This window comes from Streptosporangium sp. NPDC006930 (assembly GCF_040635605.1).
Taxonomy (GTDB): domain Bacteria; phylum Actinomycetota; class Actinomycetes; order Streptosporangiales; family Streptosporangiaceae; genus Streptosporangium.
This window is the reverse complement of the sequence record NZ_JBEYID010000006.1, coordinates 229498-285245: the sequence shown is the minus strand read 5'-3', so window position 1 is coordinate 285245 and position 55748 is coordinate 229498. Positions and strand designations below refer to the sequence as shown.

Genomic DNA, 55748 nt, shown 5'->3' with positions numbered 1-55748 from the left:
CGGTCAATCCTCATGAGGATAGACATTCCGGGGGGCCGGAACGGGTCGCGGCCCATCTCCCGACGCGACGGACCAGGTCCGGTGTCGCCGCCGTCTCCGCGTGGCCGAAACCGGGTTCGATCCACAGTTCCTTCGGCTCGTTCGCGGCCTCGTAGATCTGGTACGCGTGGTCGAGGGGGAAGAACCGGTCCGCGTCGCCGTGCACGACCAGGAGCGGCACCGGTGAGATTTTCGCCGCCGCCTCGTACGGCGCCAGCGGGAGCGGGTCCCACACGCCCTTCATGATCCGGGTGCGCTTGCCCAACCGCGCGGCGAGCCGCCCGGCCGACCTCTCGATCGCCCAGTGCACCTGGCGCATCGGCCTGGTCCCCCGGTAGTACCACCGGGCGGGCGCGCTCACCGACACCACCGCCTCCACGCCGCCCAGCACCCCCGCGTGCCGTACGGCGACCGCCCCGCCCATGGAGAACCCGACGGTCACGACCCTGCGGTAGCCGATCGCCCGCGCGTGCCGTACCGCCGCCTCCACGTCGAAGATCTCCCTGTCTCCCACGGTCGACATGCCTCCGGAACGGCCGTGTCCCCTGAAGTCGAACGCCACCACCCCGCCGAACCCGCTGAGCACGTGGGCGATGCGGCGCGTGGCGCGTTCCCTGAGCGATCCGGTGAAGCCGTGGGCGAGGACGATCCCGAGATCGGCCGCGCCGCGAGAGGGGGTGTGGGCGGCGTCTATCCGCAGGTTGTCCCGGGTTCTGAGCATCGCGGGAAACGAGGGTGCGAGAGGCATGGATCCGAGCTTAGGCAGTGCCGGCCGCCCGGTCGCGCCCCGCCTGTCCCCCTTCCGCGCCCGTCCGTGCCCCGCCTGTCCCCCTTCCGCGCCCCGTCCGCGCTCCGCGCGCACCCCTTCCGCCCCCCGGTCACGACCGGTCCGCCCCCGTCACGGCCGGTCCGCCTCGGTCACCCCCGTCCGCGCCCCGGTCACCCCCCCGGCCCGGTCGCCCCCTCGCCGTGGCAGGGCCAAGCCGCGATCCGCCGTACCTCCCGCAGCCCTCCGCCGGAGGGTCGGAGGGTGTCCTGCGGGTGAATTGACGCCCTTCATCTGCCGGACACGTGAGAGCGATTGTCCGGATCAACTAAAATAGGAGGGCCGCACAGTCCGCGGTCAGCCTCCACGATCACAGAGTGAGACTCCATCATGCCTTTGAACAGCCGCGACGACCTGCGGAACATCGCGATCATCGCGCACGTCGACCACGGCAAGACCACTCTCGTGGATGCCATGCTCTGGCAGTCGGGCGCCTTCCGCGTCAACCAGGACGTGGACGACCGCGTCATGGACTCCAACGACCTTGAGCGCGAGAAGGGGATCACCATTCTCGCGAAGAACACCGCCGTCAAGCACGGCGGCATGACGCTCAACATCATCGACACCCCCGGCCACGCCGACTTCGGCGGTGAGGTCGAGCGGGGCCTGTCCATGGTCGACGGTGTCGTGCTGCTCGTCGACGCCTCCGAGGGGCCGCTGCCGCAGACCCGGTTCGTGCTGCGCAAGGCGTTCGCCGCCAAGATGCCGGTCATCCTGTGCATCAACAAGGTCGACCGCCCCGACGCCCGGATCAAGGAGGTCGTGGACGAGGTCTACGAGCTCTTCATCGACCTGGACGCCACCGAGGAGCAGATCGACTTCCCGATCGTCTACGCCTCGGCCAAGGCCGGGCGCGCCTCGATCAACCGTCCCGAGGACGCGGCGATGCCGGACTCCGAGGACCTGGAGCCGCTGTTCGAGGTCATCAAGAACACGATCCCGGCCCCGGTGTACGACCCGACGGCCCCGCTGCAGGCGCACGTCACCAACCTCGACGCCTCCTCCTACCTGGGCAGGATCGCGCTCTGCCGCATCCACCAGGGCACCATCAAGAAGGGCCAGCAGGTCGCCTGGTGCCGCACCGACGGCAGCATCCAGCGGGTGAAGATCACCGAGCTGCTGATGACCGACGCTCTGGAGCGCAAGCCCGCCGAGGAGGCGGGTCCCGGCGACATCATCGCGATCGCCGGCATCCCGGACATCATGATCGGCGAGACCCTCGCCGACCCCGAGGACCCGCGCCCGCTCCCCCTCATCACGGTCGACGAGCCCGCGATCTCCATGACCATCGGCACCAACACCTCTCCGCTGGTCGGCAGGGTCAAAGGCTCCAAGGTCACCGCCCGCATGGTCAAGGATCGGCTCGACAAGGAGCTCGTCGGCAACGTGTCGCTGCGCGTCCTGCCGACCGACCGCCCCGACGCGTGGGAGGTGCAGGGCCGTGGTGAGCTCGCGCTCGCCATCCTGGTCGAGCAGATGCGCCGCGAGGGCTACGAGCTCACCGTCGGCAAGCCGCAGGTCGTCACCAAGCTCATCGACGGCAAGGTCCACGAGCCGGTCGAGCGGGTGACCATCGACTGCCCGGAGGAATACCTCGGGGCGATCACGCAGCTGCTCGCCGTCCGCAAGGGCCGCATGGAGCACATGACCAACCACGGCACCGGCTGGATCCGCATGGAATTCGTGGTCCCGGCCCGCGGCCTGATCGGCTTCCGCACCGAGTTCCTCACCGAGACCCGCGGCACCGGCATCGTGAACCACGTCTTCGAGGACTACGAGCCGTGGTTCGGCGAGCTGCGCACCCGCAACAACGGCTCGCTCGTCGCCGACCGGCCGGGCCCGGTGACCCCGTTCGCCATGCTGAACCTGCAGGAGCGCGGTGTCCTGTTCGTCCAGCCGACCACCGAGGTCTACGAGGGCATGATCATCGGTGAGAACTCGCGCTCCGACGACATGGACGTGAACATCACCAAGGAGAAGAAGCTCACCAACATGCGCTCCTCGACGAGCGACACGACGGAGACGCTGATCCCGCCGCGTCAGCTCTCGCTGGAGCAGGCGCTGGAGTTCATCCGCGAGGACGAGTGCGTGGAGATCACGCCGGAGAACGTGCGCATCCGCAAGGTCGTCCTCGACGCCTCGACCCGCGCCCGCACCACCGCCCGCGCCAAGCGCGCCAACTGATCCTCACCGCTCACCACCCCCGTCCCGCCGGGCCCCGGCGGGACGGTCTCGTCTCGTACGACCTCCTCGTCGCGCTCGTCCGACGCGGCCTCGGGCGGCACGCCTCCGTACGGCCCGGTCACGCGCCGGACGGCCTCGCGCGGCACGGTTTTGCCCGATGAGACGGCGTGGTGCCCCCGGTTCCCGCCCTCACCTGGGGTAGGAAGCCTGTACTGGTCTCCCCGCCGCCTCGGGGAGCCCGGGACTCGTACGGGGGGATATCTCATGCTTCACAGAACCTGTCTCGCCCTGGCCGTCGCGCTTGGGACGACGGTGCCGGCTCCGGCCGCCCAGGCGACATCGCAGATGTCGCACATGTCACATATGTCGCAGATTTCACCGATGTCGTCGCCGAGGCCCCAGGCGTCGGCCAAAGCCGTCATCAAGAACACCGCGGGGAAGAACGTCGGTTCCCTGAGCATCGTCGAGCAGCCGGACGGCAAGTCCAAGCTGACGATCACCGTCGGCGGCCTGTCGGCCGGATACCACGGCTTCCACGTTCACATGAAGGGCGTCTGCGACCCGAAGTCGACCGACCCGGTCACCGGCAGCCCCTTCGCCAGCGCGGGCCCGCACTTCACCATCCCGCCGGTCAAGCACAGCAACCACTCCGGTGACCTGCCCAACCTCCTCGTCGCCGCCGACGGCACCGGTGCGGCGACCGTCGTGACCGATCGTTTCAAGGTGGGACAGCTCTTCGACGGCGACGGCAGTGCCATCGTCATCCACGCCCTGCCGGACAACCACTCCAACATTCCCGACCGCTACAGCCACCCGGCCGACCCGACCCCCGGCACCGGTCCGGACGCGGAAACCCTCAAGGCGGGAGACTCCGGCGGGCGCATCGCCTGCGGCGTGATCACCGGGAACCGGTGACTCCCAACCGCCTTCCAAGAGCGGCCAGGCAGGATCCCCGGTAGAAAGGGGGGATCGCCATGCAGGTCCTGACCGGCCGGATGCACCTGGCCCTGCTGCTCGCGTGGGTGGCCTTCACCGCGCTCGTGACACTGCTCACCTGACGTCTTCGTCCGGTACGGCTCCCGTGGGGAGAAGGAGCCATACCGGACCAACCCAAATCGGGCCCCCAAAGGCCTCGGGGAGGACTCCCCACGCCAAGGAACCGGTCGTCCCAGCTGAGCGCCGGCCGGCTGATCCTGCCGAGGACTCCCCGCGCCAAGGAACCGGTCGCGGAATCGCGCCCGGTACGACGACCGGGCGTCAGGGACTCTCGCGCGGCAGCTCGATGGCGATCGTCAGACCGCCCTCCTCCCGGGAGCTCGCGGTCACGGTGCCGCCGTGGGCCTCCGCGACGACCCTCACGATCGACAATCCCAGACCGCTGCCACGCTCGGAGCGCAGCCGGTCGCCGTGCAGCCGCCGGAACGGCTCGAAGATCGTCTCGATCTCGTAGTGCGGCACCGGCAACCCGGTGTTCGCCACCACCAACTCCACCCGGTCGGCGCGCGAGCGGGTGGAGACCCACACCTCGCCGTCGGCGTGGTTGTGCCGGATCGCGTTCTCCACAAGGTTCTGCACGAGCCTCTCGACCAGCACCGGCTCACCGGCGGTCGGCGCGGGGTCCAGCAGCCGGTGGATGGTCACCTCGCGCTCTCCCGCCTCCTTGCCCGCCAGGTCGAGCACGTGCTCGACCACGTCGGCCAGGTCGAAGGGGCGGCGGTCGAGGACCGCCTGCTCGCCCTCGGTCAGGGCGAGCAGGCCGTCGATCAGCCTCTCGTGGCGGGCGTTGACCAGCAGCAGGGACTCGCCGAGCCGCTTGACGTCCTCCGTCGCGTCGGGCCGCCTGACCGCCACGTCCACCAGGGTGCGGTTGATGGTGAGCGGGGTGCGCAGCTCGTGGGAGGCGTTGGCGACGAAGCGCCGCTGACCGTCGAAGGAGCGGGCGAGGCGGCCGACGATGATGTCGACGATGTCGGCGAGCTCCTTGACCTCGTCGTCGCGCCCGGCGTAGGTGATGCGCCCGCTGAGATCATGGCTCTGGGCGATGTGCCGCGCGCTCGCGGTGACCTCCCTGACGGGGCGGAGCGCCCAGGTCGCGGCCCGCCAGCCGGTCACCGTCGCGATCCCGGCGCTCACGAACACCGCGAGGCCGCCCAGGGTGAGGACCTTGTTGATCGTGTCGGCCTGATAGACGCGCCTCACCTGCGCGACGCGCTGCTCCGCCACCCGGTACTCGGAATGCTCCGGCCTGTAGTCGAAGGCCGCGACCCGGATGTACGCGGGATGCCGCAACCCGTCGCGGGGCTCCAGGCTCTGCCGTACGAGGAAGGCGAGCCCTCCGACCAGCATGACGCCGATGTAGAGGGTCACCGTGCCGCAGATGACGGCGAGCCGGAAACGAACGCTCATCCTCATGGAATGCGGTATCCCACTCCCGTGACGGTCTCGATGACCGGCGGATCGCCGATCTTCCGGCGCAACTTCATCATGGTCGTCCTCACCGTGTTGGTGAACGGGTCGGTGTGCTCGTCCCACACCTTCTCCAGGAGCGTCTCGCTGGAGACCACCGCCCCTCCGGCGCGCAGCAGCTCGGCCAGCACGCCGAACTCCTTGCGGGCGAGCGGCACATAGCGGCCGTCGCGGAACACCTGCCGGTGCGCCCGGTCCAGGCTGATGCCGGCCCGTACCAGCACCGGCGGGTCGGCGGGACGCACCCGGCGGCCCAGTGCGTGGACGCGGGCCGTCAGCTCCTCGAAGGCGAACGGCTTGGGCAGGTAGTCGTCGGCGCCCAGGGCGAGCCCCTCCACCCTGCAGCGCACGTCGCCCGCCGCGGTGAGCATGATGATCCGCACCTCGCCGCCCTCGGCGACCACGGTCCTGCACACGTCGTCGCCGTGCAGGCCGGGCAGGTCCCGGTCAAGGACGAGCACGTCGTAGGCGTGCAGCCGTAGCCGTTCCAGCGCCGCCTCCCCGTCGTAGGCGACGTCGACGGCGAGCGCCTCCCCGCGCAGCCCTTCCGCGATCGAGTCGGCGAGCATTCTCTCGTCCTCGACGACCAAAACCCGCACAGTGTGCCTCCCCCTGGGCCGAATCGCGCCAGCGTGCCACAGGCCGCATAACGCGGGCATAACCGGATTCGGTGACGTCAAGGTTATCGATCACTCGCTGGACTGCTCCCACCGTGCCGGAATTCTCCGGCCCTGAATCGGGGGAACCAGCCATGCTCGCCTCACCCGGCGGCGTCACGACCGTACCCACAGCGCCAGGACCGAGCGCGCCGGGTAACCGCCTCCTCGGCGGTCACCTGCCGTTCGCCGTCGCGATCGCGCTGGCGGCGGGGCTCCGCGTCCTCGTCATGCTCGGCTACGACACCGCCCAGCTCTACTGGTACGACTCCTTCACCTACCTCAACACCGCGGTTCATCTGGAGCCGTCCGGCGCGTTCCACCCGGCCGGGTACTCCTTCCTGCTCAGGCTGCTGCTGCCCTTCCACAGCGTCTGGCTCGTCGCGGGCCTGCAGCACCTGATGGGCCTGGGCACGGCCCTGATGATCTATCTGGTGCTGCGCCGTCACGCGCTCCCCGGGTGGGGTGCGGCGCTGGCCACCCTGCCCCTGCTGTTCAACCCCGCGTTCCTGCGGCTCGAACACGCCGTGCTCTCCGACACCCAGCTCATCTTCCTCATCACCGCGGCCCTCACGGTCCTGATGTGGCGGGCGAGGCCCTCGGCGCGGGCGGCCGCCGTGGCGGGCCTGCTGCTGGCGCTGGCCGGGCTCACCCGCACGGTCGCGGTGCCGCTGCTCGGTCTGGTCCTGCTCCACCTGCTCCTGCGGCGGGCCGGCTGGAAGCGGGTGGTCGCGCTGGCCGCCGCCGGGCTGCTGCCGCTCGCCGCCTACGCGGGCTGGTACCAGCAGCACCACGGGCGGTTCGCACTCAGCGGCTCCGACGGCGTGGCGCTGTGGGCGCGCACGATGACGTTCGCCGACTGCTCGGTGATCAGACCACCGGCGAGGGAGGCGGTGCTCTGCCCGAACGGCACGGTGGTCGACGCCGCCTCCGAGTACGTCTGGGCCGCCGACGCCTCACTCAACAGGTTGCCGGGAGGCCGGTTCGCCCACAACGACCTGGCCAGGTCCTTCGCGCTGCGCGCCATCGCCGCGCAGCCGCTCGACTATCTCCGCGAGGTCGTCCGCGATACCTCGCTCACCTTCGCCGCGACCCCGGTGCGCCATCCCCTGCGGGTCTCCCCCGCGCTCACGTTCCCCGTCGGTTCCTGGCCGCTGCCCGCCTTCCCGCTCATCGACCAGGTGCGCCGGGAGTACGACGGCGACATCCGGGGGATGTCGTCGGTCGAGCCCTACGGGAGCCTTCTCGGCGCCTATCACTACCCCGGGGTCCTGCACGGCCCGCTGCTCGGCGCGCTCCTGCTGCTGGGCGGTGTCGGGGCCGTCGGGCGGCGGCGCCCGGCCCTGCTGCCATGGGCCGCGGCCGTCTTCCTGCTCCTCGCCCCGGTCGCGGTGCTCGACTTCGATCACCGCTACGTTCTTCCGTCGGTCCCGATGGCCTGCCTCGCCGCGGCCCTCGCCGCGGCGGGCCTCAGCCGCCGAGTTCGCGCTTACGTCGCAGCAGGGCGGCGCGGTCGGCGCGGGCCCTGAGCAGGAGGGCCACCGCGAGGACGGTCAGCGTCGCGGCGACGGCGACCCCCGCCATGCCCGTCCAGGTGCCCCTGCTGACGGCGACCACGGCCGTTCCCGCCGTCAGCAGGCCCGTCGCGGCCACCGCCAGCCAGGCGGCGATCACCCGGTCGAGGGCGAACAGCGGGGTCCTGCGGCTCAGCGCCCAGGCCCCGTAACCGGCCCAGGCCAGGCCGAGCGCGACCAGCGCGCCGAAGGCGAGGTGCGTACGGCCGGGCAGGGCGGGCTCGGTGGCCCACAGCAGGCCGACGAACAGCGCCCCGCCCAGGCCTCCGAGCAGCGCCACGACGTGGGCGATCCGGCGGCGCAGCGACAACGGGCCGGACAGCCTGGCGATCATGTCATCGGGGTTCATCGGTATCCCTCCTCCGTGAGCTGTTCGCGCAGCATGCGCCGCGCGCGGGACAGGCGTGACTTGACCGTGCCGACGGGGACGGCGCAGACCTGCGCGCAGTCCTCCAGGGAGAGGTCCTGCAGGTAGAACAGCACGAGGACCTCCCGCTCCCTGACCGGCAGGTCCGCCAGACCCGCGAGCAGGTCGGCACGGTCCACGAGGGCGGCGACGGCATCGACGGGATCGGCGAACGCCCGCTCCTCCTCCATCGGGATCTCGGGTCTGGCGTACTCCTCGCGGAGCCTGTCGGCCACCGCGCGCCTCGCGATCGTGAACAGCCAGGGCACGAACCTGCCCGGCTCCTTCAGGCGCGGCAGCCCGCGCACCACGGCCACCCAGACCTCCTGAGCCACGTCGTCGGCCCGCGAGGGCCCCAGCATGCGCCGCACGTAGTTCCACACCGGATCGTGCCAGGCCCTCACCAGCTCCGCGAACGCCTCACGCTCGCCGAGCCGGCACCGGACCACCAGCAATTCGTCGGTCACCCTGCCTCCTCGCCCTGGACAGTCGGGAAACGGGTGCGAAAGGTTCACGCCTCTTCCGCCGGGCCTTCCACCGAGTTTTCTCCCTGGCGCGTCACCCCTCCCTCCCCGGGACTCTCCCGCGCCTTTCGCCCCTTTCTTCGCCGGACTCTCCCAGGAGCTTTCCGCCCCTTTCCTCCTCGGGTTCCTCGTCGGCGGTGTGGCCGTCCCGGCTCGTGTAGTACTTCCTCCCCGGCCTGGGGCGTCCGCCGCACAACTCGGACAGCGTCACGAACCTGTAGCCCTTGGCGGCGAGTTCGTCCAGCATCCGGGGGACGGCCTGGATCGTGGAGAGGTGGATGTCGTGCATCAGCACGATGGAGCCCGGTTCGGCCTGGGCCGCGCGCCGGGCGATGACCGCGGGGTCGTGGTCACGCCAGTCGAGCGTGTCGACGTCCCACATGATCTGGGCGAGCCCCAGATAGCGACTCTCGGTGGCGACCCGGGTGTCGGTCAACCCGTACGGCGGGCGCATGAGGATCATCGCGACCCCGGTCGCCTGCTTGACGAGCCACTGGGTACGGCCCAGTTCCTCCCTGATCCCGGCCTGTGACAGCAGGGGCAGTTGCGGGTGGTCCCAGGTGTGGTTGCCCAGCTCGTGTCCCTCGGCCACCATCCTGCGCAGGGTGTTCTCGCCGTCCCCCAGGGCCATGCGTCCGACGACGAAGAAGGTCGCCCTGGCCCGGTGCCTGGCGAGGATGTCGAGCAGGGACTCGGTGTAGGTCCCCGGCCCGTCGTCGAAGGTGAGCGCCACGCACCTGCTTCGCTCGCAGTCGATGCGGCGCGCCCGGGGAGAGACGGGGAGGTCGTCCCACGCCCAGTGCCGCCGTGCCGCGCCGGGTCCGAGCCCGGGGACGGTGGCAGGAGCGGGTTTCTCCGGTCCCGTGGGGGCGGGAGACGTCACGGTCGCCCGTTCCACCGAACCCACCATGGTGACCGGGGAGGTGCATCCCCAGAGCGCGAGCAGCGACGCCACCGGCACGATCCACACCCGCCATACCCGCATGCTTCCCCCCGAAAGCATCGCGGGGACAGCGAGCAGCCCGGCCGGGTCCCCCCGCAAGATCATGACCGGGTATTCCACCAGGATGGGGCATCGACCGCCGGTTACCCGTACCGACGCGCCACTTCACGCCAGATCCGGAGAGATACGCACCTGGTGGCCGTCTCATCCGATGGGGCCGGTTAGAGCTTCAAAGTGCCCAAGGCAGGCGGACCGCACATATGCGAGGTGGCCAGGACATCGTGCGGCACGCGCCTGCCGGGCCTCGGAAACGTCGCCCGGGGGCGTAGATCGGCCGCTCGGACTTCTCAGGAGGGTCGGGCCTCGGCCGGGCGGGGTGCGGGCCGGCCCGCCCCGCGGCCTCAGGAACGGTCGGGCATTGGCCGGGGGTGCGGGCCGGTCCGCTCGACGGCTCAGGAGCGGTCGGGCGTCTCGCGGGGTTCGGTCACGACCATCATGAACCGCAGGGGGGTGTCCTCCTCGTTGGCGTACCGGTGCGGGCGGTCGGCGCTGAACACGACCGCGTCGCCCGTCTCCGCGACGTGATTCTTGCCGTACACCGAGAGGGTGAGCCGCCCTTCGAGGACGGTCAGCATCTCACGCGTGCCCGGAGGGTGGGCGTCGCCGTCGTGGTGGTCGCCGGGGGCGAGCCGCCAGTCCCACAGCTCCAGGATGGCGGGCGCGTCGGTGCCGACCAGCAGGCGCGCGGTGCTGGAGACGCCGTGCGGGAAGGTGACGACGTCGGCGCCGCTGACCACCCGGACCACGGGGGTGTCGGAGACCTCCACCATTCGCGCGACCGTCACCCCGAGCGCGTCGGCGATGCGGGTGAGCGTGCTGATGCTCGGGTTCGTCCTGCCCTGCTCGACCTGGACGAGCATGCCCCGGCTCACTCCCGAGCGCGCGGCGAGCTCGTCGAGGGTCATCTGCCGGTGCGCCCGCTGCGCCCGCACGTTGTTGGCGACCGCGGCGGTGATCGTCTCTGGGTCCATGAGTTCAGTGTAGTGAACCCGATTTGCAGTCTATTGCACTACGTATATTGTACTTTCAGTACACTCCATTGAACCGAGGTGACCTGTGACGGCTGTGGTGCTGGCGACGACCTGCGCGGTGGTGTACGGCGCCGCCGACTTCCTCGGCGGGCTGGCCACCCGCAGATCACGGGTACTCGCGGTGGTGCTCCTCTCCCAGCTCGCCGGGCTCGCCCTGATCGCCGCGCTGCTGCCGTTCCTGCCCGAGCGCCCCTCACCCGCGGCCCTCGCCTGGGGCGCGGCCTCCGGCCTCTGCGGCACGGCGGGGGTCGTGCTGTTCTACCGGGCACTGGCAGGCGGCGTGATGTCGGTCGTGGCGCCGATCACCGCGACGTTCTCCGCGGCGCTGCCCGTGCTGTTCGGGCTCGCCGTCGGGGAGCGCCCCGAACCGGTCGCGCTGGCCGGGGTGGTCCTCGCGCTGCTCGCGGTCCTGCTGGTGAGCCGCGGCTCCTCGGACGGGGAGGCGAGCGGAGGGTACCGCCCGATCCTCGCCTCGCTCGCCGCCGGCGCGGGTTTCGGCGGGTTCTTCATCATCATCGCCCAGGCTCCGGCGGACGGCGGCATGTGGCCGCTCTTCGGGGCACGCCTGATCTCGGTCACCTTCATCGCCCTGTCGGCCCTCGCCGTCGGCCGCCTCTCGCGTCCCGGACCCGGCACGCTGCCCGTCATCTTCGCGGCCGGAGTGCTCGACATGGCCGCCAACGTGCTCTTCGTACTCGCCCAGCAGCGCGGGATGCTCAGCCTCGTCGCCGTCCTGGTCTCGCTCTATCCGGCGAGCACCCTGCTGCTCGCCCGCCGTTTCCTGGGAGAGCGGCTCAACACGGTCCAGATGGTGGGGATCGGATTCACCCTCACCGCGGTCGCGCTGATCGCGTCCGGTTGACACGATGTCGCGAGATGTCGCGAACTGACTCTGTTGTGTTGAAGCCGGGCGCTTGTTACGGTCATCCCCGTGCAGCCCGAGCGGGCGTTCCTCGACTCCGGCGGGCCGTTCGCGCACACGGCTGTCGCGTACGGTTCCGACTCCGGCCTTCTTGGACTCCTCCAGCCCCTGATCGCCGGTGCCCTCCGCGAGGGCCGGCGGATCCTGGTCGTCACGGGCGAGCGCGCACTCGACCTGATCGGTGACGCCTTCGGCGCGGACGCCCGCCTCATCGACCGCCGCCCCGCCGAGGAGTGGTACACCCACCCGACGCGGACCCTCGCCGCCTTCCACGACTACGTCCGGCAGCGGGAGCGGCCGCTGGTCATCGGGGAGCCGGTGTGGTCAGGCTGGACCGAGCGGCAGGTTCGTGAGTGGATCCGCTACGAGTCGGTGCTCAACGCCGCGTTCGCCGGGGTCCCGGTCAGCATGTGGTGCCTGTACGACGAGACGCCGGCGCTCGATCATGTCCTCCGCACCCATCCCACGGAGCTGACCGGCGCCGGCCTGCGAAAAAGTGACCGCTACGTCCCCCCGGAGCGGTTCACCCTGCCGGGAGACAACCTCCCCCTCCCCGACACGCCGCCGTCCGCGGTGGTCACCCACTTCACCCTGGAAGAGCTGGGACGGCTGCGCACGCTCGTCACCGACCACGCGAGCCGGGCCGGTCTGGGACGCGATCTGATCGCCTCACTCGTGCTGAGCGTCTCGGAGATGGCGGCCAACAGCGTGGAGCACGGGGCGGGACACGGCCGGGCGTCCATCTGGACGGCCGGCGGGGAGATCGTGTGCGAGATCGCCGACTCCGGCGGCGGTGACCTGGACGTTCCGCTGCCCGGCTACCTCCCGCCCGAGCCGGGGTCACCACGCGGTTACGGGCTCTGGATCAGCCGCCAGCTCTGCGACCTGGTGCAGGTGCGCGGCGTGGACGGGGAGCTGCGGGTGAGGCTCCACATGACGCTGGATTGACCGCCTCTTCGCCGACGCACCCGGATACGCGGGACACACGGGACCCCCGGACGCGCGTACGGCCCGCACCCCGGCGGGGTGCGGGCCGTACGGCGGGAAAGATCGGAAGCGGAGAGGCCGTCAGGCTGCCTGGACCTCCTCGGACACGCGGAGACCGGCCTCCTCGCGGGCGTAGTCTTCGAGCATCGTGCGAAGCTGGCGACGGCCCCGGTGAAGGCGGGACATGACCGTGCCGATGGGGGTGCCCATCCGCTCGGCGATCTCCTTGTAGGCGAAGCCCTCCACGTCGGCCAGGTAAACGGCCACCCGGAAGTCCTCGGGCAGGGAGCGCAGGGCGTTCATGACCGCACTGTCGGGCAGCTGCTCCAGCGCCTCGGTCTCGGCGGACTTGAGACCGCTGGACGTGTGGGACTCGGCGGCGGCGAGCTGCCAGTCCTCGATCTCCTCGGTGGCCGAGAGCTTGGGTGAGCGCTGCTTCTTGCGGTAGTCGTTGATGAAGTTGTTGGTCAGGATGCGGTGCAGCCACGCCTTGAGGTTGGTGCCCTCGCGGAACTGGTGGTAGGAGGTGAACGCCTTGGTGACGGTCTCCTGAACCAGGTCCTCGGCGTCGGCGGTGTTACGGGTCAGACGCATCGCGGATGCGTAGAGCTGACTGGTGACCGGCACGACGTCGCGTTCGAACCAGTCCTGGCGCTGCTCTTCCGTCATCGTGATCATTGGACCCCCCTCGCGCTTTCCCCCCAATTACTGTCCGGCAAAGTGGTGACGCACCCCTTCTGACGGCGTATCCGATGCTCGCAGGCACCTCGTAAGGAGGCCGTTAAAAGCTTCACGTGGTCAGGGGATTGATCTTTGGCTGTGCCAACGGCGGGTGCGACACGCCCTACAGCCGGACAAGTCTCAGTATCGTAACATCGTTCTCCCGATTCGGTAGGAGATGTGTCTATCATCACATAACCCCAGGTAGCAGCCCATTTTGGGTGGGGGGAAACGTCGACCGCCACGACCCGGGCACCCGCCGCCGGACGGCCGAGGCCGACCGGCGGGACGAGACCCCCGCCCCGAGAAACTCCGACACCCATCTCCACGTCTCCCCGCTTCCCGCACGTTGGGGACTTAATCTCTCCCTAAGAGACGGATCGGCACACCCTCAGGTTCACCCGAACGCCCCCTCTCGGCTCGCGGGCCCACCGCCGATCACGGCGCCGGACGGGAGGTCAGGCGGCCCTCGCCGGGTCGACCTCGAAGAACGTCGCCAGGTCGTCGAGGATGGAGTGCGCTCCCTGGATGCCGACGGCGCTCATCCAGGTGGTGTCGCCGACGTCGTGCTTGACGCCCTTGAGCCTGCCCCAGAGCGGGTTGGCCTCGAACTTCTCCTTCACCGGCTTCACCGCCGGGTCCTCGTAGGCCGCGACGAAGATGTGCTCGGCGTCGAGCTGGGAGATGTTCTCCTGGCTGATCGGAACCATGATGGTGTCGGTCACGGTCGGCTGGTCCTCGGGACGCGGGAAGCCGACGTCCTTGAGCACCAGTCCCGAGTAGGAGTTCTCCACGTACAGGCGGACGGTCGGCTCGCCCGCGAAGCGGACGATGGAGACGGTGGGCAGCTCGCCTTCCTTGGCCTTGATGGACTCGCCGATCTTGGCGGCGCGGTCCCGATACTCGGTGAGCCTGCGCTCGGCGAGATCCTCCTTGCCCAGGGCCTCGCCCACGAGCTTGAGGTTCTCCTGCCAGATCGCCCCCGTGGTCTCGCTGAAGACCGTCGGCGCGATCTGCGCCAGCTTGTCGTACAGCGCCTCGTGGCGGACCTTGGCGGAGATGATCAGGTCGGGCTTGAGCGCGACGATCCGCTCCAGGCTCGGCTGCTCCAGGGTCCCGACCGACGTGGCCTCCTTTGCGTGACCGAGGACCGGAGCGAGATATCCCGGCAGCTTGTCGTCGATGCCCCGGTAGCTGGTGAACCCCACGACGTCGGTCTCCAGGGTCAGCACCGCGTCGACGAAGCTCTGGTCGAGGGCGACGACCCGCTTGGGCTGGGCCGGGATCTCGGTCTCCCCCATGACGTGTTTCACCGTCCGGGGGTAGGCCGCCGCGTCGCTCGCCCCGGGAGTCGCGGACGCGCCCGCGCCTCCCGAGGTCTCCCCCGCACTTCCCGAGGTGGTCGAACCACAGGCGGCTAGACCGCCGGACAGCACCACTCCCGCCACTCCGAGGGCCAGGACGCGCAACGCTCTCATCTTCATCGGTTCCTTCTTCAAATTAAGGTCAGCCTTATTTAGCTTAGCCATACCTAAACTGGCATACTCGTACCGGCTCGGGCAAGAAAGGGGAGGTCAGGTGATCAACGCGGTGGCCGTCGCACGACCCGCCCCCCTCGCGGGTCCGGGTAAAACCCGTCGGCGCCGCCTGCTCGTCCTCGCCGCATCGCTCGCCGTCCTCGCGGCGGCGGTCGTGCTGAGCCTCGCCGTCGGCGCCAAACCGGTGCCTCCCGCCGACGTCTGGCACGCGCTCACCGGCCCCACCGGCACCGAGAACGACATCGTCGTGCGGTCGCTGCGGATCCCCAGGACCGCCATCGGCGTCATGGCCGGGATCGCCCTCGGTGTCGCGGGCGCCCTCATGCAGGGCCACACCCGCAACCCGCTCGCCGATCCCGGGCTGCTCGGTGTCACCCAGGGTGCCGCGTTCGCGATGGTCCTCAGCATCATCACGCTGGGCGTCACCAGCCCGTACGGCTACATCTGGTTCGGTCTCGCCGGAGCCCTCGTCGCCAGCGCGGGGGTCTTCACCCTCGGCATGGCCGGCGGCAGGGGCGGCCCCACCCCGGTGACCCTCGCCCTCGCGGGCACCGCGGTCAGCGCGTTCCTGTACGGACTCACCTCGGCACTCGTCCTCCTGGACGAGCAGGCCATGGACGTCTTCCGCTTCTGGCAGGCGGGCTCCATAGCGGCCAGGGGGGCGGACGTGGCCTGGCAGGTGCTCCCGTTCGTCGCCGCCGGCCTGCTCCTCGCCCTCTTCAACGCGCCCGGCCTCAACGCCCTCTCCCTGGGCGAGGACGTCGCCCGCGCGCTCGGGCAGAACATCACCCTCACCCGTGCCGTCGGCATCGCCGCCATCACCCTGCTCAGCGGCGCCTCCGTGGCGGCCTGCGGCTCGCTCGCCTTCATCGGCCTGATCGTGCCGCACCTCACCCGGCCGCTCTCCGGCCCCGACCACCGCTGGCTGCTGCCGTACTCGGGCCTGGCGGGCGCCGCCGCCCTGCTCCTCGCCGACGTGATCGGCCGCGTGGTGGCCTTCCCCGGTGAGCTGGAGGTGGGCGTGGTCCTCGCCCTCGCCGGGGCGCCGTTCTTCATCGTCCTGGTGCGACGCAGGAAGCCGGTGCGGCTGTGACCGCCCCCACCGTGCTCTCCCCTCGACCCTCCCGCCGACGCGCCCTGCGCGTCGGACCCGCCTCCTGGCCGCTCCGGCCGCGCTCCACCGTCGCGGCGCTCGTCCTGCTGGCGATGACGGCGCTGTTCATGGCGCTCAGCATGCGGCTCGGCGACATCCCGATGAGCGTTCTCGACGTCCTTCGCGCGATCACCGGCGACGGCCCGGACCATTTTGTGATCATGGAGCTCAGGCTCCCCCGCGCGCTCACCGGCGCCCTCGTCGGCGCGGCGCTCGCCCTCGCCGGGGCGATCACCCAGGCCGTCGCCCGCAACCCGATGGCCAGCCCCGACATCCTGGGCGTCACCACCGGCGCGAGCGTGACCGTGGTCGCGGTCATCGTGGCGGCGGGAAACACCTGGGGCGGCACCAGCGGCGCCCTCGCCGAGGTGGGCATCCCCCTCGTCGCCCTGCTGGGCGGGCTGGCCGGAGCGCTGGCCGTCTACGCGCTGGCCTGGCGCGACGGCCTGGACGGCTACCGCCTCGTCCTGATCGGCATCGGGGTCTCGGCGATCTGCACCAACCTCAAGTACTGGCTGCTCACCGTCGGCGACGTCAACGACAGCAGCCGGGCCATGGTCTGGATCAGCGGCTCGCTGCACGGCCGGGGATGGGAGCACGTGGTGCCGGTCGCGCTCGCGCTCGCCCTCCTCGTCCCGGCGACACTGCTCGGCACCCGCTCACTCGGCGCGCTGCGCTTCGGCGACGACACCGTGACCGGCCTGGGCGTACGGATGAACCTCGCGAGGGGTGTGATGATCCTCGCGGCCGTGCTGCTCGCGGCGACGGCGACCGCCTCGGCCGGGCCGATCGCGTTCGTCGCCCTCGCCGCCCCGCAGATCGCACTGCGCCTGGCGGGAGTGGCACAGCCCCCGCTCGTCGTCTCCGCCCTCATGGGCGCGGTCCTCACCACCGGCGCCGACCTGGTCGCCAGGACCGCGTTCACCCCCGTCGAACTTCCGGTGGGCGTGGTCACCGCGGTCCTCGGCGCCCCCTACCTGATCTATCTCCTCGTCCGTGTGCGCAGAAAGGCCCGCCAGTGAGACTGCAAGCCCTCGACGTCAGGCTGGGGTACGGGGACCGCGTCGTCGTCGACGGTCTCGACCTCGGGATCGAGGCCGGGACGGTGACCACGATCATCGGGCCGAACGGATGCGGCAAGTCCACGCTGCTGCGCGCCATGGGACGACTGCTCAGGCCGTCGGGCGGTGAGGTGCTGCTCGACGGCAAGCGCATCGACAAGATGCCCTCCAGGGAGGTCGCGAGGATCCTGGGCGTGCTGCCGCAGGCTCCCTCGGCTCCCGAGGGACTGACCGTCGCCGACCTGGTCGCGAGGGGACGGCACCCGCACCAGACCTGGTACCGCCAGTGGTCCTCCGACGACGAGTCCGCGGTCGGCGAAGCCCTCGCCATGACCGGACTGCTCGATCTGGGCGAGCGCCCGCTGGACGAGCTGTCCGGCGGGCAGCGGCAGCGGGCGTGGATCTCCATGGCCCTCGCCCAGGGCACCGACCTGCTGCTGCTCGACGAGCCGACGACCTTCCTCGACCTGGCCCACCAGATCGAGGTACTGGAGCTGGTACGAAGGCTCCACGGGGAGCTGGGCCGCACCGTGGTGATGGTCCTGCACGACCTGAACCTCGCCGCCCGCTACGCCGACCGCCTGGTCGCCATGCGGGAGGGCAGGGTCGTCGCCGCGGGCCCTCCGGCCGAGGTGCTCACCGAGACCCTGCTGGCGGAGGTCTTCGAGCTGGACGCCAAGGTCATCGAGGACCCGGTGACCGGCACCCCGCTCGTCGTCCCCATCGGCACCCTGCCGCAGCGCCCTCCGCGCTGACCCCTCCCCTCACTCTCCGAGGAGCGTGTCCACGAAGACCTCGGGGTCGAACGGGGCCAGGTCGTCGGGTCCCTCGCCGAGGCCGACCAGCTTGACCGGGACCCCCAGCTCGCGCTGGACGGAGATGATGATGCCGCCCTTGGCGGTGCCGTCGAGCTTGGTCAGGGCGATGCCGGTGATGTTGACGACCTCGGCGAACACCTGCGCCTGACGCATGCCGTTCTGCCCCGTGGTGGCGTCGAGGACGAGCAGGACCTCGTCGACCGTGGCCTTCTTCTCGATGACGCGCTTGACCTTGCCGAGCTCGTCCATCAGGCCGGTCTTGGTGTGCAGCCGCCCCGCGGTGTCGACGATCACCACGTCGGCCTTCTCCGCGATGCCCTCGGCGACGGCGTCGAAGGCCACGGAGGCGGGGTCGCCGCCCTCGGGTCCGCGCACGACCGCGGCTCCGACACGATTTCCCCAGGTCTGCAGCTGGTCGGCGGCGGCGGCGCGGAAGGTGTCGGCGGCGCCCAGCACGACCTTGCCTCCGTCGCCGATGAGGACACGCGCCAGCTTGCCGGTGGTGGTGGTCTTGCCGGTGCCGTTCACGCCGACCACGAGGACCACCGCGGGACGCTCGCCGTGCGGCGTGACGTGCAGCGTGCGGTCCATGTCGGCGCCGATCTGGACGAGCAGCTGCTCCCTGAGCAGAGCCCGCGCCTCCTGCGGCGTCCGGCTGCCCAGCACCTTCACCCGGGTGCGCAACTCGTCGACCATCGCCCGGGTCGGCGCCACGCCGACGTCGGCGGTGATCAGGGTCTCCTCGATCTCGTCCCAGGTGTCGTCGTCGAGACGGTCGCGGGAGAGCAGCTCGAGGAGCCCCTTGCCCAGCGTGCTCTGTGACCTGGCCAGCCGGGCGCGGAGCCGTGCCATCCGTCCTGCCGACGGCGGCGGAATCTCGATCACCGGCGCGACGACGGTGACCTCCGGCTCGACCGGCCTGGCGGGCGGCGGCACGGTGGTCGTCGTCGCGTCGTCGTCCACGACCGAGCCCCGGCCGGGGGCCTTCGTCTCCTCGGGGATCGACGGCGCCTCCGGCGGCCGGACCGGCGGCGGCGCGGTCCTACCCCCTGACCTGAACAGCAGGAGCATGCCGCCCGCCGCCAGCAGGGCGATGACGACGATGATCGCGATTATGCCGAGATAGGCTTCCACAAGACCACAGTTTTCCAGACGCCCCGGGATGCTCCGACACCCCGGTGCTCAGGACCGGGCTCACGCTCCTGGCCGACGCCCGGGACCGGCTCACGCTCCCCGACCGGTCGGCGGGCCTTTTCTCCCGGGTTTCCCTCGGTTTCCGCGAACGCCACCGGTTTCCTCGACAGCACCCTCAGACGGACTCGTGTTCCCTCAGGCGCTGGCTGATGACCTGGGTGACGCCGTCCCCGCGCATCGACACCCCGTACAGCGCGTCGGCGATCTCCATGGTGCGCTTCTGGTGGGTGATGATGATGATCTGCGAGGTCTGCCTGAGCTCCTCGAAGAGGGTGAGCAGGCGCTGGGTGTTGGTGTCGTCCAGCGCGGCCTCGACCTCGTCCATCACGTAGAACGGCGAGGGACGCGCCTTGAAGATGGACACGAGGAACGCCACCGCCGTCAGCGACCGCTCACCGCCCGACAGCAGCGAGAGCCGCTTCACCTTCTTACCCGGCGGCCTCGCCTCGACCTCGACGCCGGTGGTGAGCATGTTCTCCGGATCGGTGAGCAGCAGCCTGCCCTCACCGCCGGGGAACACCCGCGTGAAGATCGTCTCGAACTCGCGGGCCACGTCCGCGAAGGCGGCGCCGAAGACCTGCTCGACCCGGTCGTCGACCTCCTTGACCACGAGCAACAGGTCACGGCGGGTCTTCTTGAGATCCTCCAGCTGCGAGGTGAGGAACGAGTGCCGCTCCTCAAGCGCCGCGAACTCCTCAAGCGCGAGCGGGTTGACCTTGCCGAGCTGGGACATCTGGCGGTCGGCCGCCCTGGCCCGTTTGAGCTGCTCGTCGCGGTCGTAGGGAACGGGGTCGCCGTCGGCCGTCGGAACCGGCTCGCCGGGGCCGTACTCGGCGATGAGGGTGTCGGCCTCGACGCCGTACTCCTCCACCGCCCGCCCCTCCAGCTGCTCCAGGCGGAGCCGCTGCTCGGTGCGGGCCACCTCGCTGCCGTGCGCCCGGTTGACCAGCTTGTCCAGCTCACCGGAGAGCTCCCTGACCCGGATCCTCACGGCCTTGAGCGAGGCGTCGATCTGCCCGCGTGCGAGCTCCGCCTCGTCGCGCTCGCCCGCGGCGGCCTCCAGCGAGGTCTCCAGCGCGCGCAGCGCCAGCTCGGCGCCCCGGACGACCGCCTGGGCCGTCCTGGCCTGCCTGCGCCGCCACTCGCGGCGCTCGGCCGCCCTGGAACGCTCCTCGCGCTCACGCTCGGCGGCGCGCGTCAGCTCGTCGGCCCTGCCCTCGATGCCCCTGACCCGCTCCTCCGCCGTCCGTACGGCGAGGCGGAGCTCCATCTCGTCCTGCCTCGCCGTCGCGCAGATCTCGGCGAGCTCGTCGCGAAGGTCGGTGCTGGGCTCGGTCTCCAGTTCCTTGGCGCCGTCGGCCGCGGCGAGCCGCTCCTCCAGCTCCGCGAGACCCGCCGCGTCGCGGTCGCGCGCCTCCTCGGCGGCCCGTACGCCCCCGGCCAGACGTTCGCACTCGTCGCGGGCCGCCTTGGCGGCGGCGCCCAGCTGGGCGAGCCGCCTCGCCACCGCGGCGACCTTCTGGTCCGCCTCGCGCTGCCTCGCCCTCACCCGGTCCAGCGCGGCCTGCGCCGCGTTCACCCCCGCCTGCGCGTTCTGCACGCCCGTCTGCGCTTCGGCGACCCGCGCCTGTGCGGCCTCGACCGCGAGCTGCGCCTCCGCCTCGGCCTCCGCGGTCTCCTCCAGCTCCGTTCCCGCCAGCTCGGCGGCGACCCTGGCCTCGGCGAGGTCCGCGGCGGCCTCGTCGAGGGCGGCCCGCATCTGGAGCGCGGAGGTGCCGCCCCCGGAGCCTCCGCGGGCGGTGTGGGATCCCAGGAGGTCACCGGAGCGGGTGACGGCCCGCAGCTCGGGACACTGCTCGACCGCCTTGCTCGCGGTCGCGAGGTCGTCCACGACCAGAACGCCCGCGAGCAGGTGGGCGGCGGCGGCCCGCAGCTCGGGGGAGACCGTGACCAGGTCGATCGCCCACTCGGCTCCGGTCACCGGCACCGGCGAGCCCGCCGGGGTCTTCCCCGCCCCGCCGGAGGCGATGACGAGGGTGGCGTGGCCTCCTTCGTGGCCCCTGAGGAACTCGATGGCGTCGGCGGCGCTCCGCAGCGAATCGACGGCGACGGCCTCGGCCGCGGCCCCGAGCACGGCGGCGACGGCCACCTCCGCGCCCGGGCGCACGGACAGCATGGTCGCCACCGGGCCGAGCACCCCGGCCAGGTCGGCGGCGAGCAGCGCGGCACCGCCGTCGGCACCACCGGCCAGGCCCATCTCCAGCGCCTCGAACCTCGCTCCGAGGGCCGCCACCTCGCGCTGCGCCCGCTGGTCGGCCTCGCGTGCGGCGGTGAGGGCGGCCCTGGCGGCGCCGAGCGCTGAGTTGGGGCCCGCGACGGCCGCCTTCGCCTCCTCGACGCCGGCCCTGGCCGACTCGACGGACTCCCTCGCCTGCTCGACCGTCTCCAGGGCGATCTCCAGCTCCTCGGCGAGAGCGGGGTCGGCGGACGGCTCGGCGCGCTCCTGGCCTTCGTGTTCCGCCTGGGCCTCCTCGGCGCGCTGCTCGGCCTCCCGCAGCGAGTTTCTCAGCCTGCCGATCTCCTCCTCCGCGGCCCCCGCCCGACTGCGCGCGGCCCCGACCTGCCCCCTGAGCCTGGCCAGGCCCTCGCGCCGGTCGGCGGCGGCCCTCGCCTCGGCGGCGAGTCGCCGCTCCTCGGCGGCGAGCGCGGCCTCGGTCTCGGCACGCCTGGCCACCGCCTCGGCGAGCGACTCCCGCTCCCCTTCGAGCAACTCGGCCAGGACCCGCTCCTGTTCGCGGACCTCCTCGGCCTCGCGCTCGAAGTCCTCGGGGTCGCGCCCGCGCCGCTCCACGGCGGTCTCGGTGGCGTGCCGGTGCCTCTCGGCGGCGAGCCCCGCCAGGCCCCTGAGGCGCTCGCGCAGGGAGGAGAGCCGGAAGAACGTCTCCTGGGCCGCGGCGAGGCGCGGCTGGGCCTCGGCCTCGGCGGACTCCAGCTCCGACTCGGCGACCTGGCCCTGCTCCAGCTCCGTCTCCACCTCGGCGCGGCGGGTGCGGACGGCCTCCTCGTCGGCCATCTCCCGTTCCAGGGTGGTCCGCAGGGTGAGCACGTCGTCGGCGAGCAGCCGGAGCCTGGCGTCACGCAGGTCGGCCTGGATGACGGCGGCCTTACGGGCGATCTCGGCCTGGCGGCCCAGCGGTTTGAGCTGGCGGCGCAGCTCGGTGGTGAGGTCCTGGACCCGGGTCATGTTGGCCTGCATCGCGTCGAGCTTCCGCAGCGCCTTCTCCTTGCGCTTGCGGTGCTTCAGGACACCCGCTGCCTCCTCGATGAACGCCCTGCGCTCCTCGGGTCCCGCGTGCAACACCTGGTCGAGCTGGCCCTGCCCGACGATGACGTGCATCTCGCGGCCGATGCCGGAGTCGGACAGCAGCTCCTGGATGTCGAGCAGGCGGCAGGTGTCACCGTTGATCGCGTACTCGCTCTGGCCCGCACGGAACATCAGGCGGCTGATCGTCACCTCGGTGTAGTCGATCGGGAGCATGCCGTCGGTGTTGTCGATGGTCAGCGTGACCTCGGCGCGTCCCAGCGGGGCCCGCGAGGAGGTGCCGGCGAAGATGACGTCCTCCATCTTGCCGCCGCGCAGAGACTTGGCGCTGTGCTCGCCCATGACCCAGGCCAGGGCGTCGACCACATTGGACTTGCCGGATCCGTTGGGACCCACGACGGCGGTGATGCCCGGCTCGAACCGGAGCGTGGTGGCCGAGGCGAAGGACTTGAACCCGCGCAGGGTAAGGGTCTTGAGATACAACGAACCCCCCCATTCATGGCGCGGCCGCGCCGACCGGCGTGTCACGCGCCGCGTCCCGGGCACCGGTGAACGCGTCTGCCCCTGTCAGCCCACTGTCAGCCCACTGCTGCGGTCACGCGGGAAGACTACCGTTCTTCACCCGCGCCCGCCTGCGCACCGCCTATCGTGCCCTGCATGGACGCGGAACGCGGCGGGGACGAGGCTCCATCACACCCATCGGGCGACAGGGGACATCTCAGGCGACGCGCCTTCCTCGTGGGCGGGCTGACCGCCCTCGGCCTCGGTGGCGCCGCCCTGGCGGCCGGCCCCGACGGCATCCGGGGCGCGTACGCCCAGATCGTCTGCGGTGCGGTCCCCGAGCCCCCGGTGACCTCTCCTGGAACGCTCCAACGCAGCCGGGTCGACCGGCGGCGGGTGATCATCGGGCTGCCGCCGGGGGCGGGGGACGGGCTCCCCGCGGTGATCATGCTTCACGGGGCCGCGGGTGACGCGCGCACGCCGTTCGACGTGTACGCGATCGACCGTTACCTGGCCGCGGGAGGCGGGCGCTTCGCGGTGGTCTCCATCGACGACTGGCCCTCCGCCGACATCCCCGGCACGCTGCTGCCGTACCTGAACACGAACGGGATGGACACCACGAAGATCGGGTTGATGGGGTGGTCGTCGGGCGGCGCCGGGGCGCTGAGGCTCGCCGCGGAGCTCGGCCCTGAGCAGGTGGCCGCGGTGGTCGCGGCGTCGCCGACGGTGAGCGCGGCGCAGGCGCCACTGCGCGAGCTCGTGGACATCCCGGTCTGGCTGGGCTGCGGTGAGCGCGACGCGTGGGCCCGGCAGACCCAGACCATGCTGAAGGGCCTGAAGGCACTGGGCGCCACCGCCGAAGGCGGCATCACAGAAGGGTGCCAGGACACGGCCTACCGCCGCAGGGTGTTACCCGAGCAGCTGGCCTTCCTGGCACGACATGTACAGCGCACGTAACGGATGTGACGTGCGTATCGCTATGACAAGGGACGCCCCGACGAGGCGTCCCTGTACAGTGTGTTCCGCCCCGGCCCCCGTTAGGTGAGGGCCGGCTCGCGATCCTGCAGACGGTTGAACTCCTCATCGCGGGTGTTGGCCGCGAGTTCGTCGTTCTGGGCCTGGAGCCGGGTGAGCTCTCCCTCCAGATCACGGATGCGCTGCTGAAGGCGGCGCATTTCCGAGACCATACGAGGGTCGGGACCGCCGACGTGGCCGAGTAGAGCCTTCGCCATAGTAAAGGGTCCTCCACGCTGAGTGACCAGACTGGTTCGCGCACTTCTTTGCCGCGGGAGGGGTGCGCGTGGTTCTTTATCAAGAGTCGCACCGGTGAGGGAGACGGTCAAGCTGAACGCTCCAGGTGGATGCACCAGTAGGCACTCTCGACAGTCAACTATACCTCATTTTGGGCGGTTTGGGGAAGCGGTCAGCGCTCGACAAAACCTTCGACACCCCCCTTGGTCTCACTCCAGCGTTCGACGACTCCGGCGACGTGACCGGGAGTCTCACCGCCCCTGAGGAGCTCAAGCAGCCTGGCACACGATTTCTCCGGGCCCTGCGCGACCACCTCGACCCGGCCGTCCTCGGTGTTGCGCGCCCAGCCGACCAGACCGAGTTCGAGCGCCCTCGCACGCGTCCACCAGCGAAAACCCACCCCCTGCACCCGGCCCCTCACCCAGGCGGTGAGCCGTACCTCCGTCATGCCGCGACCTTCCCGGGCCTGGGCTGGCAGCGGGGGCAACTGTAGGAGGAACGGTTCATGAACGATTCGCGGACGATCGGGAAACCGCACCGGGAGCAGGGTTCGTCGCGCCGACCGTAAACCGCGAGGGAACGGTCGAAATAACCGCTCTCCCCATTGACATTCACGTAAAGACTGTCGAAGGATGTGCCGCCCTCCGACAGGGCCGCGGACATCACCCCCCGGGCGGCGGCCAGCAACTCGGCCACCTTCGGTCCGGTCAGCGTCGCGGTGGGACGGGCGCCGTGCAGTCTGGCCCGCCAGAGGGCCTCGTCGGCGTAGATGTTGCCGACACCGCTGATCAGCGACTGGTCCAGGAGCGCCCGCTTGACCTCGGTCTGCCTGGCGCGCAGCCGGTGGGCGAACCCGTCGTCGTCGAAGTGCCTCTCGAACGGGTCGGCCGCGATGTGCGCGATCGGCTCGGGCACCGCACGGCCGCCGGCCTGGGTCATACCGGTCACCAGCACGTGGCCGAAGGTCCGCTGATCGACGAAACGCAACTCGGGACCGCCGTCGGCGAAGCCGATCCGGACGCGCAGATGCTTCTCCGGCGCCGAGTCCGGCTCCACGACGAGCAACTGACCGCTCATCCCGAGGTGGGCGAGGATCGCGTCCGAGCCCCCCAGGGGGAGCCACAGGTATTTGCCCCTGCGCTCGGCGGGACCGATCGTGCGGCCCTCCATCCGGGCGGAGAACTCCGCGGCGCCGGGGACGTGCCGCCGGATCGCCCTCGGGTGGAGCACCTCGGCGCGGGCGACGACCCGGCCGGAGACCCACCGCTCCAGGCCTCGGCGTACCACCTCGACCTCGGGCAGCTCGGGCATGCGTCCCTCCTCTGGCGACGGATCAGCCGACGGATCAGCTGGCCTCGCGCCGCTCGCGGTCCTCGCGGATGCGGTTCCAGGCGGCCTCTGCGGCCTGCTGCTCGGCTTCCTTCTTCGAGCGCCCCGCCCCCGAACCGTAGGCCTCGCCACCGACGCGGACGACCGCGGTGAAGGACTTGGCGTGATCGGGACCGCTCTCCTCAACATGGTATTCGGGCACGCCGAGCGACTCGGACGCGGTGAGCTCCTGCAGGGAGGTCTTCCAGTCGAGCCCGGCGCCGAGCGAGGCGGAGCGGGTGATGAGGGGGTCGAAGAGCAGGTGGACGACGCGGAACGCCTCGTCCAGGCCCCTGTTCACATAGACCGCGCCGATGAGCGCCTCAAGGGTGTCGGCGAGGATCGAGGACTTGTCACGCCCTCCCGTACCCTCCTCGCCCCGGCCGAGCCGCAGGAAGCGGCCCAGACCCAGGGTGCGGGCCACGTCGGCGAGGGCGCGCATGTTGACCACCGCGGCCCTGAGCTTGGCGAGCTGCCCCTCGGGCAGGTCAGGGTGGTTGCGGTAGAGGGTGTCGGTGACGACGAGGCCCAGCACCGAGTCGCCGAGGAACTCCAGGCGCTCGTTGGTCGGCAGGCCGCCGTTCTCGTACGCGTAGGAGCGGTGCGTCAGCGCCCGCTCCAGGATCGCGATGTCGAGGCGCACCAGAAGGATGCGCTCCAGCTCTTCCTTGACGAACTCCACGGCGACAGGCTTGACGCTTGTACCCACGACTTCTCCTCGCACGTTCTCTCAGCGAATGCGCGATGGCGAAGGTAGGGAAAGGAAGATGCCCGAAGATGTGGTGGGCGCCGGGAGGGCACGCGTTCTACCGCGAACCCCGGCGTCCACCACAGCCGCGGGCGGACCGCCATCGCAGAGGGCGCAGACGTTGACGCCGACCGGGACCCGTGGAGGGCCCGGTCGGCATCCGTCGGTCAGAATGCGATCAGGCGGAGGGCTCGATCACCTGACGGCGGTTGTAAGTGCCGCAGGTCGGACACGCCACGTGCGGACGCTTCGGCGAGCGGCACTGGGGGCAGCTCACGAGCGAAACCGCGGCGGCCTTCCACTGCGACCTGCGGGAGCGAGTATTGCTCCGCGACATCTTGCGCTTGGGGACAGCCACGTCAGCTCTCCTGATCGTTGTTATGTTCCGGAACCAGACCTTGCAGCTTCGCCCAGCGGGCGTCGATCACCTCGTGGCCGTGGTCAGGCTCGGCATCGGCCAGCCTGACACCGCACTCCACGCAGAGCCCGGCGCAGTCTTCACTGCAGACCGGGCTCAACGGCAGTGTGAGCACCACCGCGTCGCGAAACACGGGTTCGAGGTCGAGAAGCTCACCGTCGAGAAGCGAGTCACTCTCGGCAGCATCCTCTGCCGAGTAGAAGAACAGCTCCTGGAAGTCCACCTCGCTGCGCGAGATGACCGGCTCCAGGCAGCGTGCGCACTCCCCCCGCAGCGGGGCTTGCGCAGTGCCCGTGACGAGCACACCCTCCATGACCGCCTCAAGCCGGATGTCCAGCTCGACGTCGGCGTCCTTGGGGACGCCGATCATGTCGACGCCGATGTCCGCCGGTGCCGGGAGCGCGAGATTCATCCGGCGCATCGACCCTGGTCGCCGCCCAAGATCATGGGTGGAGATCACCCATGGGGCGCGGGGGTCAAGGTGCTGAGTCATTTCGCTCTCGTTAGGCATGGCGCATCATCGCCGTCGTGCAAGGCCGAAACAAGAGAATAGCAGGGCCTAGCCCCTGAGCCGTTCGACCAGGAGTTCCTGTACAAGATCAGGAACCAGCCCGGCCACGTCCCCACCGTACTTGACGATCTCCTTGATGCGGCTGGACGACAGGAAGGAGACCTCGGGCCCGGTGGCCATGAACAGGGTCTCCACCCCGGACATCCGGTAGTTGAGCTGCGCCATCTGGAGCTCGTAGTCGAAGTCGCTCACCGCGCGCAGCCCCTTCACGATGGCGGGGATCTCCTGCTGCCTGCAGTAGTCGACCAGGAGGCCGTGGAATTTGTCCACGCGGACGTTCCCGTACTCCTTGGTGACCGTCTGGAGGGTCTGGATGCGTTCCTCCACCGTGAAGAGGCTCTTCTTCTCGATGTTGATCAGTACGGCCACGACAACCTCGTCGTACTGCCGGGAAGCCCGGCCGATGATGTCCAGATGACCGTTCGTGACGGGATCGAAGGATCCCGGACAGACAACGCGACGCAAGGTGGACCCCCTGCTCTAAGGATTCCCGGCGGCGCGACCGTACCAAACGGACGCTTCGCCGTAACGACGGACCCTCTCCTCTTCGTACCCCGCGGGCCAGACCAGACCCTTCCCCCTGCTCTCCCGCTCCACCGCGACCAGCGCGTCCTCGGCCAGCCAGCCCCGGTCGCGCAGCGACACGAGCATCGCGTCCACCTCCTCGGCGACCAGCGCGTACGGCGGGTCGGCGAAGACGAGGTCGTAAGGTCTCCCGGCGCCCTCTGCGTCTCCGGCGTCTCCGGCGTCTCCTGTGCCCCCCGGGCCCCTCGCCAGCAGGCGCTCCACCCTGTCGGCGGCGACCTCGGCTCCCGGCAGTCCCAGCGAGGCGATGTTCTGCCTGATCGTCCGGATCGCCTTCGCGTCCGAGTCCACGAGGAGCGCGTGATCCGCTCCCCTGGAGAGCGCCTCAAGCCCGAGCGCCCCCGAGCCCGCGTAGAGGTCGAGCACCCGGCACCCCTCCAGCGGGCCGATCAGCGACCCCACGGTGGAGAAGATCCCCTCCCTCGCCCGGTCACTGGTGGGGCGGGTCCCCCGCCCCGGTGGCACGGCCAGCCGCCGTCCTCCTGCGCTTCCCGCGATGACTCGGCTCACCCGGCCATCCTCTCAGTGCCGTTCCCGCCGTCGTCCACGCCGCGGGCCCAGGGGCGTCGTACGCACCCCGGCGTGTCGCGACGCATCACATAACCGCAGGTCAAAAGGGTCCTGATAGGTGATCTAGGTCAAGAGTGGGCAAGGAGTGGCGACGAAAGCGTAAGGGTCGTTCCGTCCGGTGCCGGTCCCTTGCATGATGATTCCTGCGGCCTCCAAGTGACCCAGGGGGAGGCCGACCGGCGTGATCGTGAGCCCTTCCGCACGCCGGTGCTCTCGGCACCTGACCCGGGAGTGGGCCCAAGCGGGGACGGCATTCGGGGGGAGGCCGTCCCCGCAGTTGGGCACAGGGGCCGGTGCACGCCCCCGGCTTCGAGAAGAACCCGCGGACACCTCGCCACCCGCCCCATCAGGTCTTCTCCAGATATTCCGCGCGCTCGTCCGCGAGGAGCCTGTCGATCTCGGCGCGGAGCACGGAATGACCCGCGAGCTCGGGGTCGGCCTCCAGCATCGCCTCGGCGTCCAGGCGCGCGGCGTGGATGACGTCCTCGTCGCGCAGAAGCCTGAGCATCTTCAGCGACGATCTGCGCCCCGACTGGGCCACACCGAGCACATCACCCTCCCTGCGCTGTTCCAGGTCGACACGGGACAGCTCGAAGCCGTCCAGGGTGGCCGCCACGGCGTCGAGCCGTGCCCTCGCGGGCGTGCCCCCCGGAGAGTCGGTCACCAGCAGGCACAGACCGGGCAGCCCACCGCGCCCGACCCGGCCGCGGAGCTGGTGGAGCTGGGAGACGCCGAAGCGGTCGGCGTCCATGATGACCATGACCGAGGAGTTGGGGACGTCGACGCCGACCTCGATGACCGTGGTCGCCACCAGCACGTCGATCTCCCCCCTGCCGAAGGCCCTCATCACCGCCTCCTTCTCCTCGGGCGGCAGCTTGCCGTGGAGCACCTCCGTACGCAGCCCGTGCAGCGGCCCCCCGGAGAGCGCCTCGGCCACGTCGAGCACCGCCAGCGGCGGTCTGCGCTCGTCGTCGGCCTTCGACATGTCGCCCTCGTCTCCCTCCAGGTCGCCGATGCGCGGGCACACGACGTAGGCCTGGCGGCCCAGCTCGATCTCCTCGCGCAGCCGCGTCCAGGCCCGGTCGAGGAAGTGCGGCTTCTCGGCGGCGGGGACCACGTGCGTGGTGATCGGGGCACGGCCGGAGGGCAGCTGGGAGAGCGTGGAGACCGTGAGGTCGCCGAAGACCGTCATCGCGACGGTGCGCGGGATGGGCGTGGCGGTCATGACGAGCACGTGCGGGCGGCCGCCCCCGGCCTTCTCGCGGAGCGCGTCGCGCTGCTCGACGCCGAACCGGTGCTGTTCGTCGACCACGACCAGGCCGAGGTCGGCGAACTGGACGCGCTCCTGCAGGACCGCGTGGGTGCCGACGACGATGCCCGCCGCGCCGGAGGCCGCGTCGAGCATGGCCGAGCGGCGGGCCGCGGCGCCCAGCGAGCCGGTCAGCAGGGCGACCGCGGTGCCGCCGAACATGCCGCCGGTGGCCAGGTCTCCGAGCATGGCCGAGATCGACCGGTGATGCTGCTGCGCGAGCACTTCGGTGGGTGCCAGCAGCACGGCCTGCCCTCCGGCGTCGACCACCTGGAGCATCGCGCGCAGCGCGACGATGGTCTTGCCCGCGCCGACCTCACCCTGGAGCAGCCGGTGCATGGGGTGGGGCAGCGCCAGGTCGGCCGCGATCTCCTCGCCCACGTCGCGCTGCCCCTCGGTGAGTTCGAACGGCAGCCGCCCGTCGAAGTCGGCGAGCAGCCCTCCCGAGATCGCGGGCCGGGGCGTGGCGGGCCAGGAGGCCGCGGCCATCCGGCGCTGCAGCAGCACCGCCTGGAGCAGGAACGCCTCGTCGAACCTGAGCCGTTTGCGCGCCCTGGCCACGTCGGCGTGGTCACGGGGGCGATGGATCGCGAGCAGCGCCTCCGACAGGCCTGGGAGCCTGTGCCGGGCGCGCAGCTCCGCGGGGAGCGAGTCGTCGAGCTCGCCCATCGTGTCGAGGACGACGCCCAGTGCCCTGCGGATCGCCCAGGGCGTCACGTCCTTGCCCGCCGGGTAGATCGGCACGAGCGCGGCGGCGAAGTCCTCCGCACCCGCCTCGCTCTCCTCGATCATCTCGAACTCGGGGTGGGAGAGCTGCCACTTGCGCTTCTCGCCCTGGCCGAAGGCGCCGACCTTCCCCGCGAACATGCCGCGCCTGCCCGGCTTCAGCCGCGTCTCCGCGATGTGGGACGTCTTGCCGAAGAACGAGAGATAGATCTTGCTGCCCCGGGCGTCGGCGACCTCGACCTCCAGCCAGGTGCCGCCCTTGTTGCGCATCGGCCTGCGCATGGCCCTGGTGACCTCTCCCACCACGGTGACGTGGTCGTCGACCCGCAGGTCGTCGAGATCGGTCAGCTCGCCCCGCTCGGCGTAGCGCCGCGGGTAGTGCCGCAGCAGGTCGCCGACGGTGCGCAGGTCGAGAACGCTCTCCAGCAGCTTGGCCGTCTTGGGGTCAAGCGCCTTCGCCAGCGGCTCGTCGAAGCTCGTCACCCCCGTTTTCTACCGTGCCGAGGCGACAGAATTCACCCGGCACGACTTACCGGGCCGCTCACTGTGCCGCTCACAGGCCGCTCGGCGCCGTCTCACTCCACGCCGATGAGCAGCGGGTAGCCGCCCTGCCCGCCCTCGTAGCGGACCACCTCGATGTCCGGCCTGGTCTCGGCCAGGTGGTCCGCCACGGCGCCGGCGAGCCCCTCCGGCGCGTCGACGCCCTCCAGGACGGTCACCAGCTCACTGCTCGACGAGACCATACGGCGTACGACCTCCAGCGCGGTCGCCACCAGGTCCGTGCCGATCAGCGCGGCGTCGCCGTCGACCACCCCCAGGACGTCACCGGGCGAGGTCAGGCCCGCGCTCGTCATCACCTCGCGGTCGGCCACCCAGACGTGCCCGTGGCGGGTGTGCGCGGCGGCCTCGGTCATCGCCACCACGTCGTCGTCGAAGCGGCGCAGCGGGTCGTGGACGGCGAGCGCCGACAGGCCCTGTACCGAGGCCCTGGTCGGGAGCACGCCGACCACCAGGCCCTCCTCCCTCGCGATCTCCGCCGCGGCGGCCGCGACCTCGCGCGTCCCGCTGTCGTTGGGCAGGACCACGACCTCGGAGCCCGCCTCGCGGATGGCGGCGAGCACCGTCGCCAGCGGAGGGCTCGATCCGGGCTCGCGCCGGACGACCACGGCCCCCGCCTCCTCGAACACCGCCGCCAGCGCGGGTCCCGCGGCCACCGCGACCACGCCCCTCCCCCGCGCGGCCGGGTGGATCCTGCCCGAGCCGACCAGGTACGTCACCTTGATCCGGTGAGGGCGGCCCAGCCTCGTCGCCGCCTCGATCGCCGCGCCGGCGTCGTTCACATGGACGTGAACGTTCCACAGGCCGTCCCCGCCCACGATCACCAGCGAGTCGCCGAGCGCGTCGAGCTCCCCGCGCAGCGCGGCGACCTCCTCCTCCCCGGCGTCCAGCAGATACATGACCTCGTAGCCGGGCCCGTCCGCGCCCTCCCCCGCCCGCGCCACGGTCTCGGGGACGACCCGGTGGGCCGGAGCCGGGATGTCCACCCGCCCGGTGTAGGAGTCGGTGACGACGGCGGCGAGGCTCTCCAGGATGATCGTCAGACCGGCGCCGCCCGCGTCGACCACCCCGCCACGGGCCAGCACGTCGAGCTGCCCGGTGGTGCGGCCGAGCGCGGAGCGCGCCTCCCCGGCCGCTCTTCTCGCGACCGAGGCGAGGTCCTCCCGCCCGTCGCGCACCACCGTCGCCACGGCCGCCAGGACGCTCAGGATCGTGCCCTCGACCGGTCTGGAGACCGCGGCTCGGGCGAGCTCGGCGGCTCTGACCAGGCCCCGCCCGAGGTCCGCGCCGCGTCCCTCGGCCTCCCTGAGCACCTCGGCGAGGCCGCGCAGCGCCTGGCTGACGATCACTCCTGAGTTTCCCCGGGCGCCGAGCAGCGCCCCCTGCGCGAACGCCCGCCAGGTGGCCTCGGCACCGGCGTCGGCGGGCAGCCCGTCGAGCGCCTCCGCGGCGGAGAGCATGGTCAGGTGCAGGTTGGTGCCGGTGTCGCCGTCGGGTACGGGGAAGACGTTGAGCGCGTCGATCTCCTCACGCGCCCTTCCCAGCGTCTCCGCCGCGAGCCGTGACCACCTGCGCACCGCGGGCGGGTCGAGAACCTGCAGCATTCCTGCCCTCCTGCTCTCCCGCACCTGCTCACGCCCGTCCTGGAACGCGCCTTCTGCCCCTTGGAGAGCGGAAAGCGGCCGATGTTCCAGCTCAAAACCCGCTTCTGCTCGCGCTCGTCCTGTGATGCGCTACGGTTGCCTCCGGAGATTATCCCCGTTCGACCGTTCGCCGCGGTTCGCGTTCGCGTGCAGGGCCGGACATCGGATATCCTCGTGTGGCCAGCCGGTCGTCCCGGCGTGCCCGATGACCGCCGCCAGTGCGGCGGATCGAGCCTCTCGACTGATATAAGGAGCGAACCGTGGCTTCCGTCTGCGACGTTTGCGCTAAGAAGCCGACCTTCGGCAACAACGTCTCCCACTCGCACCGCCGCACCCGCCGCCGCTGGAACCCCAACATCCAGCCCGTGCGCGCAGTGGTGAACGGCACGCCGAAGCGGCTGAACGTGTGCACCTCCTGCATCAAGGCCGGCAAGGTCACCCGCTAGCCAGACCTTCGCGAAGCCCGCCGCCCTCTCGACAGGGCGGCGGGCTTCGTCGTTCCCCGAGGGCTTCCCTCCTGCTGCCGAGGTCCCTGCTGCCGAGGCCCTTCCGGTCGAGGCCGCCCGTTCGGGGAACGCCCCGCCTCGCGAGCCCTCGCGTTCGGCTCGCCACACTTGGCCTTGAGAAGCACTCGATCGTTCGGGAGCGCCCCGCCTCGGAAGCCGCCCTGCTTTTTCGAGGCCGTCCCCGCATGAGAGGGCGTGGGGGTCAGGGGGAGACGCGCAGGCGCCAGGCGTGGTCCACGGGACCGATGCCCGCTCCCAGCGGGAAACCGTGCGCGATCGCGCCGGTGACGTACGCCTTCGCCTTCTCCACGGCGGCCGGGACGTCCTCGCCGAGGGCGAGGTGGGAGGCGATCGCGGAGGCCAGCGTGCAGCCCGTGCCGTGGGTGTGCCGGTTGTCGTGGCGCTCCGCGCCGAAGCGGAACTCCCGGGTGCCGTCGGTCAGCAGGTCGATCGGGGCTCCCGGCAGGTGGCCCCCCTTGATGAGCGCCCACCTCGGCCCGAGCTCCAGGATCGCGTCCGCTGCCCGGCGCAGGTCGGCCTCGTCCTCGACCTTCACCCCGGTGAGCTGCAGGACCTCCCACAGGTTGGGGGTGACCACCGTGGCCGTGGGCAGCAGGCGCGACTTCACCGTCTCCACGGCCTCGGGGGCGAGGAGCGCGTCACCGTGCTTGGAGACCCCGACGGGATCGACCACGACGGGCACGTCCAGCCTCGCCAGCACTTCGGCCACCGTCTCCACGAGTACGGGTGAGGCGAGCATGCCGGTCTTGATCGCCTGTGCCCCGATGTCACCGAGCACCGAGTCGAGCTGGGCACGTACCGCCTCGGGAGGAAGCTCCCAGTAGCCCTGCACGCCCATCGAGTTCTGCGCGGTCACCGCGGCGATCACGCTCATGCCGTGTACGCCGAGAGCCAGCATGGTCTTCAGGTCGGCCTGGATGCCCGCGCCGCCTCCGGAGTCGGAGCCGGCGACGGTCAGCACGCGAGGGGGAGTCAAAACGGTCATGTTTCCCATCCAACCAGTCGCGCCCAACCGGCGTCGTCCACGCAGTGTCGTTCACGCGGCGTCGTCCACGCGGCGTCGTCCACGCGGCGTCGCTCCGGCCGCGAAGCGCTCCCCTGGTTTCCCCGTCCCCGGCGCGGGACCTCTCGACGTCCGAGGGCTCCCTGCCCCTGGGGGTTCTCGCCGCCCCAGAGCCCTCCGAGCGCCCCTCTGCCGGTTTACGGAGACAAACGGCCGTCTACGGCCCTGTTGGGGCTGTGTGGGCGGTTGAGAGGGCTGCGCCATGAGCGACACCCCGGTCAGGCGATGGAGCACTCTCCCTGGTCGCTCCGGCAACTCGCCGGGATCTCCGCGTCACCGCTCGCGGTGAAGGTGACGACGAATTTCTCACCGGCCCTCAGGCTTTTGCGCGACTCGATCACCAGGTCGCCGTCGACCTGCTCCCAGTCGGCCCCACTCGCCGAGGAGACCTCACCGCTGACCGGCACGCTCACCGTCAGGTTCGCGACGTTCTCGTTCGCGGCGACCACGAGTTCGACGGTGTAGGTCCGCGACCTTTCCCGCACCACGCCGGCGCCGACCGTGATCGCGGCGCCTCCCGCGGCCGGGGGCGCGACGAAGGTCGTCTCACTGGGCGCGGGATCGGGTCCGGCGCTGCTCAGGGGCTGTTCGGCGGGGGCGGGGGTCTGTTCGCCGACGACGAGGGGCTCGGGGGCGGAGCCGGGCTCGTCGGTGGGCGACGAGTCGTCGGGCCGGGCGTCGACGTCCAGGGGCGCGCGGGTGGCCTTCGGCGTCGGCGTGGGCCGGGGGGTGGAGGTGGTGCCTCCGTCCCCCCTGCGGGGGGAGGGCCGGTCAGGTGCGGCTGTGGGCCTCGCCTTCCCGTCCTCGGGCTCCGGAGTCTCGTCGCCCGTCTCCGAGGGCTCGTCGTCCGGCGTCGGTTCCTCGGCGGGCTCCTCGGCGAGGCCGGTGTCGTCCGCCTCCGGTAACGGCTGGTTCGACGCCGCGACGCAACCGGCGGGCGGGCAGTCGGCAGGGCTCTCGGAACCGGCCAGGGCCCGGACGCCGACCACGGTCCCGCCGAGCACCACGGCCACCGCGGCGACGATCAGCAGCGCCTTCCTGACCCGCCCGCCGGCCCCCTCTTCGTCCTCGGGCCACGGGTCGAGCGCGGTGGAGGTCACGGACGTCGCGGACGTGTCGGAAGGCTCGGACTCCGAAGTCCATCCCGATCCCAGGAAACCCGTCCGGGTCTCGGTGCTCACCGACTCCTCGGGACGGAGCCGGCGCCCGAGCGGCTCGTCCCTGGGGCCCGGTTCCGGAGTGGACTCCGGCCTGCGTTTACCCCGGTTCGGGAGAGCCTCTTCCCCATTCGCGCCGTGGCGGCCCATATGGCCCCTTTCTCGAGGGAATCTCGACCGCCCATCTTCATACCAGTTAGATAACCGTTTGTCGCAATTTTCACAAACATCACAGGAAGTGGTACATGTCACTCCCGGAAGTGATCCCAGCCTCCGCGATCAAGCAGAAGGCCCTTGACCTGCACACCTTCCCCCTCGACGACGTGACCCACCACGTTCCAGCCCTCCGGGAGCCGTAGGTGGGCCGGAAAGGTCGCGGCGAGGGCGTGGTCGTCGCCGCCGGAGAGAATCCACTCCAGCGGATCGACGTTGAGCAGCCGGGCGGCCTCCCGCATCGCCGGCGGGACGGCGAACGCCTCCGGGTCGAGGACGAGCGCGGTCCCGGCCGCCGCCGCCACGTGGCCGAGATCCTGGAGCAGGCCGTCGCTCACGTCGAGCATCGCGGTCGCGCCGAGCACGGCGGCCTCCGGGCCCCGTGCGTAGGGGGGCAGCGGACGGCGGTGGGCGTCGATCAACTCCGCCGGTCCTGTCGATCCCGCGCGAAGCAGTGCGAGCCCGGCCGCGGCGTACCCGAGACGGCCCGCGAAGGCGACCACGTCACCGGGCCGGGCCCCCGAGCGCGTGACCGGTGCCCGGCCGCCCAGGTCGCCGAGCGCGGTGACGGCGACCACGACGAGGTCGCAGCGGGTGATGTCGCCGCCCGCCACCGCGGCGCCGACGAGATCACACTCGTCGCGGAAGCCGTCGGTGAGGTCGTCCAGCCAGTCGGTGGTGGCGTCGGCGGGCAGTCCGAGACCGACGACGAGACCGGTGGGATCGGCCCCCATCGCCACGACGTCGGAGAGATTCTGCGCGGCGGCCTTGCGGCCGATGTCGTAGCCACTGGACCAATCGCGGCGAAAGTGCCTACCCTCAATCAATAGGTCGGTCGTGACGACGACCCGTCCGTCGGGAGCGCTCACCACCGCGGCGTCGTCCCCAGGACCGAGCAATACGGTCCTACCTTGTGGCAAACGTCCGGCAATACGTGCAACAACCCCGAATTCGCCGAGATCTCCGACTGTGATGACACACCTCCCGTTCATCACAGGGTACGGTGGCCCTTCGGCACTGATCCAATCGCCCGGGAGGTCGCTATGGTGCAGGCCTACATCCTTATCCAGACCGAGGTCGGCAAGGCCGCGAACGTGGCGTCGGAGATCTCCGGTATCTCAGGTGTCACCCAGGCGGAGGACGTCACCGGGCCGTACGACGTCATCGTGCGCGCCGAGGCCCGCAACGTCGACGAGCTGGGGAAGCTCGTGGTGGCGCAGATCCAGGGTGTGGAGGGGATCACGCGTACGCTGACGTGTCCCATCGTCCACATCTGAGTTCGCGAATCGAGTCGGCGCCCGGTCTCACATCCGGGTTCCCGGCTCCCGCATCCGACCCATGGAACGTGACATGCCACTGCGGTTCGCCCGCCGGACGGCGTGCGCCTGCGCCCTGCTGATCCTGGCGGGCTGCGGCGGCGCCGTCCGGGTCGAGCCACCGACTCCCGAGGGGCCGGCCGCCGCCGCGTGCCGGGCGCTCGCCGAGCGGCTCCCGCGCACGCTCGACGGCGCGGACCGTACGGAGTCCACCCCCGCCTCCCCCTACGTCGCCGTGTGGGGGGAGGCGCGCATCGCCCTGCGCTGCGGAGTGCCGCGACCGGTGAGGATGTCACCGACCGACCAGGTGCCCGAGATCGACGGGGTGGCGTGGTACGCCGACCCGGCCAGGCCGACGCTGTTCACGGCGATCGGCAGGGAGGCCTACGTCGAGGTGACGATCGCGCGGGAGCACACCCCGCAGAACGTGCTGATCGATCTCGCGGCCCCCATCAAGAGCGCCCTACCGCAGACCGGGTGAGCGTTCGAGCGCGAGCTGGATCAGCCGGTCGACCAGCTCGGCGTAGGGCACCCCGGTGGCGGCCCACAGCTGTGGCGCGACCGACATCGAGGTGAACCCCGGCATCGTGTTGATCTCGTTGACGATCAACCGCCCCTCGGGGGTGAAGAAGAAGTCGACCCGGGACAGGCCCTCGCAGCCCAGCGCCTCGAAGGCGCGGACGGCCATCGCACGCAGCTCCTCCGCGGTCTCCTGGGGGATGTCGGCGGGCACGGACAAGGACATGTCGCTCCCGATGTACTTGGCCTCGAAGTCGAAGAACTCGTGGTCCCCGTGGACCAGCACCTCGCCGGGCAGGCTCGCCCTGGGTGCCTCGTCGCCCGGCGACTCCAGCACCGCGCACTCGATCTCGCGGCCCGTGACGGCGGCCTCGACCAGCACCTTGGGGTCGTGCTCGCGGGCGAACTCGATCGCCCGCTCCAGCTCCTCCAGGTTGGCGGCCTTGGAGATGCCCTGGCTGGACCCGGCACGCGCGGGCTTGACGAAGACCGGCCAGCCGAGCTCCTGGACCTCCTTGAGGACCCGGCCGCGGTCGGCCTGCCAGTCGCGGTCGCGGATCGTGACGTACGGGCCGACGGGCAGGCCCGCGGCGGCGAGCACCAGCTTCATGTAGGACTTGTCCATGCCGACCGAACTCGCCAGCACCCCGGAGCCGACGTAGCGGACCCCCGCCATCTCCAGCAGCCCCTGGATCGTGCCGTCCTCGGCGAAGGGGCCGTGCATCACGGGAAAGACGACGTCGACCTGGCCGAGCTCGACGGGAATGCTGCCGGGGTCGTACGCCACCAGCGAGCCGCCGCCCGCCGTCGACGCGGCGAGCGCGAGGGTCGCCCCCGCCGCGTCGACGGCGGGCAGTTCGCCGCTCTCGATCTCGTAGCGCTGCTCCCCCGAGGCGAGCACCCACCGGCCGTCCTGGGCGATCCCGATGGGGACCACCTCGTACTTGGATCTGTCGATGGCCCCCAGCACACTTCCCGCCCCGAGAATGGAGACGGCGTGCTCGGAATTGCGACCGCCGAAGACGACGGCGACCCTCGGTAGAGGTTCGTGCTGCTCACTCATGATGACCGAATCTACCCCCTGTTAGGGGGCAATCCAGCTGTTAGACGCGCCTACCTACCCGATGGGGGTAATGAGTCGAGCGCCTTGGTCACGTCCATGATCAGATCCTCGGCGTCCTCCAGCCCGATGGAGAAGCGCACCGCCGCCGCGTCGACCCCGGATCCCTCACCGAGTCGCCCGTGGGCGGCCGAGGCCACGTGCGCGGCCTTGGTGCGTGTCCCTCCGGCGGAGGTGGCGATCGGGACGAGCTTGAGCGCGTCGGCGAGGGCCACTCCCGCGTCGTAGCCGCCGCGCGGGGTGATCGTCACGCAGGCGCCGTATCTCGTGCCCTCGGGGCCCGAGTCGAACAGGTGCCTGGCGAGCTGGTGGCCGGGGTGTCCCGGCAGTCCCGGGTAGTCGACCCGGCGCACGGCGGGGTGCTTGGCCACGGCGGCGGCGAAGACCATCGCGGTGGAGCACATCCGGCGGACCCGCAGCGTCAGGGTCTCCAGACCCCGGCGGAGCAGGAACGCGTCGTCGGGAGAAAGGGTGCCCCCGGTGTCGATCCTGACCTCGCGCAGCTGGGCGATGAGGTCGGGACGGCCCACCGCCACGCCTCCGGCGCAGTCGTCGTGGCCGCCGAGATACTTGGTCGCGGAGTGGATCACCAGGTCGGCGCCGTGTTCGAGGGGACGGCACACGATCGGGGTCGCGAAGGTGGAGTCGACCACCAGCAGCGCCCCGGCGGCGCGGGCGATCCGGTAGAGGCCCCGGATGTCGGAGACGGCCATGGTGGGGTTGGACAGCGTCTCCGCGTAGATGATCTTCGTGTTGGGTTTGACCGCCGCCCGCACCCGGGACAGCTCGCCGTAGCCGACGAAGTCCGCGCCGACCCCGAACCTGGCCAGCACATTCGTGATCAGCGAGTGGGTCCCGCCGTACAGCGGGGTGGGGGCCACGATGTGCGCGCCCGCGCGCAGGAACGTCATCAGGACCGCGTTGACGGCGGCCATCCCCGAGGCGAACGCCTGGCCCGCCACGTCCTCGGGCGCCGCGGCACCCTCCAGGGAGGCCACCGCCGAGGCGAAGGAGGCGGTGGTGGGGTTGTCGGCCAGGCCGTAGGCGTATCCGGGGCTTTTGTCGTCGAACGCCTCCGCGTACTGGGCGGAGTCACCGAAGTACCACGCGGAACTGCGCCACACGGGAGGGCCGAGCGGGTCCTGCGGCGGCGGCTCGGGAGCGGGCAGGTGCACCGACCGGGTGTTCTCGCCCTTGCGTCTGCGCATCCGTCTGTTCATCGACCACGCCGTCCGTTCACAGGCCGTACCGTTCCGGCTTGGGAGTCCGCGACATCAGCAGCACCGCGGCCTCGCTGGGGGGCATCGCGTCGTGGACGACAGCCACCACCACCTCGGTGATCGGCATCTCCACATCGTGTTTTCTCGCCAGTTCGAGCACCGACTCGCAGGATTTGACCCCCTCGGCGGTCTGTTTCGTGGCGGCGATGACCTCCGTCAGCGTCATGCCTCGCCCAAGATTCTCACCGAAAGTACGGTTCCGGGACAATGGGGAGGTGCAGGTCGCCACCAGATCACCCATGCCCGCGAGGCCCGCGAAGGTGTGCGGGTCCGCGCCGAGCGCCGCGCCGAGCCGGGAGATCTCGGCCAGGCCGCGCGTCATCAGCATCGCCCCGACGTTGTCGCCGAGTCCCATCCCCGCCGAGATGCCCACCGCCAGGGCGATCACGTTCTTCACGGCCCCACCGAGCTCGACCCCGATGACGTCGGGGTTGGTGTACGGGCGAAACCAGGGCGGCAGGTAGCAGGCTTCCTGCAGGCGCTCCATCGCCCGCTCGTCCGTGCAGGCGACCACGGTGGCGGCCGGCTGGCCCCGGACGATCTCACCGGCCAGGTTGGGTCCCGACACCACCGCGACCCGTTCCTCGGGCACCTCGGCGACCTCGCGGATCACCTCGCTCATCCGCTTGGTGGTGCCCAGCTCGATGCCCTTCATCAGGCTGACCAGCACCGCGTCGGGCGGCAGGTGCGGCTTCCAGCGGGTCAGGTTCTCCCTCAGGGTCTGGGAGGGCACCGCGAGCACCACGAAGTCGGCGCCTTCGAGGGCCTCGGCGGGGTCGACGGTCGCGCGCAGGGTCTCGGGCAGCACCGCGCCCGGCAGGTAGTCGGGGTTCTCGTGCCGCCGGTCGATCGCCTCGACGATCTCCGGCTTGCGTCCCCACAGCGTCGTCCGGGTGCCCGCCCCGGCGAGGATCATGCCGAAGGTCGTCCCCCACGAGCCCGTGCCGAACACGGCCGCCTTGGTCATCGGTTCTCCTCGGGCGTGGAAACCTCCGCCTCGGGGCGGGCAGGAAGGCGCGGCGCGGCGCCGTACGGCTCCGCACCGGGTCCGGCGATGACCAGGCCACCACGGGGGTGACCTGCGGCGCCCTCACCACCAGGACGGCGGAGGGGCGAAACGCCTGCGGAGTTGCTGTAGGACCTCAAGGGATTTCTCCTGGCGGGCGACCGGTGGTGAATCAGGAACTCTCACGGGCGACCGTGGGAACCCCCTCCCCTTACGGAGGGGGGATGTCAACACCGTACGCCGAAGTCAGTTGTCGGACGGTCGCCTGAACGGCGTCTCGGGTGCCTTCTCCCCGCGAATCTCGGCCAGCTGGGCCGTGATCGCCGCCATGATGTCGGCGGTCGCCTCGCGCAGGACGTCGGCGGAGGGCGACTCCCCCTCATCTCCCGCGTACTTCGACAGGTCGACCGGCTGCCCCGTCTGCACGCTGAAGGTCCTGCGCGGCAGCAGGCGGGGCCTCTTCGCGCCGTACGGCAGGATCTCCTGGGCTCCCCAGTGGGCGACGGGGATCACCGTCGCGCCGGTCGCCAGCGCGAGCCTGGCCGCGCCGGTCTTGCCCTCCATCGGCCAGAAGTCCGGGTCGCGGGTGCAGGTGCCCTCCGGGTAGAACATCACGCACGCCCCGGCGGCGAGCCGCCGCCGCGACTCCTCCAGCGAGCGCGCCGCGTCGGCGCTCCCCCGGTAGACCGGGATGGCCTGCATCACCCTCACCAGGTGACCGACGAGCGGCACGGAGAAGAGACCCGACTTGGCGAGGATCACCGGCCAGCGGCCGTGGTTGTAGAGGAAGTGCGCGACGAGGATGGGATCCAGCCACGACAGATGGTTGGTCACCATGATGATCCCGCCCGTCCTGGGAAGGCGGTCGCTGCGACGCCAGTCCTTCTTGACCAGGAGCCACGAGATCGGCTTGACGATGACGACGGCGAAGGCCACCCAGAATCGCGAAGGCCATCCGGGGCGTCTCATGGGCTCCTCCATCTGAGCGGGATGCGCCTCAGTCTCCCGGTTCGCTCCGGGGGATGTCGAGGCGGGATGCTTAAGGCTATGTCTGCTTCGGATAGCTCCGGCTGGACCCTCGTCGTCCCGGTCAAGACACTGGTCGCCGCCAAGACCCGCCTGTCGGCCGCGGCGGGCCCGCACCGGGCCGCGCTGGCCGTGGCGATCGCCTGCGACACCGTCGAGGCGGCACTGAGCTGCGCACTCGTCGCGCGGGTGGTCGTGGTGACGGGCGACCCGGTGGCCGCCGAGGCACTCGGCGAGGTCGGCGCGCACGTGGTCGGCGATCCGGAGGCGGGACTGAACGCCGCCCTGCGGCACGGAGCCCTGGAGGCGGCGCGGCTCGCGCCCGGCGACCCCGTCGGCGCCCTCCAGGCCGACCTCCCCGCCCTGCGTCCGGCGGAACTGGCCCGCGTGCTGATCGCCGCCGCGGAGTTCGACCAGGCGTTCCTGCCCGACGCCACCGAGATCGGCACCACCTTCTACGGCGTACGGCCCACGGTGCCGTTCACGCCGGGCTTCGGCGGCGAGTCGCGGGAGCGGCACCTGCGGCGCGGCGCGAAGGAACTCTCCGTGCAGGACGTGGAGTCGGTCCGCCACGACGTGGACACCCCGGACGACCTGCGCCTCGCGCTCGCCCTCGGCGTCGGCCCCCGCACGCTGGCGATGGCGCGGAGGATCTCGGCGTCGAACCGGGACGGCGGTTAGGCTGGACGGATGCAGGCGACGGTGCGGGACTTCGATCCGGCGACCCGGTCGGGGTCGGTCTTCCTGGACGACGGGACCCCGATCCCGTTCGAGGCGGCGGCGTTCGACGCGGGGCCGCTGCGGCTGCTCAGGTCGGGCCAGCGGGTCAACATCGTCATGGACGGCGACGACGTCACCTACGTCACCCTCTCGACCTTTCCGCTGCCCGGATAGTCCGGAAAGACGCCCCTCGCAGCTCGGTCGCGAATCGGCCGCGAAGACGAGGACAGGGCTTCGGGAAAACTCTCGGGCGGGCGGGCCGCCCGGCGGAAAAGCCGGGCGCCCGGACTCCCGTCACGGGAGTCCGGGCGCCCGCGCCCGAGACCTACCGCTTCTTCGCCGACTTCTTGCCGCCGGTGTTGACGAGTTCCTTGAAGTCGGAGCCAGGCCGGAACTTCGGCCCCCAGCTCTCGGCGACGTGAATCTCGGCACCCGTGGAGGGGTTGCGGGCGGTGCGGGCCGGCTTGTGCACCATCTCGAAGGCGCCGAACCCCGTGATCGAGACCTTGTCGCCACTCGCGACGGCGGTCTGGATGGCGTCAAGCACCGCGTTCACGGCCTCGGTGGCCGTCTTCTTGTCGCCCACCCGATCCGCGATGGCGTCGACGAGTTCCTTTTTGTTCATTAAGGTTGCTCCCCCTGCTTACCGATGTCCGGGAGTGGGTCACGAGGCAGAAAACCCGTCTCACCCGATTTGTCACGGCGAGGGGTCTCATCACAGATCTCTCATCAACGATCACGACGAGAAACCCCTTGCCCGCTTGAAATTAGGGGACGGAGCCGTATGACTCAATCACCTTCCGCAATGTTTCCAGTGCTCGGCGTATCCGAAACCACGACATCAATACTGAGAAGGAACAAATCAAGGCGCCCGGCGGCGTGTTCGAGGTCGCGTTTGGCCATATCGCAGATGGAGAGAAGACGCCGGGCGAGACGTTTTCTCTCCTCGGCGGGGACGGGCAGAGACCGGACGTGGCGGTGCGCCTCGCGCAACCGCCACGCCAGCTCGTGTTCTGAACGCGTCAGACGGTCGTCGGCAGCCATGGCTGCCGACCATTCTCGTATGTCCCGATGGCATCGGCGTTGCGCAGGGTCAGCCCGATGTCGTCCAGGCCCTCCATGAGCCGCCAGCGCGTGTAGTCGTCGATCTCGAACGCGACGGTCTCCCCGCCCCAGCGGACCTGGCGCTCCCCCAGGTCCACGGTGATCTCCAGGGTGGGGTCCGCCTCCACCGCGGCCTGCATGGCCTCGACGGTCTCGCCGGGCAGAACGACCGGGAGCAGGCCCATCTTGGTGGAATTATTACGGAAGATGTCGGCGAACCGGGCCGCGATCACGACACGGAAACCGTACTGCTGCAGGGCCCAGACCGCGTGTTCGCGGGAGGAACCGGTGCCGAAGTCGGGTCCGGCGAGCAGGATCGTGGCACCCTCGTGGGCGGGGTTGTTCAGGACGAAGTCGGGGTCCTCGCGCCAGGCGGAGAACAGGCCCTTCTCGAAACCGGTCCGGCTGACCTGCTTGAGCCAGACGGCGGGGATGATCTGGTCGGTGTCCACGTTGCTGCGGCGCAGCGGCACGGCCCGGCCGGTGTGGGTGACGAACGCTTCCATCGCGAGGACTCCTTACAGGTCGGCGGGCGCGGTGAGTTTGCCGGTGACGGCGGTCGCGGCGGCGACCTGCGGGGACACGAGGTGCGTACGGCCGCCCTTGCCCTGACGCCCCTCGAAGTTGCGGTTGGAGGTCGAGGCGCTGCGCTCGCCGGGGGCGAGGGTGTCGGGGTTCATGCCCAGGCACATGGAACAGCCCGCCTCGCGCCATTCGGCGCCCGCGTTCTTGAAGACCTCGTGCAGCCCCTCCTGCTCGGCCTGGAGCTTGACCAGCATCGAGCCGGGCACGATCAGCGTGCGCGTGACGACCTGGCGCCCGCGCAGCACGTCGGCCGCGGCACGCAGGTCCTCCAGGCGCCCGTTGGTGCAGGAGCCCACGAAGACCGTGTCGACCTGCACCTCACGGAGCGGGGTGCCCGCGGTCAGACCCATGTACTCCAGGGCACGGGCGGCGGCGGCCGGGTCGCCGGTGTCCTCCGGGCGCGGCACGGACGTCCCCAGCGGGGCGCCCTGGCCGGGGTTGGTGCCCCAGGTGACGAACGGGGTGAGCGTCGAGGCGTCGATCTCCACGACGGTGTCGAAGACGGCGTCCTCGTCGGTCACCAGCGTCTTCCAGTACGCGACCGCGGCGTCCCAGTCGGCGCCGGAGGGCGCGTGGGGACGGCCCTTGAGGTATTCGAAGGTGGTCTCGTCGGGGGCGATCAGGCCCGCGCGGGCGCCCGCCTCGATGGACATGTTGCAGACGGTCATCCGGCCCTCCATGGAGAGCCTGCGGATCGCCTCACCGCGGTATTCGACGATGTAGCCCTGGCCGCCACCGGTGCCGATCTTGGCGATGATCGCGAGGATCAGGTCCTTCGCCGTGACGCCGGTCGGCAGCTCGCCGGAGACCTCGATCGCCATCGTCTTCGGCCGGTAGGCGGGCAGCGTCTGGGTGGCCAGCACGTGCTCGACCTCGGAGGTGCCGATGCCGAACGCGATGCCGCCGAAGGCGCCGTGGGTGGAGGTGTGAGAATCACCACACACGATCGTCATGCCGGGCTGGGTCAGACCGAACTGCGGGCCGATGATGTGGACCACGCCCTGCCCCGCGTCGCCCATCGGATACAGCCGGACACCGAACTCCGCGCAGTTCTTGCGCAGCGTCTCGACCTGCACCCGCGACACCGGGTCGTCGATGGGACCGCGCACGGTCGGGACGTTGTGGTCCTCGGTGGCGATGGTGAGCTCGGGACGCCGGATGGGGCGATTGGCCATGCGCAGGCCGTCGAACGCCTGCGGACTCGTCACCTCGTGAATGAGGTGCAGGTCAATGTAGAGCAGGTCGGGTTCTCCCTCGGCACGTCGTACTACGTGCTGCTCCCATACCTTCTCCGCGAGCGTGCGGCCCATGTCGCCTCCTTGCGATCGGCTGTCCCACTCCCACTTGCTTTCTCATATGTCGAGACTGCAGTATCGGTGTATGGACAACTCTAGCGGAGTCGGCGTACTGGACAAGGCCGTCCTCGTGCTCAATGCCCTCGAAGCGGGACCGGCGTCCCTCGCCCAGCTCGTTCAGGCCACCGGCCTGGCCCGGCCGACCGCCCATCGGCTCGCCGTCGCGCTGGAGCACCACCGCATCGTCTCCCGCGACACACAGGGCAGGTTCGTGCTGGGCCCGCGCCTGTCCGAGTTGTCCACGGCCGCCGGTGAGGACCGGCTGCTCGCCGTCGCCTCCCCGATTCTCACCCAGCTGAGGGACCTGACCGGCGAGAGCGCGCAGCTTTACCGCCGCCAGGGTGACGAGCGGGTCTGCGTGGCCGCCGCCGAGCGTGCCAGCGGGCTGCGCGACACCGTGCCCGTCGGCTCGGCCCTGCCGATGCTCGCCGGTTCCGCCGCGCAGATCCTGCTCGCCTGGGAGGAGCCCGACCGCCTGCACCGGGGACTGCGCGGGGCCAAGTTCACCGCCGCCACGCTGGCGAGCGTACGGCGCAGGGGCTGGGCGCACAGCGTCGGCGAGCGCGAGCAGGGCGTGGCCAGCGTCTCGGCGCCGATCAGGGGCGCGGGCGGCAAGGTGGTCGCCGCGGTCTCGGTCTCCGGCCCGATCGAGCGCCTGACCCGCACCCCCGGCCGCCTCCACGCCGCCCCCGTGGTCACCGCCGCCGAGCGGATCACCGAGTCGATGCGCCGCGCCAACTGAGGGCGAGCGGATCACCGCCGTTCGCCGCGGTGAGGGCGGTTTCGGCCCTCGACGGCCGGATCGCGGGACCGGAGACCGGGCCCGGGCCGCGCGCCGGTTGACACCCGCCGACCGGCGGGCGATATGAGGAGGCGAGCACCCCCGCGGCCCCCTAGGCTGGGAAGGTGACAGATCGCATCGAGGCAGCCGCGGCTGAACTGCGTCCCCTGCTCCAAAACTTCATCCTCTGGGCGCGTGAGAACGCGCCCGGCAGCGATTCCAACCTGGTGGGCTCCGTCGCCCTGTGGCACCGCCTGATCGCCTCCGACGACGTCGGCCGGTGGAAGCAGTCCGACCTGCGCACGGTGCTCCTCGATCGGATGCCCCAGGTCGTCGAGGATCCCGACGCCGCCGCCGACGGCATGGTGCCCGCGATCCGCGCCTACCTGACCTTCCTGTCGGAGTCCGACCGCCTCACCAAGGGCTCGGCCTCGCTGAGCGACCTGCTCTCCGAGCTCGACCGCCTCGAAGACGATTTCGTCGACGCCATGGAGGAGCTCGTCGTCGAGGAGGACGAGGACGAGGAGTACGACGAGGAGGAGTCCGAAGGGCTCGGCGACTTCGAGCCGTTCGCCGACGAGCTCTCCGAGCTGCCGACGATCAGGCTCCGGCCCGACAGCGAGCTGGCCGCGGCCACCCGCGAGGCGACCCTGATCACCAAGGCCCGCGACCTCGCGGTCTGGGTCGGCTCCGAGCGCCGGGTGGGCGAGACTAGCCTGCTCGACGACACCGAGATCACCGAGGCCCTCGCGGTCCTCGGGCTCCCGGTCCCGGAGAAGCCCGGCGCCTCGCTCGCCGACTCCGTCCCCGCGCTCTGGAACATCTGGAACCTCGCGATCGACCTCGACTTCCTCCAGCCCGAGGGGGAGGACACCGTGAGTGTCGACGCCGACACCGCGGAGTGGCCCTTCGAGGAGGACGACGACGCCCTCGACGCGTGGATGGCGGGCCTGCACTCCATCGACTACGGCGACCCCGAGCTGGAGGACGAGGAGGCCACGATCGCCCTGTCCGGGCTGACCAGGGCGCTGCTGGTCCGGGTGCTGCTGGCGACGGGCTCGAAGCCGTTGGCCGAGCTGCGCACCGAGCTGGCCGAGGCCGCCGCCGAGTACGACGACCTGGGCGCCGACGCCTGGGCCGACGCCACCGCGCAGTACGGCGACCCGCTCAACCCCGTGCTCGACTGGCTGATCGGATACGGCATGGTCGAGGTCGAGCACGACCAGGTGCGGCTCACGCCGCTCGGTATGGAAGGCGTGGTCCACCTCGTGGACGACGCCGACATCGAGCTGGACGCCCGGCCGGCCATCGACGCGATGACGGCTCTCGACCTGCTCTCCTTCGGCGCCGAGCTTCCCGAGGAGGAGGCGGACGCCGAGTTCGCGGCCTGGATGGAGCTGCGCGCCCCCGAGCAGGCCGCCAGGGACCTGCTGGAGGCCGCGGCCGAGGACGACGCGGACGCGCTGATCCGGGTCCAGGCGGCCAGCATGGTCGGCTCGCTCGGTGACGTGGCCGTGCCCGCGTGGCGGGAGGCCCTCGACGAGCCGTCCCTGCGCCCGTACGCGGCCACCCACCTCGCCCAGCTGGGCGTCGAGGACGCCCCCACGCCCACCCAGGCCGACACCCACTGGCTCATCCTCGACATGCTGACCATCTCCGCGGGTCTCGGCCGCCCGGAGTTCGTCAGCAGCCTTGACGACATCGGCAACGTGCCGAATCTCGTCAGCCTGCTCGAAGTGATCTGGAAGGTGCCGCACCCGCATCTTGAGGAGCTGCTGGAGGCGATCGGCAAGGCACACCCGGACAAGCAGGTGGGCAAGGCCGCCAAGCGGGCCCTCTTCAAGGCCCGCTCCGGGCAGAACTAACCCCACGTTCCCGAAGACCGGGCTCCAGGCTCCGTTTCGGAGCCTGGAGCCCGGTCTCGTTCTCCGAGGCTCTCAAAGCCTCCAGGGGCCGGCCCCGTTCCCGGGGCCCGGATGACCGAGGGCCGGGAGCGGGCCCGGGAAGATGACCGAGGGCCGGGAGCGGGCCCGGGAATCCGTGAGGTAAATCGAGCGGGGCGGCGAGATGGTCGCCGTGCACGCTCGCGAGCGGGTGCGTGGGAAATTCGAGAAATCCGGAAATGCAAAAACCCCGGAAGCGGTCGCTTCCGGGGTTCGTGATGTAGCCCCGACCGGATTCGAACCGGCGCTACCGCCTTGAGAGGGCGGCGTCCTAGGCCACTAGACGACGGAGCCTTGCGAGAGACAGTGGTAGTCCCGACCGGATTCGAACCGGCGCTACCGCCTTGAGAGGGCGGCGTCCTAGGCCACTAGACGACGGGACCCTACACACTGTCATCGGATTCGGAGGGGACCGAACCCGCAACATCTTCCTGAGAAGATGCAGCTGGGGTACCAGGACTCGAACCTAGAACAACTGAACCAGAATCAGCCGTGTTGCCAATTACACCATACCCCACCGCACTGGACTCCCTTGCGGGGCTCCCTGGCGACTCCGAAAGAATAGCCCAGGTTGGGGGTCAAGACCAAAACGATTGCCGTAGGCCCAATCGCGGTATCACCGGGCTGTCGCCACGAAGGTCCACCGTGTAACGCTGCTGGGGAGATCCAGCCGCATGTGAGGAGTTTCCACCTTGACCGACAACCCGTTCTTCACCCCCAGCGAGCTGCCCTACGGGCTGCCGCCGTTCGCCCTGGTCAGGGAGGAGCACTACCTTCCCGCCTTCGAGCGCGGCATGGCCGACCAACTGCGTGAGGTGCGGGAGATCACCGAGAATCCGGAGGCCCCGACGTTCGCCAACACGATCGAGGCCCTGGAGCTCTCGGGACGCATCCTCCATCGGACCGTGGTCGTTTTCTCCAGCCTCTCCGCCTCGGACGCGACCGACGGCATCCGGGAGATCGAGACCCAGATCTCCCCCAGGCTCACCCAGCACGCCGACTCCATCCGTCTGAACCGCTCCCTGTACGCCCGGATCAAGCAGGTGACCACCGACGACGCAGAGGAGGCGTGGCTGCTGGAGAAATACCGCGTCGACTTCGTCAGGTCCGGAGCCGACCTGTCCGAGGCCGACCAGGAGCGTCTCAGGGAGCTCAACGAGGAGCTGACCAAGCTCTCCACGACCTTCACCCAGAACCTTCTCGCGGCCTCCACGGACTCGGCGCTCGTCGTCGAGGACGCCACACTGCTGGACGGGCTCTCCGAGAGCGCGATCAAGGCGATCGAGAAGGACGGCTCGTACGTCCTGGCGCTGTTCAACCACACCAACCAGCCCGCCCTCGCTGAGCTGACCAACAGGGAGACCCGCAGAAGGCTGTACGAGCTGTCCACGGGCCGGGCTCCTGAGAACTTCGAGCTGGCGGCCAGGATGGCGACGCTCCGCGCCGAGCGGGCGGCGCTGCTCGGCTACCCCAGCCACGCCGCCTACTCCGTCGCCGACCAGACGGCCAAGACCACCGAGGCCGTCGAGGAGATGCTCGACAAGCTGGTGGGACCCGCGGTGGCCAACGCCCGCCGGGAGGCCGAGGCGCTGAGCGAGCAGGCCGGCTTCCCCATCGAGCCGTGGGACTGGTCCTTCTACGCGGAGCGGGTGCGCAAGGCCAGGTACGACTTCGACGGCGCCGACCTGCGTCCGTACTTCGAGTTGGACCGGGTGCTGCGCGACGGCGTCTTCCACGCGGCGGGCGAGCTGTACGGGGTCGTCTTCTCCGAGCGGGACGACCTGGCCGGATACCACCCGGACGTGCGGGTCTTCGAGGTGTTCGAGGCCGACGGCTCGCCGCTCGGGCTGTTCCTGTTCGACCCGTACGCCCGGCCTACCAAACGCGGCGGCGCCTGGATGAACGCCCTGGTCGAGCAGTCGCACCTGTTCGGCGAACGGCCCGTGGTGATGAACAACCTCAACATCACCAAGCCCACCGAGGGGCCGACGCTGCTCACGTTCGACGAGGTCAACACCGCCTTCCACGAGTTCGGCCACGCCCTGCACGGCCTCTTCTCCGACGTGCGCTTCCCCCGGGTCTCCGGCACGGCGGTGCCGCGCGACTTCGTGGAGTATCCCTCGCAGGTCAACGAGATGTGGGCCACCTGGCCGTCGATCCTCGCCAACTTCGCCAGGCACCACGAGACCGGTGAGCCCGTGCCCGCCGAGCTCCTGGAGAAGATGAAGGCCGCCGAGAAGTTCAACCAGGGCTTCGCCACCGTCGAGTATCTCGCGGCGACGCTGCTCGACTGGTCCTGGCACAAGCTGGCGGCGGGCGAGAGCGTCGAGGACGCCGAGGCGTTCGAGAACGCGGCCCTGGAGCGCAACGGGATCGCCTTCGAGCTGGTCAGGCCCCGCTACCGGACCAACTACTTCGCCCACATCTTCTTCAGTGGGGTGGGCGGTTACAGCGCCGGCTACTACTCCTACATCTGGAGTGAGGTGCTCGACGCCGAGAGCGTCGACTGGTTCAAGGAGAACGGCGGCCTGGAACGCGGGAACGGCGATCACTTCCGCTCCACCCTGCTGTCGGTCGGCGGTTCGCGGGACGTGATGGACGCCTTCCGCGACTTCCGTGGGCGCGACCCGCGCATCGAGCCCCTGCTGAAGCGCCGCGGACTGCTGGCCCCGTAACCGGTCCCTCGGGAAGCTCCGCCGTCGGCCCCCTCACCCCGTGCGGCGTCCGCGTCGCGGAGGTTCCTCAAGGATCACCCGAGGTCCTCGAGAGGGCTTCGAGGGGATGACCTGCCGGTTTATGCTTCGGCGCAGCGCCGGGGTGTGGCTTCCCACACCCCGGCCGGGACCACAGACCCAATGCGCGAGAACGCGGACGACGGGCATCGTGGACGCCATGAGACGACTACAGCGAAGGACGGGCGTCGTGCTCGTCGCCGGTCTGGCAGGCGCCCTTCTGCTGGGAACGGCGACCCCGGTGACGGCACAGCAGAAGCCTGCGGGGACACCGCGGGCCACCCCCGCCGTCTCGACCGCCCCCGCCGGTACGGGCGGGCCGGGCGGGGATGTGAAGGTGCGCACCGACGCCGGCTGGGTGAAGGGTGTGAAGGCCGGAGATCACCGGCTCTTTCAGGGCATCCCGTACGCCGCGCCGCCGGTCGGGGAACTGCGCTGGCGATCACCGCGGGCCGTCACCCCGTGGCAGGGGGTGCGCGACGCCACCGCGCCCGGCAACCGGTGCGCGCAGACCGCCGACGTCTGGGGACTGCCGGGAAGCGAGGCGGAGGACTGCCTCTACCTCAATGTGACCGCGCCGGCGTCGAGCGGCGGGAAACGCCCCAAGCCCGTCATGGTGTGGCTGCACGGCGGGAGCCTGACGAAGGGGGCCGGCAGCGACTACGACGCCCGCAGGCTGGCCGTGCGGGGCGACGTCGTGGTGGTGACGGTGAACTACCGGTTGGGGATCTTCGGGTTCTTCGGGTATCCCGGGCTCGAGAACTCGGGGGCGTTCGGGATCGAGGACCAGCAGGCGGCCCTGCACTGGGTGCGGCGCAACGCGGCGGCCTTCGGCGGCGACCCGCGCAACGTCACCCTGGCCGGTGAGTCCGCGGGGTCGCACTCGGTGTGCGCGCAGCTCGCCTCCCCCACGGCGGCCGGGCTGTTCCACCGGGCGATCACCCAGAGCTCCCCGTGCGACGCGGGAGGCTTCGAGGGGACTCCGCTGAGGCCGGTCCTGGACGTGCCCCTCTGGGTGCCCCGAGCCTCCCACGAGGGCTACGGACAGTTCCTCGCCACCGGGCTGGGGTGCGCCGACCCTGCGACCGCGCTCGCCTGCCTACGGGGCAGGCCGGTGGCCGACCTGCTCGCCCAGGAGTCCCTCCCGCTGCCGGGGTACGGCAACGCGGTGCTGCCCGAGGACCCCGCGAAGGTGTTCCAGGAGGGCCGATTCCACCGGGTGCCGGTACTGACGGGCATCACCCGGGACGAGGGCACGCTGTTCACCTCGCTGATATTCCCGCCGATGACGGCCGCCGAGTACGAGACCGCCGTCAACGACAGGTACGGCGCCGCGGGACCCGACATCCTGGCTCGTTACCCGCTGAGCGCCCACGGCGGCTCGCCCCTCCAGGCGGTCTCGGCCGTCATGAGCGATCTCGACTGGGCGTGGCCGGCGCGCGACACCGACCTGCTGCTCGCCCGGCACGTGCCGACCTTCTCCTACGAGTTCACCGACCGTACGGCTCCCGAGCTCTTCCCGTTGCCCAACGGGATCAGGCCGCTCGCCTCGCACGGCTCCGAGCTGTCGTTCCTCTTCGGGGTCGGCTGGGAGTCCGCCCCGCTCACCCCCGCGCAGCGGCGACTCGGGGACACGATGATCGACTACTGGTCGCGGTTCGCCGCCGTCGGCGACCCGAACCGGCCGGGACTGCCCGTCTGGAAGCGTGTGCGTCCCGGACAGGGCACGCCGTACGTGCAGGAGCTGTCCCCGGGACAGGGCGGTATCAAGCCCTTCGACCGCGCCTCAGCCCACAACCTCGGCTTCTGGGACGAGCTCGCCGGGCGGGGCACGGAACGGGGACGTCCTTCGGGCTCCCCGTCCTGAGATCCTTCCCGTGACCGCGGTCGCGGGGAACCGGCGAGAGAAAGCGGCGGCCCGCCCCGGGCAGAGACCGGGGCGGGCCATCAGCCTTTTCAGGCCGGGCAGGCCGGAAGCCTTTCCAGAGCCTCGGGCCCGGCCGGGCCCGGGGCCTCATTCTCTTCCGGGTCCCTCAAAGCCTCGGGTCGGCTGCGAAAGCCCGTCCGAAGCCGCGAAGCCCGATCAGGCCTGGAGCCTCGCGAGGGCGGCGCGGAGACGCTCGATGGAGCGCTCACGGCCGAGGACCTCGATCGACTCGAACAACGGCAGGCCCACGGTCCGGCCGGTGACGGCGACGCGCACGGGAGCCTGGGCCTTGCCGAGCTTGAGGCCCTGTTCGAGGCCGACCTCCTCCAGCGCGGTCTTCAGCGACTCGGGATCCATGTCGACCGTCTCCATGCGGGCGAGATAGCCGGTGAGGATCTCCGCGGCGGAGTTCTTCATCGCCTTGTCCCACGAGGCCTGGTCGAAGACGGGCTCGTCGAGGAAGAGGAAGTCGACGTTCGCCGTGATCTCGGACAGGACCGCGATGCGGGTCTGGGCGAGCTCGGCGACCTTGGCGAAGGTCTCGCGGTCCCAGCCCGGCTCCAGCCACGGCTCGCATCGGGCGACGAACTCCTCCAGGGGCAGCGCCCGGATGTACTCACCGTTGAACGCGCGGAGCTTCTTCTCGTCGAAGAACGCCGGGGAGGGGTTGACGTCCTCCAGCTTGAACAACGGCACCATCTCCGACCAGGGCATGATCTCCCGGTCGTCGCCGGGGCCCCAGCCGAGCAACATCAGGTAGTTGACCATCGCCTCGGCCAGGTAGCCCTCCTCGCGGTAGGACTCCAGGGCGACCTTGTCGCGTCGCTTGGAGAGCTTCTGGCGCTTCTCGTTGACGATGACCGGCACGTGCGCCCAGGTGGGCGGGGTGTTGCCGAGCGCCTCCCAGAGCAGCTGCTGCTTGGGCGTGTTGGACAGGTGCTCCTCGGCCCGGACCACGTGGCTGATCCGCATCTCGACGTCGTCGATGACGTTGGCCAGCACGAACAGCGGGGATCCGTCGCCACGCGCGATGACGAAGTCCTCCATCGCGTTGTTGGGGAACTCGACGGTGCCGCGGACCAGGTCCTGGATCACGGTGACACCCTCGTCGGGGGTGCGGAAGCGGACCGCGCCCTCGCTCAGGCCACGGTCGCGGCAGAAGCCGTCGTAGCCCTGGTGCTCGGAGCCCGTGCGCGCCTTCACCTCGTCGCGGGTGCAGGTGCAGTAGTAGGCCCGGCCGCCGGCGACGAGCTTGGCCACGGCCTCGCGGTGCTGCTCCTCGTACGACGACTGGAAGTAGGGGCCCTCGAAGGCCTGGCTGTCGTCGTTGACGCCGATCCAGGCGAGCGCCGAGATGATGCCCTCGGTCCATTCGGGCCGATTGCGCGCGGCGTCGGTGTCCTCGATGCGCAGCACGAATTTTCCGCCGGTCTGCTCGGCCAGGGCCCAGTTGAACAGCGCGGAGCGGGCGCCGCCGACATGGAACATGCCGGTCGGCGAGGGGGCGAAACGAACCCTAATCACGGGAGACCACCCGGTTGCTGAGAGTGCCGATTCCTTCGATGAAAACGCTGACCTCGTCGCCGACGCTGAGCGGGCCGACCCCTTCCGGGGTCCCGGTGAGGACGATGTCACCGGGGATCAGGGTCATGACCGCGCTCACGTGGGCGATCAGCGCGGGGATGTCGTACATGAGCTTGGAGGTGCGGGAACTCTGCTTGACCTCGCCGTTCACCGACGTGACGATGCCGATGTCGCTCGGGTCGAGCTCGGTCTGGATCCACGGGCCGAGGGGGCAGAAGGTGTCGAAGCCCTTGGCCCGGGTGAACTGGACGTCCTTCTTCTGCAGGTCCCTCGCCGTGACGTCGTTGGCGCAGGTGTAGCCGAAGATGACCTCGTGCGCCCGTTCGCGGGGCACCTCACGGCAGAGCCTGCCGATCACCACCGCCAGCTCCCCCTCGTAGTCGACCCGCTGGGAGAGGGTCGTCGGATAGGCGATCGCCTCACCCGAGCCGATCACCGAGGTCGACGGCTTGAGGAAGACGAGCGGCTCGTCGGGGACCTCGTCGCCCATCTCCTTGGCGTGGTCGGCGTAGTTTCTGCCGATCGCGACGACCTTGCTGGGCAGCATGGGCGCGACCAGCCTGACCTGGGAGAGCGAGTATCGCTCGCCGGTGAACTGGATCGGCCCGAACGGGTGACCCGAGATCCCGGAGATGAACTCCTCCCCTGGGCCACCTTCGACCACCCCGAACCCGACACCGTCTCCTGTGGAGAACCTCGCTATACGCACACGACAAGGCTAGTCGGGCTCCGGATCCCGCCGGACCGTACCGGGGCCGCCCCATCTCACCGCCCGGGGGCCGAGGCCACATGTACCTGTAGGTCCGATTTCCTGGATATTGCCATGTTTAATCCAAGAAAGACTATGTCCTGATTTATGCCTATATGGGGGGTATGACCGCCTCAGAAGTATCGGGGGGCCAGAAAGGTCTTCCCTTGGGGGGAGGAACGGACGTGACTGAAGCCAGCACGGTGAACAGGCCCAAGGGCGACGAGGCCACGGTGCCCCGGGCACGCACCGACAGTCCCGGATCCCAGAGTGGCCTGGTCACACCGAAGGGGACCACCACCATCGACAGCGGGGTCGTAGCGAAGATCGCGGGCCTCGCGGCCAGGGAGATCCCTGGCGTGCACAACAT

At 70.6% G+C, this 55748-nt stretch carries 53 protein-coding genes and 3 tRNA genes (1 of these 56 running past the window's edge); 19 read left to right on the top strand and 37 right to left on the bottom strand.

The window, feature by feature from the left end:
• Window positions 1-10: 10 nt before the first annotated feature.
• A complete protein-coding gene (locus ABZ664_RS13715) occupies window positions 11-787 on the bottom strand; it encodes an alpha/beta fold hydrolase (protein ID WP_362507969.1) in 777 nt (258 codons plus the stop codon).
• A 408-nt stretch (window positions 788-1195) separates the two neighbouring features.
• On the opposite strand from ABZ664_RS13715, the gene typA reads away from it, so the two are divergent.
• Both typA and ABZ664_RS13705 read left to right on the top strand, forming a co-directional pair.
• Window positions 1196-3049, top strand: coding sequence for a translational GTPase TypA (gene typA / locus ABZ664_RS13710; RefSeq protein WP_362507967.1), 1854 nt, complete (start codon window positions 1196-1198; stop codon window positions 3047-3049).
• A 381-nt stretch (window positions 3050-3430) separates the two neighbouring features.
• A complete protein-coding gene (locus ABZ664_RS13705) occupies window positions 3431-3964 on the top strand; it encodes a superoxide dismutase family protein (RefSeq protein ID WP_362507964.1) in 534 nt (177 codons plus the stop codon).
• Between the two features lie 342 nt (window positions 3965-4306).
• Here the strand turns inward: ABZ664_RS13705 and ABZ664_RS13700 are convergent, their stop codons facing one another.
• Together ABZ664_RS13700 and ABZ664_RS13695 are read right to left on the bottom strand one after the other, a co-directional pair.
• Window positions 4307-5455, bottom strand: coding sequence for a HAMP domain-containing sensor histidine kinase (locus ABZ664_RS13700; RefSeq protein ID WP_362507961.1), 1149 nt, complete (start codon window positions 5453-5455; stop codon window positions 4307-4309).
• Between the two features lie 2 nt (window positions 5456-5457).
• The gene (locus ABZ664_RS13695; RefSeq protein WP_362507958.1) at window positions 5458-6114 is read right to left on the bottom strand and encodes a response regulator transcription factor; all 657 of its coding nucleotides are present in this window, start codon (window positions 6112-6114) and stop codon (window positions 5458-5460) included.
• A 152-nt stretch (window positions 6115-6266) separates the two neighbouring features.
• Between ABZ664_RS13695 and ABZ664_RS13690 the strand changes: the two genes are divergently transcribed.
• Window positions 6267-7700, top strand: a complete 1434-nt coding sequence (locus ABZ664_RS13690) for a phospholipid carrier-dependent glycosyltransferase (protein ID WP_362507954.1) — start codon at window positions 6267-6269, stop codon at window positions 7698-7700.
• Here ABZ664_RS13690 and ABZ664_RS13685 read toward each other — a convergent pair.
• The 4 genes from ABZ664_RS13685 to ABZ664_RS13670 form a co-directional block, all read right to left on the bottom strand.
• Complete coding sequence (locus ABZ664_RS13685; RefSeq protein WP_362507952.1) at window positions 7642-8094, bottom strand: hypothetical protein; 453 nt, start codon at window positions 8092-8094, stop codon at window positions 7642-7644. The genes ABZ664_RS13690 and ABZ664_RS13685 overlap by 59 nt on opposite strands.
• Entirely contained in the window at window positions 8091-8618 is a 528-nt protein-coding gene (locus ABZ664_RS13680) for a sigma-70 family RNA polymerase sigma factor (protein ID WP_362507947.1), read from the bottom strand. The genes ABZ664_RS13685 and ABZ664_RS13680 overlap by 4 nt, the downstream gene beginning before the upstream one ends.
• Window positions 8619-8709: 91 nt before the next feature.
• Window positions 8710-9723, bottom strand: a complete 1014-nt coding sequence (locus ABZ664_RS13675) for a polysaccharide deacetylase family protein (RefSeq protein ID WP_362507944.1) — start codon at window positions 9721-9723, stop codon at window positions 8710-8712.
• Window positions 9724-10070: 347 nt separating this feature from the next.
• A complete protein-coding gene (locus ABZ664_RS13670; RefSeq protein WP_362507940.1) occupies window positions 10071-10649 on the bottom strand; it encodes an XRE family transcriptional regulator in 579 nt (192 codons plus the stop codon).
• Between the two features lie 85 nt (window positions 10650-10734).
• On the opposite strand from ABZ664_RS13670, the gene ABZ664_RS13665 reads away from it, so the two are divergent.
• Both ABZ664_RS13665 and ABZ664_RS13660 read left to right on the top strand, forming a co-directional pair.
• Window positions 10735-11571 (top strand): DMT family transporter, encoded by an 837-nt coding sequence (locus ABZ664_RS13665; RefSeq protein ID WP_362507937.1) that lies wholly within the window; start codon window positions 10735-10737, stop codon window positions 11569-11571.
• 69 nt (window positions 11572-11640) lie between these two features.
• Window positions 11641-12579, top strand: a complete 939-nt coding sequence (locus ABZ664_RS13660) for a sensor histidine kinase (RefSeq protein WP_362507934.1) — start codon at window positions 11641-11643, stop codon at window positions 12577-12579.
• Window positions 12580-12699: 120 nt separating this feature from the next.
• Here ABZ664_RS13660 and ABZ664_RS13655 read toward each other — a convergent pair whose 3' ends face one another.
• The gene (locus tag ABZ664_RS13655; RefSeq protein WP_362507931.1) at window positions 12700-13296 is read right to left on the bottom strand and encodes a sigma-70 family RNA polymerase sigma factor; all 597 of its coding nucleotides are present in this window, start codon (window positions 13294-13296) and stop codon (window positions 12700-12702) included.
• A gap of 500 nt (window positions 13297-13796) precedes the next feature.
• Window positions 13797-14822, bottom strand: a complete 1026-nt coding sequence (locus ABZ664_RS13650; RefSeq protein WP_362507928.1) for an iron-siderophore ABC transporter substrate-binding protein — start codon at window positions 14820-14822, stop codon at window positions 13797-13799.
• Between the two features lie 94 nt (window positions 14823-14916).
• On the opposite strand from ABZ664_RS13650, the gene ABZ664_RS13645 reads away from it, so the two are divergent.
• The 3 genes from ABZ664_RS13645 to ABZ664_RS13635 are packed head-to-tail and all read left to right on the top strand — an operon-like array spanning window position 14917 to window position 17845.
• Complete coding sequence (locus ABZ664_RS13645; RefSeq protein ID WP_362507925.1) at window positions 14917-15969, top strand: iron ABC transporter permease; 1053 nt, start codon at window positions 14917-14919, stop codon at window positions 15967-15969.
• Window positions 15966-17051, top strand: coding sequence for an iron chelate uptake ABC transporter family permease subunit (locus ABZ664_RS13640; RefSeq protein WP_362507922.1), 1086 nt, complete (start codon window positions 15966-15968; stop codon window positions 17049-17051). Before ABZ664_RS13645 ends, ABZ664_RS13640 begins: the two co-directional genes overlap by 4 nt.
• Window positions 17048-17845: an ABC transporter ATP-binding protein gene (locus ABZ664_RS13635; RefSeq protein ID WP_362507919.1), complete on the top strand. Its 798-nt coding sequence runs from the start codon at window positions 17048-17050 to the stop codon at window positions 17843-17845. Before ABZ664_RS13640 ends, ABZ664_RS13635 begins: the two co-directional genes overlap by 4 nt.
• A gap of 9 nt (window positions 17846-17854) precedes the next feature.
• Here ABZ664_RS13635 and ftsY read toward each other — a convergent pair whose 3' ends face one another.
• Window positions 17855-19042, bottom strand: a complete 1188-nt coding sequence (gene ftsY, locus ABZ664_RS13630) for a signal recognition particle-docking protein FtsY (RefSeq protein WP_362507916.1) — start codon at window positions 19040-19042, stop codon at window positions 17855-17857.
• A 175-nt stretch (window positions 19043-19217) separates the two neighbouring features.
• Window positions 19218-22907, bottom strand: a complete 3690-nt coding sequence (gene smc / locus ABZ664_RS13625; RefSeq protein WP_362507913.1) for a chromosome segregation protein SMC — start codon at window positions 22905-22907, stop codon at window positions 19218-19220.
• 174 nt (window positions 22908-23081) lie between these two features.
• Between smc and ABZ664_RS13620 the strand changes: the two genes are divergently transcribed.
• A complete protein-coding gene (locus ABZ664_RS13620; protein ID WP_362507910.1) occupies window positions 23082-23882 on the top strand; it encodes an alpha/beta hydrolase-fold protein in 801 nt (266 codons plus the stop codon).
• Window positions 23883-23962: 80 nt separating this feature from the next.
• On the opposite strand, the gene ABZ664_RS13615 is transcribed toward ABZ664_RS13620, so the two are convergent.
• From ABZ664_RS13615 to ABZ664_RS13570, 10 genes are all read right to left on the bottom strand, one after another.
• Window positions 23963-24157 carry a hypothetical protein gene (locus ABZ664_RS13615; RefSeq protein WP_089213397.1) on the bottom strand — a complete coding sequence of 65 codons (195 nt, stop codon included), beginning with the start codon at window positions 24155-24157 and terminating at the stop codon, window positions 23963-23965.
• Between the two features lie 191 nt (window positions 24158-24348).
• On the bottom strand, window positions 24349-24624 hold the full coding sequence (locus ABZ664_RS13610) for an acylphosphatase (RefSeq protein ID WP_362507907.1): 276 nt from the start codon (window positions 24622-24624) through the stop codon (window positions 24349-24351).
• Window positions 24621-25487: a bifunctional DNA-formamidopyrimidine glycosylase/DNA-(apurinic or apyrimidinic site) lyase gene (mutM, locus tag ABZ664_RS13605; RefSeq protein ID WP_362507904.1), complete on the bottom strand. Its 867-nt coding sequence runs from the start codon at window positions 25485-25487 to the stop codon at window positions 24621-24623. The genes ABZ664_RS13610 and mutM overlap by 4 nt, the downstream gene beginning before the upstream one ends.
• Before the next feature lie 34 nt (window positions 25488-25521).
• Window positions 25522-26226, bottom strand: a complete 705-nt coding sequence (gene rnc / locus ABZ664_RS13600; protein WP_362508264.1) for a ribonuclease III — start codon at window positions 26224-26226, stop codon at window positions 25522-25524.
• 244 nt (window positions 26227-26470) lie between these two features.
• On the bottom strand, window positions 26471-26650 hold the full coding sequence (rpmF, locus tag ABZ664_RS13595) for a 50S ribosomal protein L32 (protein WP_012894381.1): 180 nt from the start codon (window positions 26648-26650) through the stop codon (window positions 26471-26473).
• Between the two features lies 1 nt (window position 26651).
• Window positions 26652-27203, bottom strand: coding sequence for a YceD family protein (locus ABZ664_RS13590; RefSeq protein WP_362507900.1), 552 nt, complete (start codon window positions 27201-27203; stop codon window positions 26652-26654).
• 66 nt (window positions 27204-27269) lie between these two features.
• Window positions 27270-27746, bottom strand: a complete 477-nt coding sequence (coaD, locus tag ABZ664_RS13585; RefSeq protein WP_350949349.1) for a pantetheine-phosphate adenylyltransferase — start codon at window positions 27744-27746, stop codon at window positions 27270-27272.
• 15 nt (window positions 27747-27761) lie between these two features.
• Window positions 27762-28376 (bottom strand): 16S rRNA (guanine(966)-N(2))-methyltransferase RsmD, encoded by a 615-nt coding sequence (gene rsmD / locus ABZ664_RS13580; protein ID WP_362507897.1) that lies wholly within the window; start codon window positions 28374-28376, stop codon window positions 27762-27764.
• 406 nt (window positions 28377-28782) lie between these two features.
• Window positions 28783-30954, bottom strand: coding sequence for an ATP-dependent DNA helicase RecG (gene recG, locus ABZ664_RS13575; protein ID WP_362507894.1), 2172 nt, complete (start codon window positions 30952-30954; stop codon window positions 28783-28785).
• A gap of 92 nt (window positions 30955-31046) precedes the next feature.
• Window positions 31047-32633 carry a DAK2 domain-containing protein gene (locus ABZ664_RS13570; protein ID WP_362507891.1) on the bottom strand — a complete coding sequence of 529 codons (1587 nt, stop codon included), beginning with the start codon at window positions 32631-32633 and terminating at the stop codon, window positions 31047-31049.
• A gap of 299 nt (window positions 32634-32932) precedes the next feature.
• Here ABZ664_RS13570 and rpmB point away from each other — a divergent pair, with 299 nt between their 5' ends.
• A complete protein-coding gene (gene rpmB, locus ABZ664_RS13565) occupies window positions 32933-33118 on the top strand; it encodes a 50S ribosomal protein L28 (protein WP_012894387.1) in 186 nt (61 codons plus the stop codon).
• Window positions 33119-33380: 262 nt separating this feature from the next.
• Here the strand turns inward: rpmB and thiD are convergent, their stop codons facing one another.
• The 3 genes from thiD to ABZ664_RS13550 all read right to left on the bottom strand — a co-directional run bounded on the left by thiD (window position 33381) and on the right by ABZ664_RS13550 (window position 36624).
• The gene (gene thiD, locus ABZ664_RS13560; RefSeq protein ID WP_362507887.1) at window positions 33381-34193 is read right to left on the bottom strand and encodes a bifunctional hydroxymethylpyrimidine kinase/phosphomethylpyrimidine kinase; all 813 of its coding nucleotides are present in this window, start codon (window positions 34191-34193) and stop codon (window positions 33381-33383) included.
• Window positions 34194-34480: 287 nt separating this feature from the next.
• The gene (locus tag ABZ664_RS13555) at window positions 34481-35443 is read right to left on the bottom strand and encodes a hypothetical protein (protein ID WP_362507884.1); all 963 of its coding nucleotides are present in this window, start codon (window positions 35441-35443) and stop codon (window positions 34481-34483) included.
• 224 nt (window positions 35444-35667) lie between these two features.
• Window positions 35668-36624 carry a thiamine-phosphate kinase gene (locus tag ABZ664_RS13550; protein ID WP_362507881.1) on the bottom strand — a complete coding sequence of 319 codons (957 nt, stop codon included), beginning with the start codon at window positions 36622-36624 and terminating at the stop codon, window positions 35668-35670.
• A gap of 51 nt (window positions 36625-36675) precedes the next feature.
• Between ABZ664_RS13550 and ABZ664_RS13545 the strand changes: the two genes are divergently transcribed.
• Both ABZ664_RS13545 and ABZ664_RS13540 read left to right on the top strand, forming a co-directional pair.
• Entirely contained in the window at window positions 36676-36909 is a 234-nt protein-coding gene (locus ABZ664_RS13545) for an Lrp/AsnC ligand binding domain-containing protein (protein ID WP_350949356.1), read from the top strand.
• Window positions 36910-36982: 73 nt separating this feature from the next.
• Window positions 36983-37429: a DUF3515 family protein gene (locus tag ABZ664_RS13540; protein WP_362507877.1), complete on the top strand. Its 447-nt coding sequence runs from the start codon at window positions 36983-36985 to the stop codon at window positions 37427-37429.
• On the opposite strand, the gene ABZ664_RS13535 is transcribed toward ABZ664_RS13540, so the two are convergent.
• The 4 genes from ABZ664_RS13535 to ABZ664_RS13520 all read right to left on the bottom strand — a co-directional run bounded on the left by ABZ664_RS13535 (window position 37412) and on the right by ABZ664_RS13520 (window position 41842).
• A complete protein-coding gene (locus tag ABZ664_RS13535) occupies window positions 37412-38530 on the bottom strand; it encodes a D-alanine--D-alanine ligase family protein (protein ID WP_362507874.1) in 1119 nt (372 codons plus the stop codon). The genes ABZ664_RS13540 and ABZ664_RS13535 overlap by 18 nt on opposite strands.
• Window positions 38531-38580: 50 nt before the next feature.
• A complete protein-coding gene (locus ABZ664_RS13530; RefSeq protein WP_362507871.1) occupies window positions 38581-39795 on the bottom strand; it encodes an aminotransferase class I/II-fold pyridoxal phosphate-dependent enzyme in 1215 nt (404 codons plus the stop codon).
• Between the two features lie 28 nt (window positions 39796-39823).
• Entirely contained in the window at window positions 39824-40834 is a 1011-nt protein-coding gene (locus ABZ664_RS13525; RefSeq protein ID WP_362507868.1) for an NAD(P)H-dependent glycerol-3-phosphate dehydrogenase, read from the bottom strand.
• 285 nt (window positions 40835-41119) lie between these two features.
• The gene (locus ABZ664_RS13520) at window positions 41120-41842 is read right to left on the bottom strand and encodes a lysophospholipid acyltransferase family protein (protein ID WP_362507865.1); all 723 of its coding nucleotides are present in this window, start codon (window positions 41840-41842) and stop codon (window positions 41120-41122) included.
• Window positions 41843-41908: 66 nt separating this feature from the next.
• On the opposite strand from ABZ664_RS13520, the gene cofC reads away from it, so the two are divergent.
• Both cofC and ABZ664_RS13510 read left to right on the top strand, forming a co-directional pair.
• Entirely contained in the window at window positions 41909-42580 is a 672-nt protein-coding gene (gene cofC, locus ABZ664_RS13515) for a 2-phospho-L-lactate guanylyltransferase (RefSeq protein WP_362507862.1), read from the top strand.
• Between the two features lie 9 nt (window positions 42581-42589).
• Entirely contained in the window at window positions 42590-42793 is a 204-nt protein-coding gene (locus ABZ664_RS13510; RefSeq protein ID WP_362507859.1) for a hypothetical protein, read from the top strand.
• Window positions 42794-42944: 151 nt separating this feature from the next.
• On the opposite strand, the gene ABZ664_RS13505 is transcribed toward ABZ664_RS13510, so the two are convergent.
• The 4 genes from ABZ664_RS13505 to leuC form a co-directional block, all read right to left on the bottom strand.
• A complete protein-coding gene (locus ABZ664_RS13505; RefSeq protein ID WP_362507856.1) occupies window positions 42945-43244 on the bottom strand; it encodes an HU family DNA-binding protein in 300 nt (99 codons plus the stop codon).
• Window positions 43245-43408: 164 nt separating this feature from the next.
• Window positions 43409-43663, bottom strand: a complete 255-nt coding sequence (locus ABZ664_RS13500; protein WP_362507853.1) for a hypothetical protein — start codon at window positions 43661-43663, stop codon at window positions 43409-43411.
• The gene (leuD, locus tag ABZ664_RS13495; RefSeq protein ID WP_362507850.1) at window positions 43642-44229 is read right to left on the bottom strand and encodes a 3-isopropylmalate dehydratase small subunit; all 588 of its coding nucleotides are present in this window, start codon (window positions 44227-44229) and stop codon (window positions 43642-43644) included. Before leuD ends, ABZ664_RS13500 begins: the two co-directional genes overlap by 22 nt.
• A 12-nt stretch (window positions 44230-44241) precedes the next feature.
• Window positions 44242-45618: a 3-isopropylmalate dehydratase large subunit gene (leuC, locus tag ABZ664_RS13490; RefSeq protein ID WP_362507847.1), complete on the bottom strand. Its 1377-nt coding sequence runs from the start codon at window positions 45616-45618 to the stop codon at window positions 44242-44244.
• A gap of 70 nt (window positions 45619-45688) precedes the next feature.
• Here leuC and ABZ664_RS13485 point away from each other — a divergent pair, with 70 nt between their 5' ends.
• A complete protein-coding gene (locus ABZ664_RS13485; RefSeq protein WP_350949369.1) occupies window positions 45689-46405 on the top strand; it encodes an IclR family transcriptional regulator in 717 nt (238 codons plus the stop codon).
• A 164-nt stretch (window positions 46406-46569) separates the two neighbouring features.
• On the top strand, window positions 46570-48309 hold the full coding sequence (locus ABZ664_RS13480) for a hypothetical protein (RefSeq protein ID WP_362507844.1): 1740 nt from the start codon (window positions 46570-46572) through the stop codon (window positions 48307-48309).
• Between the two features lie 299 nt (window positions 48310-48608).
• On the opposite strand, the gene ABZ664_RS13475 is transcribed toward ABZ664_RS13480, so the two are convergent.
• The 3 genes from ABZ664_RS13475 to ABZ664_RS13465 form a co-directional block, all read right to left on the bottom strand.
• A tRNA-Glu gene (locus ABZ664_RS13475) sits at window positions 48609-48681 on the bottom strand.
• 13 nt (window positions 48682-48694) lie between these two features.
• A tRNA-Glu gene (locus ABZ664_RS13470) sits at window positions 48695-48770 on the bottom strand.
• 62 nt (window positions 48771-48832) lie between these two features.
• Window positions 48833-48904, bottom strand: a tRNA-Gln gene (locus ABZ664_RS13465).
• Window positions 48905-49079: 175 nt separating this feature from the next.
• On the opposite strand from ABZ664_RS13465, the gene ABZ664_RS13460 reads away from it, so the two are divergent.
• On the top strand, window positions 49080-51062 hold the full coding sequence (locus ABZ664_RS13460) for a M3 family metallopeptidase (protein ID WP_362507841.1): 1983 nt from the start codon (window positions 49080-49082) through the stop codon (window positions 51060-51062).
• Window positions 51063-51279: 217 nt separating this feature from the next.
• Window positions 51280-52986, top strand: a complete 1707-nt coding sequence (locus ABZ664_RS13455; protein WP_362507838.1) for a carboxylesterase family protein — start codon at window positions 51280-51282, stop codon at window positions 52984-52986.
• 216 nt (window positions 52987-53202) lie between these two features.
• On the opposite strand, the gene gltX is transcribed toward ABZ664_RS13455, so the two are convergent.
• Both gltX and ABZ664_RS13445 read right to left on the bottom strand, forming a co-directional pair.
• On the bottom strand, window positions 53203-54534 hold the full coding sequence (gene gltX / locus ABZ664_RS13450; protein ID WP_362508261.1) for a glutamate--tRNA ligase: 1332 nt from the start codon (window positions 54532-54534) through the stop codon (window positions 53203-53205).
• 28 nt (window positions 54535-54562) lie between these two features.
• Entirely contained in the window at window positions 54563-55339 is a 777-nt protein-coding gene (locus tag ABZ664_RS13445) for a fumarylacetoacetate hydrolase family protein (protein ID WP_362507835.1), read from the bottom strand.
• A 314-nt stretch (window positions 55340-55653) separates the two neighbouring features.
• On the opposite strand from ABZ664_RS13445, the gene ABZ664_RS13440 reads away from it, so the two are divergent.
• Window positions 55654-55748 carry the 5' portion of an Asp23/Gls24 family envelope stress response protein gene (locus tag ABZ664_RS13440; RefSeq protein WP_362508258.1) on the top strand. Its footprint extends 310 nt past the window's final position, so 95 of the gene's 405 nt are visible here — the first part of the coding sequence; its start codon is at window positions 55654-55656; its stop codon lies off the right edge, out of view.

Coding starts and splice junctions, on each gene's coding strand:
- ABZ664_RS13715 (WP_362507969.1), bottom strand. CDS start 787: ATGCCTCTCGCACCCTCGTTTCCCGCGATGCTCAGAACCCGGGACAAC.
- typA (WP_362507967.1), top strand. CDS start 1,196: ATGCCTTTGAACAGCCGCGACGACCTGCGGAACATCGCGATCATCGCG.
- ABZ664_RS13705 (WP_362507964.1), top strand. CDS start 3,431: ATGTCGTCGCCGAGGCCCCAGGCGTCGGCCAAAGCCGTCATCAAGAAC.
- ABZ664_RS13700 (WP_362507961.1), bottom strand. CDS start 5,455: ATGAGCGTTCGTTTCCGGCTCGCCGTCATCTGCGGCACGGTGACCCTC.
- ABZ664_RS13690 (WP_362507954.1), top strand. CDS start 6,267: ATGCTCGCCTCACCCGGCGGCGTCACGACCGTACCCACAGCGCCAGGA.
- ABZ664_RS13685 (WP_362507952.1), bottom strand. CDS start 8,094: ATGAACCCCGATGACATGATCGCCAGGCTGTCCGGCCCGTTGTCGCTG.
- ABZ664_RS13675 (WP_362507944.1), bottom strand. CDS start 9,723: ATGATCTTGCGGGGGGACCCGGCCGGGCTGCTCGCTGTCCCCGCGATG.
- ABZ664_RS13670 (WP_362507940.1), bottom strand. CDS start 10,649: ATGGACCCAGAGACGATCACCGCCGCGGTCGCCAACAACGTGCGGGCG.
- ABZ664_RS13655 (WP_362507931.1), bottom strand. CDS start 13,296: ATGATCACGATGACGGAAGAGCAGCGCCAGGACTGGTTCGAACGCGAC.
- ABZ664_RS13650 (WP_362507928.1), bottom strand. CDS start 14,822: ATGAAGATGAGAGCGTTGCGCGTCCTGGCCCTCGGAGTGGCGGGAGTG.
- ABZ664_RS13620 (WP_362507910.1), top strand. CDS start 23,082: ATGGACGCGGAACGCGGCGGGGACGAGGCTCCATCACACCCATCGGGC.
- ABZ664_RS13615 (WP_089213397.1), bottom strand. CDS start 24,157: ATGGCGAAGGCTCTACTCGGCCACGTCGGCGGTCCCGACCCTCGTATG.
- ABZ664_RS13610 (WP_362507907.1), bottom strand. CDS start 24,624: ATGACGGAGGTACGGCTCACCGCCTGGGTGAGGGGCCGGGTGCAGGGG.
- mutM (WP_362507904.1), bottom strand. CDS start 25,487: ATGCCCGAGCTGCCCGAGGTCGAGGTGGTACGCCGAGGCCTGGAGCGG.
- ABZ664_RS13590 (WP_362507900.1), bottom strand. CDS start 27,203: ATGACTCAGCACCTTGACCCCCGCGCCCCATGGGTGATCTCCACCCAT.
- ABZ664_RS13570 (WP_362507891.1), bottom strand. CDS start 32,633: ATGCTGCAGGTTCTCGACCCGCCCGCGGTGCGCAGGTGGTCACGGCTC.
- thiD (WP_362507887.1), bottom strand. CDS start 34,193: ATGGGAAACATGACCGTTTTGACTCCCCCTCGCGTGCTGACCGTCGCC.
- ABZ664_RS13550 (WP_362507881.1), bottom strand. CDS start 36,624: ATGAACGGGAGGTGTGTCATCACAGTCGGAGATCTCGGCGAATTCGGG.
- ABZ664_RS13545 (WP_350949356.1), top strand. CDS start 36,676: ATGGTGCAGGCCTACATCCTTATCCAGACCGAGGTCGGCAAGGCCGCG.
- ABZ664_RS13540 (WP_362507877.1), top strand. CDS start 36,983: ATGCCACTGCGGTTCGCCCGCCGGACGGCGTGCGCCTGCGCCCTGCTG.
- ABZ664_RS13535 (WP_362507874.1), bottom strand. CDS start 38,530: ATGAGTGAGCAGCACGAACCTCTACCGAGGGTCGCCGTCGTCTTCGGC.
- ABZ664_RS13530 (WP_362507871.1), bottom strand. CDS start 39,795: ATGCGCAGACGCAAGGGCGAGAACACCCGGTCGGTGCACCTGCCCGCT.
- ABZ664_RS13525 (WP_362507868.1), bottom strand. CDS start 40,834: ATGACCAAGGCGGCCGTGTTCGGCACGGGCTCGTGGGGGACGACCTTC.
- ABZ664_RS13520 (WP_362507865.1), bottom strand. CDS start 41,842: ATGAGACGCCCCGGATGGCCTTCGCGATTCTGGGTGGCCTTCGCCGTC.
- cofC (WP_362507862.1), top strand. CDS start 41,909: ATGCTTAAGGCTATGTCTGCTTCGGATAGCTCCGGCTGGACCCTCGTC.
- ABZ664_RS13510 (WP_362507859.1), top strand. CDS start 42,590: ATGCAGGCGACGGTGCGGGACTTCGATCCGGCGACCCGGTCGGGGTCG.
- ABZ664_RS13505 (WP_362507856.1), bottom strand. CDS start 43,244: ATGAACAAAAAGGAACTCGTCGACGCCATCGCGGATCGGGTGGGCGAC.
- ABZ664_RS13500 (WP_362507853.1), bottom strand. CDS start 43,663: ATGGCTGCCGACGACCGTCTGACGCGTTCAGAACACGAGCTGGCGTGG.
- leuD (WP_362507850.1), bottom strand. CDS start 44,229: ATGGAAGCGTTCGTCACCCACACCGGCCGGGCCGTGCCGCTGCGCCGC.
- leuC (WP_362507847.1), bottom strand. CDS start 45,618: ATGGGCCGCACGCTCGCGGAGAAGGTATGGGAGCAGCACGTAGTACGA.
- ABZ664_RS13485 (WP_350949369.1), top strand. CDS start 45,689: ATGGACAACTCTAGCGGAGTCGGCGTACTGGACAAGGCCGTCCTCGTG.
- ABZ664_RS13455 (WP_362507838.1), top strand. CDS start 51,280: ATGAGACGACTACAGCGAAGGACGGGCGTCGTGCTCGTCGCCGGTCTG.
- gltX (WP_362508261.1), bottom strand. CDS start 54,534: ATGTTCCATGTCGGCGGCGCCCGCTCCGCGCTGTTCAACTGGGCCCTG.